The organism is Pseudomonas sp. NPDC089406 (assembly GCF_044900265.1).
Taxonomy (GTDB): domain Bacteria; phylum Pseudomonadota; class Gammaproteobacteria; order Pseudomonadales; family Pseudomonadaceae; genus Aquipseudomonas; species Aquipseudomonas fakonensis.
Map to the genome: position 1 here is coordinate 1 of NZ_JBJDNC010000037.1, position 57,671 is coordinate 57,671.

The 57,671-nt window shown below is 68.1% G+C and carries 24 protein-coding genes and 1 pseudogene (1 of these 25 running past the window's edge); 8 read left to right on the forward strand and 17 right to left on the reverse strand.

Annotated features, from left to right (window positions below; translation table 11 throughout):
• Positions 1 to 242: 242 nt before the first annotated feature.
• Both ACI2KK_RS22630 and ACI2KK_RS22635 read left to right on the forward strand, forming a co-directional pair.
• Positions 243 to 2,570 carry an EAL domain-containing protein gene (locus ACI2KK_RS22630; RefSeq protein WP_404670687.1) on the forward strand — a complete coding sequence of 776 codons (2,328 nt, stop codon included), beginning with the start codon at positions 243 to 245 and terminating at the stop codon, positions 2,568 to 2,570.
• Positions 2,558 to 3,430 carry a phosphate/phosphite/phosphonate ABC transporter substrate-binding protein gene (locus tag ACI2KK_RS22635; RefSeq protein ID WP_404670688.1) on the forward strand — a complete coding sequence of 291 codons (873 nt, stop codon included), beginning with the start codon at positions 2,558 to 2,560 and terminating at the stop codon, positions 3,428 to 3,430. The genes ACI2KK_RS22630 and ACI2KK_RS22635 overlap by 13 nt, the downstream gene beginning before the upstream one ends.
• A 279-nt stretch (positions 3,431 to 3,709) precedes the next feature.
• Here the strand turns inward: ACI2KK_RS22635 and ACI2KK_RS22640 are convergent, their stop codons facing one another.
• The 3 genes from ACI2KK_RS22640 to ACI2KK_RS22650 form a co-directional block, all read right to left on the reverse strand.
• The gene (locus ACI2KK_RS22640; protein WP_404670689.1) at positions 3,710 to 4,849 is read right to left on the reverse strand and encodes a glycerate kinase; all 1,140 of its coding nucleotides are present in this window, start codon (positions 4,847 to 4,849) and stop codon (positions 3,710 to 3,712) included.
• A gap of 122 nt (positions 4,850 to 4,971) precedes the next feature.
• Complete coding sequence (locus ACI2KK_RS22645) at positions 4,972 to 6,777, reverse strand: di-heme-cytochrome C peroxidase (RefSeq protein ID WP_404670690.1); 1,806 nt, start codon at positions 6,775 to 6,777, stop codon at positions 4,972 to 4,974.
• A gap of 669 nt (positions 6,778 to 7,446) precedes the next feature.
• Complete coding sequence (locus ACI2KK_RS22650; RefSeq protein WP_404670691.1) at positions 7,447 to 8,544, reverse strand: sugar diacid recognition domain-containing protein; 1,098 nt, start codon at positions 8,542 to 8,544, stop codon at positions 7,447 to 7,449.
• A 155-nt stretch (positions 8,545 to 8,699) separates the two neighbouring features.
• On the opposite strand from ACI2KK_RS22650, the gene ACI2KK_RS22655 reads away from it, so the two are divergent.
• The 3 genes from ACI2KK_RS22655 (at position 8,700) to ACI2KK_RS22665 (ending at position 13,005) form a co-directional block, all read left to right on the forward strand.
• The gene (locus tag ACI2KK_RS22655; RefSeq protein ID WP_404670692.1) at positions 8,700 to 10,028 is read left to right on the forward strand and encodes an MFS transporter; all 1,329 of its coding nucleotides are present in this window, start codon (positions 8,700 to 8,702) and stop codon (positions 10,026 to 10,028) included.
• A 116-nt stretch (positions 10,029 to 10,144) separates the two neighbouring features.
• On the forward strand, positions 10,145 to 11,056 hold the full coding sequence (locus ACI2KK_RS22660) for a LysR substrate-binding domain-containing protein (protein WP_217843337.1): 912 nt from the start codon (positions 10,145 to 10,147) through the stop codon (positions 11,054 to 11,056).
• Between the two features lie 101 nt (positions 11,057 to 11,157).
• Positions 11,158 to 13,005, forward strand: a complete 1,848-nt coding sequence (locus ACI2KK_RS22665; protein WP_404670693.1) for an AAA family ATPase — start codon at positions 11,158 to 11,160, stop codon at positions 13,003 to 13,005.
• Between the two features lie 213 nt (positions 13,006 to 13,218).
• Here ACI2KK_RS22665 and madM read toward each other — a convergent pair whose 3' ends face one another.
• The 9 genes from madM to mdcA all read right to left on the reverse strand — a co-directional run bounded on the left by madM (position 13,219) and on the right by mdcA (position 20,698).
• Positions 13,219 to 13,983, reverse strand: coding sequence for a malonate transporter subunit MadM (gene madM / locus ACI2KK_RS22670; RefSeq protein ID WP_404670694.1), 765 nt, complete (start codon positions 13,981 to 13,983; stop codon positions 13,219 to 13,221).
• Between the two features lies 1 nt (position 13,984).
• Positions 13,985 to 14,407, reverse strand: coding sequence for a malonate transporter subunit MadL (madL, locus tag ACI2KK_RS22675; RefSeq protein ID WP_404670695.1), 423 nt, complete (start codon positions 14,405 to 14,407; stop codon positions 13,985 to 13,987).
• A 138-nt stretch (positions 14,408 to 14,545) separates the two neighbouring features.
• The gene (gene mdcH / locus ACI2KK_RS22680) at positions 14,546 to 15,460 is read right to left on the reverse strand and encodes a malonate decarboxylase subunit epsilon (protein ID WP_404670696.1); all 915 of its coding nucleotides are present in this window, start codon (positions 15,458 to 15,460) and stop codon (positions 14,546 to 14,548) included.
• A complete protein-coding gene (locus ACI2KK_RS22685; RefSeq protein ID WP_404670697.1) occupies positions 15,457 to 16,113 on the reverse strand; it encodes a malonate decarboxylase holo-ACP synthase in 657 nt (218 codons plus the stop codon). Before ACI2KK_RS22685 ends, mdcH begins: the two co-directional genes overlap by 4 nt.
• 1 nt (position 16,114) lies before the next feature.
• Positions 16,115 to 16,906 (reverse strand): biotin-independent malonate decarboxylase subunit gamma, encoded by a 792-nt coding sequence (gene mdcE / locus ACI2KK_RS22690; RefSeq protein WP_404670698.1) that lies wholly within the window; start codon positions 16,904 to 16,906, stop codon positions 16,115 to 16,117.
• Positions 16,903 to 17,751: a biotin-independent malonate decarboxylase subunit beta gene (locus ACI2KK_RS22695; RefSeq protein ID WP_404670699.1), complete on the reverse strand. Its 849-nt coding sequence runs from the start codon at positions 17,749 to 17,751 to the stop codon at positions 16,903 to 16,905. Before ACI2KK_RS22695 ends, mdcE begins: the two co-directional genes overlap by 4 nt.
• Positions 17,744 to 18,043, reverse strand: coding sequence for a malonate decarboxylase subunit delta (locus ACI2KK_RS22700; protein ID WP_404670700.1), 300 nt, complete (start codon positions 18,041 to 18,043; stop codon positions 17,744 to 17,746). Before ACI2KK_RS22700 ends, ACI2KK_RS22695 begins: the two co-directional genes overlap by 8 nt.
• Position 18,044: 1 nt before the next feature.
• Positions 18,045 to 19,037 carry a triphosphoribosyl-dephospho-CoA synthase gene (locus tag ACI2KK_RS22705; RefSeq protein WP_404670701.1) on the reverse strand — a complete coding sequence of 331 codons (993 nt, stop codon included), beginning with the start codon at positions 19,035 to 19,037 and terminating at the stop codon, positions 18,045 to 18,047.
• Entirely contained in the window at positions 19,037 to 20,698 is a 1,662-nt protein-coding gene (mdcA, locus tag ACI2KK_RS22710; RefSeq protein ID WP_404670702.1) for a malonate decarboxylase subunit alpha, read from the reverse strand. Before mdcA ends, ACI2KK_RS22705 begins: the two co-directional genes overlap by 1 nt.
• A gap of 259 nt (positions 20,699 to 20,957) precedes the next feature.
• Between mdcA and ACI2KK_RS22715 the strand changes: the two genes are divergently transcribed.
• Positions 20,958 to 21,602 carry a helix-turn-helix transcriptional regulator gene (locus tag ACI2KK_RS22715; RefSeq protein WP_217843327.1) on the forward strand — a complete coding sequence of 215 codons (645 nt, stop codon included), beginning with the start codon at positions 20,958 to 20,960 and terminating at the stop codon, positions 21,600 to 21,602.
• Between the two features lie 156 nt (positions 21,603 to 21,758).
• On the opposite strand, the gene ACI2KK_RS22720 is transcribed toward ACI2KK_RS22715, so the two are convergent.
• The 5 genes and pseudogenes from ACI2KK_RS22720 to ACI2KK_RS22740 form a co-directional block, all read right to left on the reverse strand.
• Positions 21,759 to 23,759, reverse strand: a complete 2,001-nt coding sequence (locus ACI2KK_RS22720) for a MacB family efflux pump subunit (RefSeq protein WP_404670703.1) — start codon at positions 23,757 to 23,759, stop codon at positions 21,759 to 21,761.
• 8 nt (positions 23,760 to 23,767) lie between these two features.
• A complete protein-coding gene (gene macA, locus ACI2KK_RS22725) occupies positions 23,768 to 24,925 on the reverse strand; it encodes a macrolide transporter subunit MacA (protein ID WP_404670704.1) in 1,158 nt (385 codons plus the stop codon).
• A gap of 173 nt (positions 24,926 to 25,098) precedes the next feature.
• A complete protein-coding gene (locus tag ACI2KK_RS22730; protein WP_404670705.1) occupies positions 25,099 to 36,459 on the reverse strand; it encodes an amino acid adenylation domain-containing protein in 11,361 nt (3,786 codons plus the stop codon).
• Entirely contained in the window at positions 36,456 to 49,358 is a 12,903-nt protein-coding gene (locus ACI2KK_RS22735; protein WP_404670706.1) for an amino acid adenylation domain-containing protein, read from the reverse strand. Before ACI2KK_RS22735 ends, ACI2KK_RS22730 begins: the two co-directional genes overlap by 4 nt.
• 247 nt (positions 49,359 to 49,605) lie before the next feature.
• Positions 49,606 to 55,915: pseudogene (locus ACI2KK_RS22740) on the reverse strand (amino acid adenylation domain-containing protein).
• Positions 55,916 to 56,327: 412 nt separating this feature from the next.
• On the opposite strand from ACI2KK_RS22740, the gene ACI2KK_RS22745 reads away from it, so the two are divergent.
• Positions 56,328 to 57,092: a LuxR C-terminal-related transcriptional regulator gene (locus tag ACI2KK_RS22745; RefSeq protein WP_404670707.1), complete on the forward strand. Its 765-nt coding sequence runs from the start codon at positions 56,328 to 56,330 to the stop codon at positions 57,090 to 57,092.
• Between the two features lie 19 nt (positions 57,093 to 57,111).
• Positions 57,112 to 57,671: the beginning of an efflux transporter outer membrane subunit gene (locus tag ACI2KK_RS22750; RefSeq protein ID WP_404670708.1), read on the forward strand. Its footprint extends 841 nt past the window's final position; 560 of the gene's 1,401 nt are visible here — the first part of the coding sequence; it begins with the start codon at positions 57,112 to 57,114; its stop codon lies off the right edge, out of view.

Sequence of the window (57,671 nt, forward strand, 5' to 3'; positions counted from 1 at the left end):
GCCCCGCGCGGCCCCCGCGCCCCCCCGCCGCCCCCCCCCCCGCCCCCCCCCACCCCCCCCCCCCCCCCCCCCCCCCCCCCCCCCCCCCCCCCCCCCCCCCCCCCCCCCCCCCCCCCCCCCCCGCTCCTACAGGGGGCCGCGCTCCCCTTCAAAAACAATTAAAGGCAATCTGCCATCAGTCATTGCGCTGTCATCTTTCTGTCGTATTTTTCGAAGACCACCCAGGGCCGGGGATACCAGCAGTGATCAGGCGTTCTCTCTCTTCCGCAGGGCTGCTGCCACTGCTGCTGTCGATGCTTTGCGTACTCACCCTGACCTTTTTGTGGGGCCTGCACATCAACCAGAAGGCCGCCTCGCGCCAGGATGCGTTGTCGGCAAAAGCCGCCGAACATCTGAACCTTGCCAGCATCGTCGGGGAAAACCTGCGCCAGCTGGTGGACCGCGCCCAAGCCGTCGGGCGGGTGACCCAGGACGACATGAAGCGCCTGCGCCAAGGCAACCTGAGCCTGGCCCGGCTGCTGGCCGAAGACCCGGTGTTCAAGCGCATGAGCCTGTACGACCACAACGGGCGGCTGCTCTCGTCCAGCCACAACGACGAACCCGAGCAACTGCCCCAGGCCTGGCTCGAGCAGCTGAAAACCCATGTCTCGCACTACGGTTTCAAGGCCTTCCTGCCGCGCACCACGCCCCCCGCCAGCCGCTCTGCCCTGCCCAACTGGCGCTTGCCGTTCCTGCTGCCGCTGACTGACCTGCCGGGCCGGGAAATCGACAACATCCTGGTGGTGCAACTGGATATCGGCTACCTGGCGGTGCTGTTCCAGCACATCGACCTGGGCAAGACCGGCCTGGTACGCCTGCTCCAGGACGATGGCCAGGAGCGCCTGCGCATCGACACCAGCGGCGTGGTGGTGGCCGGCGAAACCCTGGTACCCGGCCTGCCGGGCACCGGTGACGACAGCGGCCAGCTCACCCAGTACAGCCTCGAAGGCGCCTACCAGAGCCTGTACCGCCGGGTGCCCGAACGGGGTTTCAGCGTGGTGGTGAGCCAGCGCCACGACGAAATCCTCGCCCCCTCGGCGCTCACCGTCAGCCGCCAGCTGTGGCTGAACGTCGTCATGACCCTGCTGATTCTCGCCAGCCTCACCTGGGGCCTGCGCCTGCTGCACAAGCGCCAGGAGGCGTTCGGCGAACTGGAGCGCGCCCAGCAGGTCAACCAGCAACTGATCGACCGCCTGGAAGACGAGCACCGGCGCAGCAGCCACGCCGCCGCCACCGATCACTTGAGCGGCCTGCACAACCGCCGCCAGTTCGTCGAGGTAGCCGCCCAGGCGCTGACCCAGCAACGCGGCAAGCGCCGGCTGATGGCGATCCTGTTCATCGACATGGACCGTTTCAAGTCGATCAACGACTCCCTCGGGCACAAGGTCGGCGACCTGTTGCTGCAAGCCGTGGCCGGGCGCATCCAACGCCTGCTCGAACCCGGCGACGAAGCCTCGCGCTTTGGCGGCGACGAATTCGTGGTGCTGCTGGCAGGCGAGCGCAGCGAAGAGCAGATAGACGCCTGGGTACGGGCGCTGGTCGACAAGCTCTCGGCCACCTACGCCCTCGACGGCCAGGAGGTCAACACCAGCCCCAGCGTGGGCGTGAGCATCTGCCCGCGCGATGGCCAGGACATCGACACGCTGATCCGCTGCGCCGACGCCGCCATGTACTCGGCCAAGCAGGCCGGGCGTGCGCAGTACCGCTTCTTCGACCCGTCGCTGAACCTGTCCGACATCCAGGCCTTTACCCTCGAACAAGCCTTCGGCAGCGCCCTGGCCGAGCGCCAGTTCGTGCTCCACTACCAACCGCAGATTCGCCTGGATACCCTGCAGGTGCTGGGCTACGAAGCCCTGGTGCGCTGGCAGCACCCTGAATTCGGCCTGCTCTACCCCGACCGCTTCATCGGCATGGCCGAGCGCAGCGGTTTTATCGTCGACCTGGGCTGGGAGGTGCTGCGCCTGGCCTGCGAAGAGCTGGCCCGCTGGGATGCCCGAGAGCAGGATGCGCGCCTGGCGGTGAACGTATCTGCCCTGCAGCTGCGCCAGCCAGACTTCAGCGCCCGCCTGTTGGCCGAGCTTGAGTACTACGGCATCCGCGCCAGCCGCCTGGAGCTGGAAATCACCGAAACCACGGTGCTCGAGCCCGAGGGCACGGCGGTTGAACACCTGTACCGCCTGCGCGCGGCCGGCATCGGCATCAGCCTGGACGACTTCGGCCGCGGCTATGCAGGCTTCGCCCACCTGCAATCACTGCCGCTGTCCAAGCTTAAAATCGACCGGGCGCTGATCGCTCCGCTGTCCAACAGCTACGACGACAGCCCCATCGTGTCCTCGACCATCATCCTGGCCAAGCGTCTGGGCCTTGAGGTGGTCGCCGAAGGCGTCGAAACCCGCGAGCAGGTGGTGTGCCTGAAGCTCGCCGGCTGCGACATCGCCCAGGGTTACCACTTCAGCCGGCCGCTGTCGCCGGCGCAGTTGCACGACTACCCGCCTTTCAACGGCACCGAGGAGAAGGCATGCGTGTACTGAAAACACTGGGCGCCGTGGCACTGGCGCAACTGCTGGCCGGCTACGCGCAGGCCAACTGCACGCCCCACGCCCTGCGCCTGGCGGTGATCCCGATCAAAAGCGTGGAAGACATGACCCGCGAGCACCAGCCACTGCTGGCGCGCCTGGGCAAGGCCGCCGGGGTGCCGGTGGAACTGGTGGTCAGCGGCTCCTACGAAAGCGTGGTGGATGCGATCGTTTCCGGCGGTGCCGACATCGCCCGGCTGGGCCCAGCGTCGTACATCCTTGCCCACCGCCGCGACCGGCGTATCGAGCCGTTCGCCACCTTCACCCTCAGCGGCGGCACCTACACGCCGGCCGGCAACCACTACCAGGCGCTGCTGCTGACTCGCTCTGGTGGCCCCGCCAGTACCGACGCATTGCGCGGCACCCGGGTGGCACTCAGTGACCCGGCCAGCACCTCGGGCAGCCTGGTACCCAGCGTCGAATTTGCCGCGCTGGTGGGCACGCCGCTGCCGAGCTATTTCGGTTCGCTGGTGTATGCCGGCAACCATGACAAAGCCATGGAAGCGCTGCTCGAAGGCCGGGTGGATGCCGCGTTCGTCGCCAGCGAGCAGGCCGATGCCTACCTGGCAAGCCACAGCGTCGATCCCAAGCGCCTGCAGGTGCTGTGGCGTTCCGAGCCGATCTACTACGACCCCTACGTGTTCAGTGCCAGCCTGTGCCCGGCGTTGAAGAACAAACTGCGCAAGGCCATGCTCGAAGACCCCAAGGCCCTCGCGGGGTTTGTCGCCTCCCAGGAAGCCACCGGGCTGGTGCCGGTGGGGCACAAGGAATATGCGGGGTTGGAGAAGATGATGGAGGCGTCATTGCAGCCGTGAGCTTCTGCAGATTTGTGCGGCCCGTGTGGGAGCAACTGTCTTGCTCAATTTCTAAAGCTGGGCACCGCGTCGTCTTCTTCGCGGTGGTCCGGCACTCCGGTAAACCCGCTCCCACAGGACCGCACGAGGCGCGAAACAGGCGCCGTACCTGTGGGAGCGGCTTTAGCCGCGAACACCGGCGCAGCCGGTGCCAGGCACTGCGTCGTTTGCTTCGCGGTGGTCCGGCACTCCGGTAAACCCGCTCCCACAGGGACCGCGGCAGTAGCCAGATCGCGGAATTCAGCGCCCCTTGGCAACCTGCCACAACCGCGCCACATCCGCCGCCCGCGCCTTCAGCAACCCCTCGGCCCCGGCACAGGCCTGCTCCAGGCTCATCGGCCCGCTGGCCAGGGCAAACGCGGCATCGATGCCATGGGCATACAGCTGCTCGTAGCCGGCCCCCAGGGTGCCAGCCAGCACCACCACCGGCACGCCGTGACGCTTGGCCACCCGCGCCACCCCAAGCGGGGTCTTGCCGCGCAGGGTCTGGGCATCAAAGCGCCCTTCCCCGGTGATCACCAGGTCCGCGCCCTGTACCAGCGCATCCAGCCCGGCCAGCTCAGCCACCACCTCTACACCCGGGCGAAACCGCGCGCCCATGAACGCCTTGGCCGCAAAGCCCATGCCGCCGGCCGCACCGCTGCCCGGCTCGTCACGTACATCCTTGCCCAGCAGTTGCGCGCAATGGTCGGCAAAATGGCCCAGGGCCTGGTCCAGCAGTTGCACCTGCTCGGGGCTTGCGCCCTTCTGCGGGCCGAAGATCGCCGAGGCGCCGTTAGGGCCGCACAGCGGGTTGTCGACATCGGCCGCCACCTCCACCTGCACCTCGGCCAGGCGCGGGTCGAGGTCGCTGGCATCGATGCGCGCCAGTTGCGCCAGCGCCAGGCCACCCTCTGCCAACGGCTGCCCGGCGGCATCCAACAGGCGCAGGCCAAGGGCGCGCAGCATGCCGCTGCCACCGTCGTTGGTGGCACTGCCACCGATGGCCAGGACGATACGTTTGGCACCGGCCGCCAGCGCCGAGGCAATCAGCTCGCCAGTGCCCCAGGTGCTGCTGCGGCAGGCATCGCGCTGCTGGCTGGGCAGCAGTTGAATGCCGCTGGCCTGGGCCATCTCGATCACCGCCGTGCGGCTGTCGGCCAACCAGCCCCAGCTGGCCTCGACGCTGTCGCCCAACGGCCCGCGCACGGCCTGCCGGCGCTGTTCGCCGTGGCTGGCCGCGACGATCGCCTCCATGGTGCCCTCGCCACCGTCGGCCATCGGGCACTGCACCAACTCGGCACCTGGCCACACCTCGGCCAGGCCGTCGGCAATGGCACGGGCGACGCCAGCGGCGTCGAGACTGTCCTTGAACGAGTCGGGGGCAATGACGATTTTCATGGGATTCTCCTGTCCTGATGCCTGCATGCTGACAGGTGCGCAAACCCTGCGCTTTGGCCAGATGCACAAAACAGGAGCAGGCTTGTTTGGGCGTTTCCAACAAGCCTGCCCTCCCCTGGGCGCTACAAGGTCTTGAGGTACTCAAGCAGCGCCAGCCGGCGGCCCTCGTCCAGTGCGCCGACGCCATAGTCATGGCCGTCATTGCTGTTGCCCCGCACCTGGGTGTCGAACTTGAACAGGTTGCCCTCGCCCTCGGTGGTGACGAAGCCGACATGCTTGGGGTCGAACTCATTGCTACCGGTGTAGAACACCTTCATCCGCTGCTGGGGCGCCAGCAACAGTTCGTACAAGCTGGCGACCGAGCCGTTGTGCAGGTAGGGCGCCGTGGCCCAGATGCCGGTCAGTGGCCGTGCCTTGTAGGCCAGGGTCGGCTGGGTGAAGGCTGCCTTGTAGCAGTCGATTTGCCGCAGATCGCGCTCATCCTCAACCCGCATCAGCTGGCGGTTACGAAAACCGGGCACGCGCTCGGGCTTGACCGGAATGCCAACGAAGCCACCGGCAACCAGCTCAGCCACATCGTGGCGCTGGCCCAGCAAGGTTTGCTTGGCGGTCACCGTCAGCATGTTGGCGACTTTGTCGTAGGGTTGCACAACCTGCTTCGGCTGGTGCTTGGGCGTTGCCACCGTCATGCCCGCCAACACCCCGGAAGACGATGCGTACTGGAAGGCGTTGCAGGCCATGCCCGGGTCTGTGCCGATCAACTGCGGGTTGTTGTCCAGCGCATCGGCGGAGCCGATGGTGACCATGTGCGCCTTGATCGGCGTTTTCAGGTCCGTGCGCTCCAGCTTGGCGTGGCAGCTGCCGCAGTTCAACGCGTCGTACACGCCCTTGCCCTCGGCAACCAGCTCAGGCTTGGGCTCGCCCAGCACATCGTTCGGCCAGCGCGGCGGCTTGAGCGTGCGCAGCGACTCTTCCAGCACCTCCAGGTTCTTGACCTTCACGCTGGAAACGAAGCCTCGCAGCAAGCCTGGGTCCTTGACCGGGATCACGTCGGCGTACACCCCGATCACCTCGCCAACGTTGCGCCCCAGGGCGCCGACGTCGATGCTCTCGCGCCCCAGCAGTTTCAGGCGCTGGTTTTCGACCATGCCATTCCACTGCACCTTGTCGTGCTGCGGCACGTTCCAGAGGAACGGGTAGCTCACCGGTGCATCGGCGGGGTTGGCCTGCGGGTTGGGCGCACCGCTGATCTGGCTGACCTTGTTCAGAATGTGCCCCACCGCATCGAGGCGGCCTGGCCCGTACTTGGCCACATCGCCATTGAGCTCGCTGTTGCGGGCATAAAACGCGTTGAGCTGGGTGAGCGATTGCTTGAGCAACTGGCGATTCTCGGCATTCTCCCGCTCGCCGAGTACCGCCTGGGCAAAGCGCGAGAACTTGGCCGTGTCGGTTTGTGTCTCGCGCATGGCCTGCTGCAGGTCATCGAAAAATGCCTGGAAGTCGGCATTGGTCGGCCCACCCTGGATCACCATGCGCTGCCCGTTGTACTGCACGGTACTGGTGTGGCAGGCCGAGCAGTTCATGCCCAGCCAGAGCTCGCGGTTGCCTTGGTTCTGGTACCAGCGCAAGCGGGTGTAGGACAGGTGGCGATCATCGTTGTCATCGGGCACGAAGCCCATCGGCAGCAGCAATGTGCGCCCCTGGTACTGCGCCTGGTAAGCCGCATAACCGTAACGGGCGATGTTCTGTTCGGTGAGAAAACGGCCTTGCTGGCCGGGCGCCTCCAACGCGTCGGCCCAGGACAGCGGCATATAGCGCGAGCCTTGCGACAGCTGCTGCCAGTTGGCAAGGGTGCGTGCATCCCACCCCTGGTCGAGGTCAACGGCCTGCGCCTGCGCCGTGGTCGCCATGGCAAACAGGCTGCTCAACAGCAGCTTCTTCCTTGAAATCATCATCCCTGCAGCTCCCTTGCTTGACGTGGTCAGCGCACTGTAGCCGAGCGGTTTGCCGGTGCCAGGGTGATGGCATATTAATGCCAGCATTAGCGGATGATAGTGCTAGCAAGAATTGCTTGCGTCTGCCTGTGCAATGCTGTCACGAAGAGAACGAGTATCGCAGATGCACCGTGGCCCCTATGGGAGCAACTGTCTTGTGCTGCCTGAACCGGCCTCATCGCCGGCAAGCCGGCTCCTACAGGATCGCGCGAAGCCCGAACCAAGCGCCGTACCTGTGGGAGCGGCTTTAGCCGCGAAGCAGGCACCGCGGTAGATGGCACCGGCTGTGCCGGTGATCGCCGGCAAGCCGGCTCCTACAGGATCGCGCGATGCCCGAACCAAGCGCCGTACCTGTGGGAGCGGCTTTAGCCGCGAAGCAGGCGCCGCGGTAGATGGCACCGGCTGTGCCGGTGATCGCCGGCAAGCCGGCTCCTACAGGATCGCGCGATGCCCGAACCAAGCGCCGTACCTGTGGGAGCGGCTTTAGCCGCGAAGCAGGCGCCGCGCTAGATGGCACCGGCTTCGCCGGTGTTCGCGGCTGAAGCCGCTCCCACAGAATCTTCGTTAAATCAACGAGTTGTGATTTGTTCCACAGGCGCTGGCTCAGTCCGCCGGCAGCAACTGCAACCCCAGGTACAGGCTCAGCATGCCTTCCATGCGCAGCGGGTCCACCTCGCCCAGCTCGGCAATGCGTTCCAGCCGGTAGCGCAGGCTGTTACGGTGAATCCCCAAGATATCGGCACAGGCCTGGCTCTGCCCGTCATGGGCGCACCAGGCGCGCAGCGTGGCCAGCAACTGGCCGCTGGCGTCCCTGGCGCGGATGCGCAGCAACGGCTCCAGCAGCTCATCCAGGGCGTCGTCGTTACGGTGGCGCCACAGCAGCGCCGGCAGGCGGTAACGCTCCAGGCTCAGCAGGCGCTCGTTGGGCAGCACCTCACGCCCGTAGGCCAGCAAGTCGCGCACCCGGCGGTAGCCACGGCGCAGTTGCTCCAGGCTTTGTGCCGGGCTGCCCAAGGCGAGCCGCTCGACTTCCCAGCCGTGGCGCTGCAGGCGCTCGAACAGCCGCGCTTCGTCCACCGCAGCCACCGCCGGGCGGCACCACAGCAACGACTGGCGCGCAGGGCTGACGCACCAGCTGTCGGGGAAGCGGCTCATCAGCCAGGCCGACAGTGCCTCGGCCGGCGGCCCGGATTTCAGCTCGAACAGGCAAGGCACCCGCGGCAGGTTGGGTTTCAAACCCAGCTGCTGCGCTTCGTCCACCAGCCGTGGCGACTCGCCCGAACCACCCAGCAGCAACGCCAGCAAGTCATCACAGCGCTGGCGCCGCCACTGTTGCTCTACCTGCAGGTGACGTTGGGCCAGCAGCATCTCGGCGGTCATGCGCACCAGTTCGCCGTAGGTGCGCAACTGCTGCGGCTCGCCGGTCAGGCCCAGCACGCCGATCAGCCGGCCATCGAGCATCAGCGGCAGGTTGACCCCCGGCTGCACGCCCTTCAGGCATTTGGCGGCCTCGCCGTCCAGCTCGACGATGCGCCCGTTGGCCAGCACCAGTTGCGCGCCTTCGTGGCGGGTATTGATACGCTCGGCCTCGCCGCTGCCCAGGATCAGCCCCTGGCTGTCCATCACATTCACGTTGCAAGGCAAAATGGCCATCGCCCGGTCGACGATGTCCTGGGCCAGCGCGTGGTCCAGTTCGAACATGCAGGGTTCCTTAAGGTTTGGTCGCCGGCACAGCAGCTTTGAGCCCAGCCTGTGCAAAAGCACAAAGACAGCCGCGCTACACTCCCCGAGACTCGTCAAGGCGAGCGCCGGCTACAGGCGACGCGGCGACAACCATAACAAAAGAGACCCCGATCATGGCACACAGCCCCGCCCCTGACCAAGGCAACGACATCACCCGCAACGCGCTGTACCGGCGCATCACCCTGCGGCTGATTCCGTTCATTTTCATCTGCTACCTGTTCAACTACCTGGACCGCGTCAACGTCGGCTTTGCCAAGCTGCAGATGCTCGACGCCCTGAAATTCAGCGAAACGGTGTACGGCCTCGGCGCCGGCATCTTCTTCATCGGCTACGTGCTGTGCGGCCTGCCCAGCAACCTGGCGCTCAACCGCTTCGGCCCGCGACGCTGGATCGCGGTGATGATGATCGCCTGGGGCAGCCTGTCCACCTGCCTGCTGTTCGTCACCACCCCCACCGAGTTCTACACCTTGCGCCTGCTCACCGGCGCCGCCGAAGCCGGCTTCTTCCCGGGCGTGGTGCTGTACCTCTCGCGCTGGTTCCCGGCCGCGCGGCGTGGCCGCATCATGGCCCTGTTCATGTCGGCGATCCCGGTTTCCGGCCTGCTCGGCGGGCCGTTCTCGGGTTGGATTCTGCAACACTTTGCCGCAGGCCAGGGCGGCCTTGCCGGCTGGCAGTGGATGTTCCTGATCCAGGGCCTGCCCACCGTCGCCCTTGGCGCGCTGGCCGTGGTACTGCTCAGTGACAGCCACCAGAAAGCCACCTGGCTGAGCCCGGCCGAGCGCCAGCTGATCGATGCCGACCTTGCCGCCGACGCTGCCGCCAAACCCGCCACCCGCGGTGATGGCGTGCTCGCCGTGCTGACCAACCCGCTGATCTGGACCTTCGGTTTCGTCTACTTCTGCATCCAGAGCGGCGTGTACGCGATCAACTTCTGGCTGCCGTCGATCATCAAGAACATGGGCTTCGACAACCCGCTGCTGATCGGCTGGCTGAGCGCCATCCCGTACCTGCTGGCCGGGGTGTTCATGATTCTGGTGGGCCGCTCGGCAGACCTGCGCAACGAGCGCCGCTGGCACCTTGTGGTGCCGATGCTGATGGGCGCGCTGGGCCTGGTGATCGCGGTGAACTTCGCAGGCCAACCGGCCATTGCCATCCTCGGCCTGTCCATCGCCACCATGGGCGCCCTCACCGGCCTGCCGATGTTCTGGCCAATGCCGACCGCCCTGCTGAGCGCCGGCACCGCCGTGGCGGGCCTGGCGATCATCAACTCGGTGGGGCAGATGGCCGGCTTCCTCAGCCCGTACCTGGTCGGCTTCATCAAGGACCAGACTGGATCCACCGATGCCGCGCTGTATGCGCTGGCGGTGTTGATCGTGGTCGGTAGCCTGGTGGCGCTGCGCGTCTCGCGCGCCGGCAACAGCGCCCTGGCCCGCGCCAACTGACGCGTCCCCTGTAGGAGCCGGCTTGCCGGCGATAGGGCCCTGGGCGCCAACACAAGGTATTGTGTCGCTCTCAAAGGCCTCATCGCCGGCAAGCCGGCTCCTACAAGGACCGGTGCATGCTGATCGACGAAGAACTCACCCTTAAAAAGCTCGAAACCTTCCTCGCCTTCATGCGCACCGGCAACCTCGGCCGCGCCGCCGCAGAACTTGCCACCAGCGCTGTCAGCGTGCACCGCGCCATCCACTCGCTGGAAAGCGCCCTGCGCTGCCCCTTGTTCAAGCACGAAGGCCGCCAGCTGATCCCGCTGGAAAGCGCCTACGTTCTGGAGAAAAAGGCCCGCCAGCTGATCCAGGACGCCGAACAGATGGTGCGCCACACCCGCGAGGCCGCAGGCTTCTACGCCGAGCGCTTTCGCCTGGGCGCGCTGTATTCGCTCACGGTCAAGACCGTGCCCAAGCTTGTGATGGGCCTGAAGCTGCGGCGCAGCGAGCTGAACATCGACCTTACCCTGGGCTCGAACATCGACCTGCTGCACCGCCTGAAAAACCACGAACTGGACGCCATGCTGGTGTCGCTGGACGAAAGCGTCAGCGACCCGGCCTGCGAGCAACTGGCGCTGTTCTCGGACGATATCTTCCTCGCCGTGCCCACCGATTCCCCCTTCGCCGAACAGGCCGAAGTGGACCTGGCGGACCTCGCCGACTCCACCTTCATCACCCTGACCCAGGGTTTTGCCACCCACCGCGACGGTGCACGGGTGTTCCAGCAGGCCGGGTTCGAGCCCAAGGTGGCCATGCAGGTGAACGATATCTTCACCCTGCTGAGCATGGTCAGCTCGGGGGTGGGCTTTGCCCTGCTGCCGGGGCGCATCGCGGCGGTATACGAGAACCGCGTGCGGTTGATTGCGCTGCAGCCGCGGTATCGGTTGCAGCAGCATATTGGCGTGGTGTTCTTGAAGGCGCGCGAGCGCGAGCCGAACCTGTTGGCGTTGTTGGCCGAGTGCAGGATGTATAGCCGGGAGGTTTGATTGGGCGGTGGCCTGGTCTGGCGCTTCGAGGGGAACTGCTGCACGATGATGGCTTTTGGCTGCCATGGTGGGTAGCCGGCACCAGGGAGTCAGGGGTAGTAATGGGTATTCAGGCTATTTGGTCTTCGAAGCTGGATAACTTTAACGCTGGGCCGAACGGCATAAGATCAGAGCGGTTAAATCTATTCATTGGGCCAAACAACAGCGGCAAGAGCCGATTGCTCAGGGCGCTGTTTTCTTCCGAAAAAAAGGAGCTTCAGGTCGCTGCGGGTAGAACACTCTCTACCATAGCCGCAGAGCTGGGTGACATGCTGGGCTTTTTCGAAAACCATACTGCCATTGGGCCAATAGTATCTGCCGATTTTCTAGGGGCACTTAATAATAAATGTCTGAGCCACTCCTCCAGCGAGGAGCTATTTAATAACCTCCTGAGAGTAATCGACGGCAGAACAAGTATTTATGAAAACCATCATATCAGTCATGACGCCCGGAGTGCCATGCAGAGCTTCAAGTGGCAGATGGAAGATAGAGGACTATCAGATACGGCGCCCCTAACTGTGGGGAAACTGAAATCCACACTCGAGTTTATTTTAAACTCCAAACATCACTACATTCCTATTCTCAGGGGCATGCGTCCTCTTGACGCATCGACTGACGCTTTTCGCAATCGGACATGTAAAGACTATTTCCCCGCTCAAGCTCTCGACATCAAAGAGCTAAACATCATTACAGGCTTCGACCTGTATCAGTTGCTCGTACAATTCCTTCTAGGGCAGCCGCAAGAAAGGCAACTCATTCGGGAGTATGAAACGATTCTTGGCCATGAGTTCTTTGGTGGTGCTGAAATCACATTAATCCCCCAGTACGGCAAAGACACCGTTTCGGTAAAGATCGGCGACGACGACCAGTTCTCCATCTTCGACTTGGGCGACGGCATGCAGCAAGTGATCATCATCACTTCCGCCGCTTTCCTCACCAAGGAACCCGCACGCTTCTTCATCGAGGAACCCGAGCTTTGCCTTCACCCCGGCCTTTTGAGAAAACTGGCGCTTTTCCTGCTCAACCACACCGAACACCAATACTTCGCCACCACCCACTCCAACCACCTGCTCGACCTCGCGGAAATCGACACCCGCGTGACCATTCACAAGGTCTCCAAAATCGGCAGCCAGGCCGACGTGAAGTTCGAGGTGAAGGAGTCGACCAAAGACCGGGAACTGCTAGCCGAATTGGGCGTTTCAGCCTCCTCCGTGTACCTGGCCAACTGCACAGTGTGGGTCGAGGGCATCACCGACAGGCTCTACCTCGGCGTATTCATGAAGCAATACATCGACGAACTGGAAGAGGGAACGCGCAAGACAAAGCTGACCGGCTTGCTGGAGAACTTCCATTACGCCTTCGTCGAGTACCAAGGCGGTACGCTCGGCCACTGGGCATTCGACGACCGGACGGACACCGAACAGCTCAATGCCACGCGGTTGTGCGCCACCGCATTTCTGTTGGCCGATGGCGATATCGTCGGCAAGGGTGACCGTGCCGACTTGCTGCAACAGCAATTGGGCATGCGGCTGCACCTGCTCAAGGGCAAGGAAATCGAAAACCTGCTGCCCCGCAACATCATCATCGAAACGGCCAAGACGCTCTTTGGCAGGAAGAACAAGGCCACCGTTCAAGGGTTGGACCCGGCGCTGCTGGACAAGCTGGAACCTGGCCTTGAGGTCTCACCGCATGGTATCGGCCGTCACCTTGACAATGCCCTTGGCCTCAACGACACCGGCAAAGACGCCCGGCGCGTATTCGCAGAAGACAGCGGCACCATCAAGGACAAGGTCAAGTTCTGCCATGCTGCCATCGAGCAAATGAAAACGCTTGAGTGGAAATTGACCGAACCGCTTCGGGGGCTTTGCGAGCAGATTTTCGAGCATATCCTCAGCAACAATCACCTTTGAGGATTTCATCGCGCAGCCTTTGGTAGATGGACATAGCTAGTTGATCGGTACTGGTTTTTGGCAACTGTGCTGCCTGTACCGGCCTCATCGCCGGCAAGCCGGCTCCTACAGGTACAGCGCAGGCCTTGATCTGACGCGATCCCTGTAGGAGCGGCTTTAGCCGCGAACACCGGCGCAGCCGGTGCCATATGCACCGCAGATTGGCAGCTCCCCTTACCCCACCAACCCCCGCACACAGAAATACAGAATCGAAGGCCCCATCAGGCACCCCAGCCCGGTATGGAAGGTCGCAGTCAACGCGCCATAAGGCACCAAGCGCCGGTCCGTCGCCGCCAGCCCCGCAGTCACCCCGGACACCGTCCCGGCCAAGCCGCCGAACACCATTGCCGAACGCGGGTTGTCCAGGGCCAGCAAGCGCGCCGACACCGGGGTGAACACCATCACCAGGATCGCCTTGATCAACCCGGTGGCAATCGACAGCGCCATCACGTCCGAACTCGCCCCCAGCGCCGCACCGGTCACCGGCCCGACGATATAGGTCACAGCGCCCGCACCGATGGTGGTCATGCTCACCGCATCGCGATAACCGAACGCCCAGGCCACGCAGGCGCCGACAATGAACGGCAGCACCGTGCCCAGCAGCAGCGCCACCGCGCCGATCATGCCGGCCTTGCGCGCCTCGGTGGCCTGCACCTCGAAGGCTGTGGCGACGATGGCGAAATCGCGCAGCATGGCCCCGCCCATCAGGCCGATACCAGAGAACAACGCCATGTCGGCCAGGCCCTTCTGCCCGCCGGTGAGCGTGCCGCCCACCCAGGCCAGCACCAGGCCGATGACGATGGCGATGGCCGAGCCGTGCACCCGGCCGAAAGTCAGGTACTTCGACAGCAGCACCGACAGCCACATGATCCCGCCCACCACCGCAAAAGCAGTGATCAGGCCGTTGTGTTCCAGGGCGTTGTCAATGATCGGCCACATGTCAGCGCCCTCCCGCAGGCACGGCCTGCGCGTTGCTCGGTGGCGGCGCGTCCAGCGCCGGCAGGGGCTCGCCGCGGTGGCTGCGGCTGATCAGCGCGATGGTCAACCCGCACACCAGCACCGCGCCGACGGCGCCCAGCAGTGCCACCGGCCCGCCGTGCAGGGCGGTGACCACGTTCTGCTGGGCGGCCATGGCCACCACCACCGGGATGTACATGGCACCCCAAAAGCCCACGCCGAACTCGCATTCCTTGCTCATGCCGCCGTGGCGGTGCATGTACAGGCGTGCGCAGATCAGCAGGATCATGGCGATGCCCACCCCGCCCACATTGGATTTGACGCCCAGCAGCACGCCCAGGAAGTCGCCGACGATAACGCCGGCAAGCGTGCATACCGCCAGCAGAGCCACACCATAGATGATCATTGTTGTTGTCCTCAGCTTTTGTCGAAGTTGCTTGTTGTTGTTCTTCGAAACGCATTGCTTGGTACCGCAAATACGAGGGTTGCAGGGCCGGCCTTATCGCCGGCAAGCCGGCTCCTACAGAGGGCCTGTTGTGCCGGGTCAATGCCTGCGCTGCACCTCCCGACGCAACAGGGCGTCCACTGTATCGGGCCGGGTGCTTTCCAGGGCCACTACCCTGCCCTGTTCCAGCACCGGGCGGGCCAGGCCGCTGAGCACGCTGCCCGGTGGCAGCTCCACTTGCAGGCGCACACCGCGCTCGAAGGCGGTACGCAGCAGCCCGCGCCAGTCCACCACCCGGGCCATGTTCCAGGCCAGGTCGTCCTTCAATTGCACAGGGTCATGCACTGGCCGCGCGCGGGTGCCGCTCAGCCAGGTGATACGCGGCCGGCGCAATTGCACCGGTTCGAACGCCGCTGCCAGCTGTGCGGCGGCGCCGTCCAGCAGCCTGCAATGGGACGGCACGCTGATCGCCAGCCTGCGGGCCACGCCCCGGCCCTGGGCACGGCGTGCAACCTCGGCCATGGCGCTGTCGCTGCCGGCGATGACGATCTGGTTGTCGCTGTTCAAGTTGGCCACAAAGGCCTCGCCCGGTACCTCGGCCAGCAGTTGCTCGACGCCCGCCAGGTCAAGGCCGCTCAAGGCCGTCATGCCGTAACCCTGCGGGTAGGCACGTTGCATCAGTTCGCCGCGCAGGGCCACCAGGCGCACGGCATCGGCCAAATCCAGGGCATCGGCCACCACCGCAGCCGGGTAGGCGCCGATGGACAAGCCGGCCACATAATCCGGCGCCGGGCTGCGTTGCAGCAGCCAGCGCGCCCAGGCCACACCGGCCAGCAGCAGGCACAGCTGCACGGCGCGGGTGCCCTGCAAGGCATCTGCAGTGTCCAAAGCCAGCACCGCTTCACCCAAGGTATCGCTGGCCTCCTCCAGCAGGCATTCAGCGCCCGCCGGCAAGGTGTGCAGCATGCCCGGCTGCTGCGCGCCCTGGCCCGGGAAGGCGAACAGGCTGCTCATGCTGCGCACTCCAGCGCTGACCACGGGTCGCACACCAGCCGTGCGCCGCTGGCTGACTTGAGCAGTACACGGTTAGCCGGGCCTGCCCATTCGCGCAGGGCGATGGCGCCGGCCGGGGTTTCCAGTTGCAGGTCGATGCGGCATGGCGCGCAGTCGAGGATGTCCAGCAGTTCCTTGGCGGCCTGGCGGGTGAAAGCGGTTGGGGTGCGCAGGAGCAAGTCGAGGTCGCTGCCCGCATGCAACACATCGAGGCCTGTGGCGAGGTGGTAGCCAACGCCTCCGGTGGGGCCCCAGTGCAGGCCGGTGGCGGCCAGTACCGGGGCAATCGATGCCAGAGCGTCAAGCGCCATCGCGGGGCAAGCCCGCTCCCACGCAGCAGTTGCGCTATCAACGTGGGAGCGGGCTTGCCCCGCGATGAGGCCTTCCGGGCTTACCACATGGTCGATATCCACCACCCGCATAAACCCGCCCCAACGCTGCGCCCGCCCCTGCCCGCGCACCCCGACCGCCACCCAGCCATCGCTGCACCGGGCACGGCGCACCACCACCGGCAGGCCGGCAGCCAGCACCTGCACAGCCCACTGCGGCGCATCGTCAGCCAGCATCTGCGGGGTCATCCCCCACAGCAGGTCGTGGGCACGCGGGGCGCTCATCTCAGGCCTCCTGCCACTGGCTACGCAGGCGCTCGCGCACCTGGCGCGAGGCCTGGCGATGCTCGCCACCCAGGCGCGAGGCCAGGTCGGTGGACTGGCCGATATCACGCACCGCATCGGCCAGGCAGGCCCGTACCGCCGCAATATCTGCAGCATCTGGCCGCTCGGCATCACCCACGCTCAAGCGCTTCCACAGCAAGCCCAGCGAGGCATAGCTGTGCAGGTCATAGGCCATCGGTGGTACCTCGGCGGCCAGCGCCTCCAGCGCCTCGACACTGCGCAAGGTAATGCGCGCTGCGGCGGCCTTGCCCATGGCATGCACCATCACGCCGCTGTCATCCAGCGCGATCAGGCGCTGGGCCTGGTAGCCATGGGCCAGAAACGCCCCGGACATGGCCTTGCCCACCAGCAAGCCGATCACCGGGTGCCCGGCCAGCCGCGCCTGGGCATAGGCCTCGACGGCGCCGGCCAAGGCCTGGTGAATACCCAGCGCCTCCTCACGGCGGCCATAGGCCTGGCTGGGCACATCGATCACCGCGACGATGGCGCGTTTTTCACCATTGCGGTCAGCCGCAACTGCCTCGCTCACCGCCTTGGCCAGGCCCCAGCCTTCGAGCAAACCGACCTCGCCTGCGCGGGCCCGAGGGAACGGGTTATGGGCGTCGGGCACCACGGCAATGAAGCGCGCCAGGCGGTTGTCCAGTTCACCATCAACCACCTGCAGCGAGGCCGGGTAACCCGCCAGCGGTTCACCGCCGGCCAGGCCCGGCAGCCAGTTCAGGGCTCGATTCATGATGCATCTCCTTGGTAAAGGGCACGCACGGCGGCGCCATCCAGTTGCGCGACGTCCTCGCCCAAACTGCCGAGACGTTCCAGGTAACGGGCGTATTGCCCGGCGCGGTTAGCTGAAGGCGCATCGAGCAGTTGCAGCAGTTGCTGGCGAATGCTGTCGACATCGTCGGCCACGTAGCCGTCCACCAGGCCGCTAGCATGGCGCTGTTCGCCCCCGGTCAGGCTCCAGATGAAGGGCCGGTCACTGGCGTTGTATTCCTCGATACCCGCCTCCTGCTCGATCACCTGCGGGCCATTGAGCCCCAGGCGTGCTTCGCGAGTAACCAGCAGATGGCTGCACAACCCGGCGGCAATGGACATGCCGCCGAAGCAGCCGACCGAGCCTGCGATCACCCCGACCACCGGCTGGTAGCCGCGCAGCTCGACGATGGCGGCCTGGATCTCGGCAATGGCCGCCAGACCCAGGTTGGCCTCCTGCAGGCGCACGCCGCCGGTTTCCAGCAGCAGCACGGCGCAGGTGGGGATGCCGTTGCGGTTGTCCTCCACCGCCAGCTCCAGGGCGCCGGCGATCTTCGCCCCGCCCACCTCGCCCATGCTGCCGCCCTGGAAGCCGCCCTCGATGGCAGCCACCACGCAGGGCCGGCCGGCCAGGCGGCCCTTGGCGATGACCACGCCGTCATCGGCCTGGGGCACGATGCCCTGGCGCGGCAGCCAAGGTGACATCAGGCGCTCGAACGGGCCGAGCAGTTCGCGGAAGGTGCCGTTGTCCAGCAGCGCCCGGGCGCGCTGGCGGGCGCCCAGTTCGACGAAGCTGCGGTTGTGCAGCAGGCGGGCGGTATCAGTCATGGTCGATCTCCTCGAAGCCTTGTTCCAGGCGCAGGCGCACCACGCCCGGGGTGGCGCCGAAATCATGAATGTCGATGTTCAGCGCCGGCAGCGCGCGGCCGGCGAACAGGCGCTCGAACAGCTGCGCCCAGCGGGCTTCGCTGCCGTTGACCGAGGTCACCACCTGGATCTGCAGGCTGCCCTGGGTGCCGGGCTCTATCAGTACTTCAAGGTCGCCGGAGCTGACGCAGCCCACCAGGGTGCGGCCGCGCCCGGGCGCTTGTGCAGGGAATTGAAAGTTCAGGGTTTGCATGTCACAGGCCTCCGGCCGCGTCGAGGAACAGGCAGGCAGCCAGCAGATCGGCGGCGCCGCCCGGTGAGGCATTCAGTTGCAGCAGCTGCGCATCGAGCCTTCGCAGTTGGCGGCGCCCGGCCAGGCTGGCGCTGCCGCCTGCGCCGAGCACGGCCCGGGCGCCCTGCTGCACGGATTGCAGGCCTTCAGTACCGGCGCGCCAGAGCACGCAGGTGTCGCCCAGGGTGGCCATGATCGCCAGCAGCGCGTCGAGCCGGGCGTGGGGCTCGCTGCAGCCTGCGGCTCGGCTGCGGTGCAGCTGCACCAGGCCGTGGTCGATGACCGCCGGGAAGCCCAGCTGGGCTTGCTCGCGGGCGCCGCCTACGCCGTGGCGCTGGCGTACCTGGCTGCCGTGGCTGTGCTGCGCCGGGCAGGCCGGGTCGTCGAGCAGCGCGATGCGCCCGGCGCGGCTGGCCACGGCCCGGGCATCGGCTTGGCCGCCCAGGGCCCGGGCGGCCACCAGCAGGCCCAAGGCCCAGATGGCGCCGCGATGGGTGTTCACCCCGCCGGTGGTGGTGAGCATGGCGGCCTCGCCTTCGCGGCCGATGCGGCCCAGGTCGGCGCGCAGGGCCGGGGTGATCGCGCCGTGCTGTAGCGCCGCTTGCGCCATGTGCTTGAAGCACGGCCACAGGGCCAGGGCCGAGGCGTGCATCAGGGCCAGGCTCATGTCGTGGTGGGCGCCGTTGCTGCGCCGGTCCACCAGGCCCGGTTTGGGTGAAAGATCGGCTTCGTCGAGCAGGGCTTCGACGGCAAGGTCGGCAAGGTGATCAGCCAGAGCGACGGGGCTGGCCTGTACCGGCCCTTTCGCGGGCAAGCCCGCTCCCACAGGGACCGCATGAATTTCATGCTCGGTGTCTTTAACAGGGATCACCAGGGCCTCCGGCACAGCGCCGTGCCTGTGGGAGCGGGCTTGCCCGCGAAGAAGCTGATGCGGCTTCAGGTCGAGTGCTTTCATCACCAGCTCCTGAACCGTGCAGGCGGGTTGTAGAGGCCACCGGACCACTCCACCAGCTCGGCGATGCTGCGCGCGGCGAGCAGTTCGCGGCTGGCGTCGGTGCGGCGAATCCCTAAGTCCTCGGGCAAGGCCACCAGGCCTTCGCGGCGCAGGCGCTGGGTGTCGGCGGGGTCATGGCGCAGGCCGATGGCGGTCACCCCGGCCACGGCGGCGATCATCTGCCGGCGCTCTTCCAGGCTGCGCGCCTTGTACAGGTAGGCGATGCCTTCTTCGGTGAGCAAGTGGGTCACGTCGTCGCCGTAGATCATCACCGGGGCCAGGGGCATGCCGGTTTTTTTCGCCACCTCCACGGCATCCAGGGTGTCGACGAAAGTGGGCTTGCCGCCCTCCTGGTAAGTTTCGACCATCTGCACCACCAACTTGCGACCCCGCTCCAGCAAGGTGTCGGGCACGGTCATGTCGAGCCAGGCCGGGGTGGCATGGCGCCGGCCGCGCGGGTCGTGGCCCATGTTCGGCGCACCGCCGAAACCTGCCAGGCGGCCGCGGGTCACGGTGGAGGAATGGCCGTCGCCGTCTACCTGCAGGGTGGCGCCGATGAACAGGTCTACCGCGTACTGGCCGGCCAGCTGGCACATCATGCGGTTGGAGCGCAGCGAGCCATCACGCCCGGTGAAGAACACATCCGGGCGCTGGGCGATGTAGTCCTCCATGCCAAGCTCGGTGCCGAAGCAATGCACGCTGTGCACCCAGCCGGTTTCGATGGCCGGTATCAGCGTGGGGTGCGGGTTCAGCGTCCAGTTGCGGCAGATCTTGCCCTTCAGGCCCAGGGATTCGCCGTAGGTGGGCAAAATCAGCTCGATGGCGGCGGTGTTGAAGCCGATGCCATGGTTCAGCGACTGCACCTGGTGCTTTTCGTAAATACCGCGGATCGCCATCATCGCCATCAGCACGTGCACCGGCTTGATGTGGCGCGGGTCGCGGGTGAACAGCGGCTCGATGTAGAACGGCTGGTCGGCAACCACAACAAAGTCCACCCAGGACGCCGGAATGTCCACCCGCGGCAGGTCGTCTACCCGTTCCACCAGCTGGTTCACCTGGGCGATGACGATGCCGTCGCTGAACGCCGCCGGCTCCACCAGCGCCGGGGTGTCCTCGGTGCTGGGGCCGGTGTACAGGTTGCCGTCGCGGTCGGCCATGAAACCGGCCACCAGGGTGACGTTGGGGATCAGGTCCACCAGCAGGCGCGAATACAGCTCGATGTAGGTATGGATGGCGCCCACTTCCAGCAGGCCGTCTTCAAGCAACTGGCCGATGCGCAGGCTCTGCGGCCCGGCAAAGCTGAAGTCGAGCTTGCGCGCGATGCCACGCTCGAACAGGTCCAGGTGCTCGGCGCGGCTGACGCTGGGTAGGATCATGTGCAGGTCATGCAGGCGCGCCGGGTCGGCCTTGGCCAGCGAACGGGAGAGAAAATCGGCCTGCTTCTGGTTGTTGCCCTCCAGCACCACCCGGTCGCCCGGGGCCAGCAGCAGCTCCAGGGCCTCGACGATGCGTTCGGTGGGCAGCACCACGCCATCGGCCAGATGCCGCACGCGCTCAAGGCGGCGCTGTTTCTCGGCGCGCCGGCGCGACCATTGCGGCGGTGGATTCTTCATTGTTGTCATTGGGTGACTCCACGGGTTCGCTGTCGTGGAATCACCTTAGGGCGCAGGCAAGTGCTGCATCAATCAAGCAGACCGTCGATTCATTACGCTAAGGTTAACGATGACCCAGCGGTCAGGCTGTCTAATCGGCGAGAATGCCACTATTATGCCACTATGCGTTTCATTCAACGGTCACTCAATCGTTGTACTAGGATTCGAAGCGCTTTCGCGCCGCTACAGGACAGGCAGCGCTCACTTTCATTGACTCACGGACGACACCATGCCCCCACACCTGCCCTTTCCCCAGATCGGCAAAGCCATCGCCAGCACCGGCAGCCAACAGTTTCCGCGCCGGCTACACGACCTGATTCGCACCCAGCTGACGGTCGATGCCACGCATATCAGCCAGTCGCGCATTGCCTCTGGCGAAGGCGACGCACCGCTGTTGTGCGAAACCGTGCTGTCGCACCCGGCCATCACCCTGGGCGACCCGGCGCGCCTGCAAATGGCCCGCAGCAACAATGGCTACCACTACCAGATCACCGTGCTGCGCGCCGCCCAGGGCGATGCCTTCACCTTGTCCGAACGGCACTTGCTGGAGGACATCTCGCCGCTGCTGCTGCCGATGCTGGAGAAGCACGGCGATGCCCTGCACCCGGCGCCGCCGGCAGTTGGCGAGTCATTGCCGGCGCGTTTTCTCGAGCGCTTGCAGCAAAGCGGGCTGAGCCTTTCGGAGCGCGAGCGCCAGGTATGCCTGGGCCTGCTGGCCGGGCACACCGCGCCGCAGCAGGCCGAGCTGCTGGCGTTGAAGGTCAATACGGTGGAAAGCTACCTGCGCCGCGCGGCGATCAAGCTGGGCATCAGCGGGCGGCATTCGCTGATGCGCTGGATGTACGGCGCCCAGGTGCCGGCGCGGCATCATTGACCTCAAATCCTGCGCCCTGGTGTAGGAGCGGCCTTGTGTCGCGAAAGGGCCGCATAGCGGCCCCAGGTTCTTGGACTCATGCAAGATCGCCGGGGCTGCTGCGCAGCCCTTTCGCGACACGAGGCCGCTCCTACACAGGGGGCCATGCAGGGTCACTCAATCCCGCGCCAACGCCTCGATCGGGTCGAGCCTGGCGGCGTTACGTGCGGGCACAAAGCCAAACACGATGCCGATCAGCGTCGAACAGGCGAACGCGGTCACCACCGAGCCCAGCGAAAACACCATCTGCCACTGCGACACAAACAGGGTGAACAACGAGCCGATGCCATAGGACAGCCCGATCCCGATCACCCCGCCGATCAAACACACCATCACCGCCTCCACCAGAAACTGCTGGCGAATGTCCGACTGGCGCGCCCCCACCGCCATGCGAATGCCGATCTCGCGGGTACGCTCGGTCACCGACACCAGCATGATATTCATCACCCCGATGCCCCCCACCACCAGCGAAATCACCGCGATCAGCGACAGCAGCAGGGTCAGCGAACGGCTGGTCTTCTGCACCGTCTGCATGATGCTGTCGAGGTTGTTGGTGAAAAAATCCTTGGTGCCATGGCGCTGCAGCATCAGCGCGTTGACCTCCTGCTCCACCCGCTTGCTCGGCACGCCGTCGCGAATGCGCACGCTGATGCTGTCCAGGTGACGCTGGCCGAGCACGCGGCCGGCGGCGGTCTCATAGGGCAGCCACACGTTCAGGCCGTTGTTGGCGGCGAACAGGTTCTTGTTTTCGGCGGTCACCCCAATCACCGTGCACGGCAGGCTGCCCAGCAAAATCACCTGGCCAAGCGGGTCGACGCCCTCGCCGAACAGGCGCTGGCGGGTGTTGTGGTCGATCACCACCACCTGCGCCTGGCGCCGGGCATCGTCGGCACTGAACGGGATGCCGGCATCGAAGCGGATGTTGCGCACCTTGAAGTAGCGCTCGTTGACGCCGTTCAGCTGCACGTCCACATCGATGTTGCGGTAGCGCACCAGCAGGCTGCGGCCGATCACCGGGGTGGCGCTGTCGACGTAGTACAGCTGGTTCAGCGCGGTGACGTCCGCCGGCAGCAGGGTTTCGATGGACTTGGCCCGGCTGTCGCCGAAGTTGCTGCCCGGGTAGATGTCGATGGTGTTGCTGCCAATCGCCTCGATATCGCGCAGCACGTAGCCCTTGGCACCCTCGCCGATGGCCGAGATCGACACCACCGAGGTGATGCCGATGATGATCCCGAGCATGGTCAGCAAGGTGCGCATGCGGTGCGACACCAGGGCGATCCAGGCCATGGCAAAAGCTTCGCGGAACAGCCCGAAGCCTGCCACCAGGCGCCGTGGCCGCGGCGCCTCGCTGGCAGCAGGCGCAGGTTCTGCGGGCACCTCCAGGTCCTGGCGGTTGCGCCGGTCGCTGACGATCTGCCCGTCGCTGACCTCGATGATGCGCTCGGCATGGGCCGCCACCTTGGGGTCGTGGGTCACCAGAATCACCGTGTGCCCCGCTGCATGCAGCTCCAGCAAGATGCGCATCACCTCCTTGCCGCTGGCGGTGTCCAGGGCCCCGGTGGGCTCGTCGGCGAGGATCACCTGGCCGCCGTTCATCAGCGCCCGGCAAATACTCACCCGCTGCTGCTGGCCGCCGGACATCTGGCTCGGCCGGTGGCCCAGGTGCCCGGCCAGGCCCAGCCGGGTCAGCAGCTCGCGGGCCCGCTCATGGCGCTGGCCCTGGGGGGTGCCGGCGTACACCGCCGGTATTTCGACGTTGCGCAGCGCATCCAGGTGCGGCAGCAGGTGGTAGCGCTGGAAGATGAAACCGAAGTGGTCACGGCGCAGCGCCGCCAGGGCCTCGTCGTCCATGTCGCGGGTTTCCTGGCCGCTGACCTGGTAGCTGCCGGCGCTGGCGTGGTCCAGGCAGCCGAGGATGTTCATCAGGGTCGACTTGCCCGAGCCCGAGGCGCCGATGATCGCCACCAGCTCGCCGGCCTGGATGCTCAGGTCGATCTCGCGCAAGGCCAAAAACTCGCGGTCGCCCGCCATGAAGCTGCGGCTGACGCCGCGCAACTGCAGCAAGGCCGGCTGCTGCTCGACGCCCTGGGGGCACAGGGTGCCCGGTGCAACGCTCATGTTCATGCTCAGGCCCCCGCCAGGTCGCCGACCGGCTCGCCGATCACCACCCGGTCGCCTTCGGCCAGGCCCGCCTTGACCTCCACCTTGACGTTGTTGTTGATGCCCGCCTGCACGTCGCGCACCTGGGCCTGGCCCTTGGCATCGAGCACCCGCACCCGGTAGCTGCCATCCTCGTTGCGCGCGCCCAGGGCGGCCACCGGCACCATCAACACCGCCTGGGCGGTGTCGCGCACGATACGCACCTGAGCGGTCATGGCGATGCGCAGGCGGTGCTCGGGGTTGGGCACCTCGAACAGCGCGTTGTAGAACACTGCATTGTTCTGCCGGGTGCTGCTGGCGCCGGTCTTGTCGGTGGTCTCCAGGTAGTCCTGGGGCGCCGGCTCCGTGCCGCGCAAGGTGGCGTAGTAGCGCTTGTCCTCACCCAAGATGGTGAAGTACACCTGCTGGCCGGGGCTGATGTGAATCACGTCGGCCTCCGACACCTGGGCCTTGACCGTCATGGTGTCGAGGTCGGCCAGTTTGAGGATGATCGGCGCCAGTTGCTGGGCGATCACGGTTTGCCCCTCCTGGGTGACGATACCCACCACATCGCCGTCGATCGGCGCATTGATGCGGGTGTAGTCCAGGTTGACCTTGGCCGTGTCCACCTGCACCTGGGCGCTTTTGATCTGCGCATCGAGCGAGCGCAGGGTGGCCAGTTGCACCTGGTACTGGGACTCGGCGTTCTCGTAGTCCTGGCGCGACACCGACTCGTCGCTCTGCAGCGCCTTGTAGCGCTCGTACACCCGCCGCGCCTGCTGCAACTGCGCCTCGGTGGAGCGCCGCTCGGCGCGCAGTTTTTCTTCGTCCACCTCGGCCTGGCGCAGGGTGTTGCGCAGCACCAGCGGGTCGATCTCGGCCAGCCACTGGCCCTTCTGCACCTTGTCGCCGAGCTTGACCTTCAGCGAGCGCAACTGCCCGGACACCTGGGCGCCGACGTCTACCTGGCGGATGCCTTCGAGCACCCCGGTGGCCAGCACGGCGTTTTCGATATCGCCGCGCTCCACCGTGGCGGTGATGTACTGCGGCGGCTTGGCCGGCGCCTGGATGGCGTACAACGCCACCCCCGCCACCAGGGCCACGGCAATGCCGAGGCCGATCTTGCGCGTTCTGCTCTTGTCCATAAAACGCTCTTCAATCCTGATAGTTGTCACATGCCAAAACGATGCGTTGTGGCCGGTCGATCTCTGTAGGAGCGGCCTTGTGTCGCGATGGGCTGCGCAGCAGCCCCACGATCTGCGCCTCATGCAAAATTACCGGGGCCGCTGCGCAGCCCTTTCGCGACACAAGGCCGCTCCTACACCTTCACCCCCACCCGCGCCTGCCCGTCCTGCCACCACGCCGCCAGGCTATACACCTGGGGTGCCTTGAGCACGCTGTAGTGGTCACCCGGCCCTTCCCACACCGCCAGTTGCGGCAGCAACCGCTGCCAGCCGGCGCGCATGGCCGCCTGCTCGCGCTGGCTGCCGGCCGAATCCAGGGTCGGGTCGGCCACCAGCACCAGGCTGGCAGGGCCCTGGTAAACACCCTGCGGGCGATACACCGTGCGCAACGCGGCACTGAAGGTGCGCAACGTGCCGGCCAAGGCCTGCACCCCGGCCCGCGCCGGCAACAGCCCGGCCTGTTGCATGGCCCCGTGCAGCAGCTGCAGTTGCTGGTCGTCGTCGGCAGCGGCGAACGCCTCGGTATCCAGCCCCAGGGCCTTGCCGCTGCCCAGCTGCAACGACTCCACCAGCCGCTGCAACGCCGCCGTGGTGGTGTACGGCCTGCCGCACACGCTGCCGCTGGCGGGCGCCTCGCTGTCGACCAGGGTCAACGAGCCCACCTCGCGGCCCGCCGCCTGCAGTTGGCAGGCCATGGCATGGGCGACCCAACCGCCGAACGAATGCCCCAGCAAGTGCACCGGCCCTTGCGGGTACAGCGCTTGCAGCGCCTGCACATGGCAGCGCGCAGCCGCTTCCACCTCACGGTGCGGCACCCCGGCGCCTTCCAGCCCGCGCGGTTGCAAGCCGTACAGCGGCCGCTCCGGCCCCAGCGCATCGGCAAGGCCGACAAAGCGGGTAACGCTGTCGCCGGCACCTGGCACGCAGAACAGCGGCGCCTGCCCGGCCTGGCCGCTCTGGATCGCCACCAAAGGCTGATGGGCAGCCCCAGGCGGCGCGCAGGCCACGGCCAAGGCCTCGCCCAGCGCCTGCCCCAGGGCCTGTACATGGGGCGGCTGCATCATGCTGCGGTGGTCACCCGGCACTTCGACGGCGTGCACCTGCCCGGCGCCCAGGGTGTCGGCCCAGCCCCGGGCAGGGCTGGCGCCGTTGCGCTGGCGGGCGCAGAACAGCTGCACCGGCACATCCAGCGGTTCGACCCGGTAATGGGCCAGAGCGTGGCCGTGGGCCAGCTCCCGCTCCAGGAAGTGGCGCAGCGCGCCGTCCTCGGCCTCTGCCAGGGCGGCATACAGCAGTTGCTCGTCACGGCAGGCCGCCAACAGTTCATCGAAGGCCGGCGCCTGCTGCTCCAGCACCTTCAACTTGGCCAGTTGCACCAGCCCGGCCGCCCCCTGGGCTTGCCAGTACTGGCTGCAGTGCAGCAACAGGTGGCGCTCCAGCAGCCATGGCCCCTGCCAACGCGGCTTGCCCTGGTCGGTCAGGCGCGGCAGGAAGCTGTCGATCAGGCCAAGGAAGCTCACCGCCTGGTCGGCGCCACGCAGTTGCGCGGCGATCTCGTAGGCCAGCACGCCACCGAACGACCAGCCCGCCAGGCGGTACGGCCCCTCGGGCTGCACGGCGCGGATACGCTCGATGGCCCGGCTGGCCAGGCACTCCAGGGTGTGTGGCTGGGCCTGGCCCAGGGCGATGCCCGGCACGCCATAGACCGGGAACCCCGCCGGCAGGTGTTGGCCCAACACCGGGAAGTACAGCTCCAGGCCACTGAACTCGTGCAGCAAAAACAGCGGCGGCTCGTCGCCCTCGCCGCGCACGGTCACCAGCCCCTCGGGCTGCGGCGCCGTGCCCTGCTGCTGCATGGCCTTGGCCTGGGCGGCCACGGTCGGGTGCTGGAACAGCTCGGCCAGGCTGCTGGCCAGGCCCTCCTGCTGCAGGCGGTTGACCAGCCGGATGGCGCTCAGCGAATGCCCGCCCAACTCGAAGAAGCTGTCGTGGCGGCCCACCTGGGCCACCTCCAGCACCTCGCCCCAGACCTGCGCCAGGCGTTGTTCCAGCGCCGTGGCCGGGGCCTCGTAACGGTCCTGGCCAATGGCCCCGGCTGCCGGCAGCGGCAAGGCCTTGCGGTCGACCTTGCCGTTGTTGTTCAGCGGCAGGCTGTCCATGGCCACCAGGGCCACCGGCACCATGTACTCCGGCACCCGTGCCTGCAGCCAGGCGCGCAGGTGCTCGGGGCTCAGCGCCGGGTCGCGGCGGCTGTACCAGGCCAGCAGGCGCAGCGGCCCCTGGTCCAGGCGCAGGGCCTGCACCACCGCCTCGCCGATGCCTGGGCAGCGGGCCATGTGCTGCTCGATCTCGCCCAGTTCGATGCGAAAACCTCGGATCTTCACCTGATCGTCATTGCGCCCCAGGCATTCCAGCTGGCCGTCCTCGCGCCAGTAGCCGAGGTCACCGGTGCAGTACAGGCGTGCACCCGGTTGCCCGCTGAACGGGTCGTCGACAAAGCGCTCGGCGCTCAGTTGCGGGCGGTTCAGGTAGCCCGCAGCCACACCGTCACCGCCAATGTGCAACTCACCCACCACGCCCACCGGCAAGGGCCGGCCATGGCCGTCGAGCACGTAAACCCGGGTGTTGCCGATAGGCCGGCCGATCGGCACGCTGTCACTGCCCTCAGGCACGCTGCGCACCTCGCTGGTGGTGGCATAGCCGGTGGTTTCGGTGGGGCCGTAGCAATGCACCAGGCGCAGCTGCGGGGCCACCGCCAGCAAACGGCGGAACGCCGCAGGCTCGCCACGCTCGCCACCGCACATGAGCACCCGCAGCCGAGCCAACGCCTCAGGCATCAACTGCACGTACTGGTTGAACAGCGCGGTGGTAAGAAACATCACGCTCACCTCGCCCAGCACCGGGGTCAGGCGCGCCGGGTCGAGCAGGGTCGCCTGGTCGATCACCCGCAGTTGCCCGCCATTAAGCAGCGCACCCCACACCTCCACGGTGCTTGCATCGAACGCCGGGTTGGCGGCAAAGGCCATGCAGTCGCCTGCGTTGAAGTCGGCATAACCGTTGTTCAGCACCAGCCGGGCGATGCCCCGGTGCGGCGTTTGCACGCCCTTGGGCGCGCCGCTGGAGCCGGAGGTGTACATCACGTACGCCACGCTGTCGCCACCCTGGGCCAGGCCCGGGTTGTGCCCGGGCATGTCGTGCAGGGCCAGGCGGTCGAGGGCGATGCGCCGGGTCGGGCACTCCAGGCTGTCGGCGGCGCGGCACAGCAGCGCCACGGCCTGGCTGTCAGCCAGCATGAAGGCCTGGCGTTCGGCGGGGGCGTTGATATCCAGCGGCACGTACACCGCTGCGCACTTGGCCACCGCCAGTTGCGCCACCAGCAGCTCCAGCGAGCGCGGCAACAGGATCGCCACCGCATCCCCCGGGGCCACGCCTTGGCCGATCAGGTAATGAGCCAGGCGGTTGGCGCGCTCGTTCAGCTCGCCGTAACGCAAGGTGTTGCTCCCCTCCACCGCTGCCACGGCCAGCGGATGGCTGGCCACGCGCTGCTCGAACAGACGGTGCACCGGCAGCTCGCGGGGGTAATCGCGGTCGGTGGCGTTGAAGCCTTCGAGCAGGCTGCTGCGCTCGGCCGCCGGCAGCATCGACAAGCGGCTTAACGGCGTGCCCGGCGCCTCGGCCAAGGCTTGCGCCAGTACCGTCAGGGCCTGTTCCAGGTAGGCGCAGATGCGCCCGGCATCGATGCCCTCGGCGCTCTGGGCAGTGAGGGTGAAGCCTTCGCCGTCGTCGTCGACGCTCAGGGCCAGCGGGTAGTTGCTGCGCTCCTCGGCCTGCACCAGCTCGATGCCTTGCCAGGCCCGCGCCTGCCCGTTGCCAGCCGCGCCGCCATGGCGGTAGTTGAGCAGCGCACTGAACAGTGGCGCGCCCGCCGGCAAGCCGCTGCAACGCTGGGCCAGGGCCAGTTGGGCATGCTCGTGGCGCAGCAGTTCGCTGAGCCGCTGGTGGGTGGCGCGCACCCCTTCGGCCACATCCACGCCGGCCAAGTCGATACGCAGCGGCAGGCTGTTGATGAACACCCCCAGCGCCCGCTCGCTGCCTTCACCACCGGCCAGGCGGCCGAGCAGCACGCTGCCGAACACCACGCTGTCGCGCCCGGACAGTTGCCCGAGCACCAGTGCCCAGGCCAGGTGCACCAGGCTGGCGGCGCTGACCCCGGCCTGGCGCGCCTGCTCGCGCAGTTGCCGGCTGAGTGCTGCCGCCAGCACCTGCTGCGCCTGGCGCGGGGCATCGCTGCCATGGGGGCGCAGTGCGCCGTAGGGCAAGGTGGGCTCGTCGATATCGGCCAGCTGTGCGCGGAAGAACGCCTCGGCGGCCTCGCCCCCGGCGCTGCGCAGGGTCTGGGCGATGTAGTTGCGGTACGGCACCGGGGTTGGCAACTGCTGCGCCTCGCCCAGCAGCAGTGCCTGCAGTTCATGCACCAGCACCTCCAGGGCCACGTGGTCGAGCACCGCATGGTGGAACTGCAAGCGCGCCTGGATACGCCCGGCCTCACGGCAGTGCAGCAGACGCAGCAGCGGGGCCTGGGTCAGGTCCATATGGCCGTGGGCAGGGTCATCCAGCACCGCCACCTCCTGCACCGGTAGGTCCGCCTGGCGCCACACCGCCTGCACCGGGGTGGGCAGGCCATCCCAGTGCAGGCTGCTGCGCAGGCTGTCGTGGCGGGCGATGGCCGCTTGCAGGGCCGTGGCGAAAGCGTGCAGGCGGCTGGCATCGCTGAAGGCGAAGTGCACCTGTTGCAGGTAAGGGTCGGCCTGGCCGGGGTTGGCCAGGTGGTGGTACAGAATACCGGCCTGCAACGGCCCCAGCGGGTAGATGTCTTGCACATTGGCGGCGCCGCCGGTGACGCTGGCAACCACGCTGTCGATTGCCGGCTGTTCCAGGGCCACCAGTGGCAGCAAGTCCGGGGTGATGCCCTGGCAGTCGGCGGTAATTCGGTTGGCCGGCACCTCGGGCGCGGCGCCGGCGGCTACCGTTGCAGCCAGGGCCGAGAGGCTCGGCTCGGCGAACAGCACATGAATATCCACCTGCAAGCCCCGGCTGCGCAGGCGGGCGAGCAGGGTCAGGGCCAGCAGCGAATGGCCGCCCAGTTCGAAGAAGTTGTCGTGCCGCCCTACCCGCTCCAGGCCCAACAGCTCGGCCCAGACCTCGGCCAGCAGTTGCTCGGTGGCGCCTTGCGGGGCTTCGTACGGACGGCTGGTCAAGGCTTCGGCGCCCGGCACTGGCAGTGCCTTGCGATCGAGCTTGCCGTTGGGGCTCAGCGGCAGCGCCGGCAGGTGCACGAACAGCGCCGGCACCATGAACTCCGGCAGGCGGTGCAGCAGTTCGGCACGCAGCACCTCCACCGCTTGTGCGCTGCCGGTGTAGTACGCCACCAGGCGGCGCTCGCCTTGCAGCTCGGGGGCCAGCACCGCGGCTTCCTGAATGCCGTCGATACGGGTCAGGCAGGCCTGTATTTCGCCCAGTTCGATACGCAGGCCGCGCAGCTTCACCTGGTCGTCGTTGCGGCCCAGGTATTCGAGGTTGCCGTCCGGCAGATGCCGGGCCAGGTCGCCAGTGCGGTACAGCCGACCACCCGGGGTGAACGGGTCGTCGATAAAGCGCTCGGCGCTCAGCTCGGCGCGGTTGAGGTAACCGCGAGCCACCTGCACGCCACCGATGTACAGCTCGCCCGCCACACCTTGCGGGGTCGGCTGACCGTAGGCGTCCAGTACATACAGCTGGGTATTGGCCACCGGTTTGCCGATTGGCGTGTTGTCCGGCGTTTGCTCCAGCGGCTCGGCGCAGTGCCAGGCGCTGACGTCCACTGCCGCTTCGGTCGGGCCATACAGGTTGTGCAATTCGACGCCGGCCAGTTGCGTCTTGAAGCGGCGCACCAGGCTGCCGGGCAACGCCTCGCCACTGCACAGCACGCGTTTCATCGCGGCGCGCTCGGCGTCGCCATGGGCGAGGAAGGCATCCAGCATCGAGGGCACGAAGTGCAAGGTGGTGACCTGCTCGCGGGCGATCACTTCGCGCAGATAAGCAGGGTCCTTGTGGCCGCCGGGGCGGGCCATGACCAGGCGCGCACCGGTTTGCAGCGGCCAGAAGAATTCCCATACCGACACGTCGAAGCTGAACGGGGTTTTCTGCAGCACCACATCTTCAGCACCCAGCTGATATTGCTGCTGGGTCCACAGCAGGCGGTTGACCACACCGCGGTGCTCGTTCATCACGCCTTTGGGCAGGCCAGTGGAGCCGGAGGTGTAGATCACGTAGGCCAAGTGATTCGGCGTCAGGCCGATGACTTCAGGGTTTTCTGTCGAGAGATCAACCCAGGTTTCATCGTCCAGGTCCACCACTGGCAGACCTTGCGGTACCTGCCGGGTAGCACCATGTACCAGCACCGCCACCGGCGCGCTGTCGGTGAGCATGTGGTTGATGCGCTCGGCCGGGTAGTCCGGGTCCACTGGCACATAAGCACCGCCTGCCTTGAGAATGGCCAGTAGCCCCACCACCATCGCCAGCCCGCGCTCGACGCAGATCGCCACGCGGTCGTCGGGTTTCACTCCCAAGGCAATCAGGTGATGAGCCAGGCGGTTGGCCTTGGCATTGAGCTGGGCAAAGCTCAGCTCGCCCTCCTCGCCGCGCACAGCCACAGCGTCGGGGCTGCGCTGTACTTGCGCCTCGATCAACCCATGCACGGTCTGTTCAAGATTGTAATCGGCCGCCGTGGCATTGAAGCCGCGTACCAACCGGTTACGTTCCTCGGGCTCCAGCAGCTCGACTGCGGCCAACTCGGCCTGGTCGTTGGCCACCATCGCCCGCAGCAGTTGCTCGAAATAGCCGCCATAGCGGCGCACGCTGCTTTCATCGAACAGCGCCGTGGCGTATTCCAACGAGCCGACGATGCACTCGCCCTGCTCGCCGAGGTTCAGCGACAGGTCGAACTTGGCCACTTGCCCGGTTTGTGCCACCCCTTCGATATGCAGGCCGTCCAGCTCGAGTTCGCCCAGCGACCCCGGCAGCCAGTTCAGGGTGGTCTGCAACAGCGGTGCATGGGCCAGGCTGCGGGCCGGGCGCAGCGCTTCGACCACCTGCTCGAACGGCAACGCCTGGTGGGCCTGGGCCTCCAGCAGGCGGGCCTTGACCTGGCCGAGCAGCACCGCAGTGCTGGCGGCCTCGGGCAGCGCGATGCGCAGCGCCAGGGTATTGACGAACAACCCCACCAGCCCTTCCAGCTCGGCGCGGTCACGCCCGGCGACCGGGCAGCCGATCACCACTTCCGGCTGCCCGGCCAGGCGTGCCAGCAGGCTGGCCCAGGCGCTCAGCAGCACCATGTACGGCGTGGCGCCGTGGCGCAGGGCCAGGCTGCGCAGGCCGGCGCTCAGGCCGGCGTCCAGGCGTAGCGGCAAGGTGGCCCCGGCATAGTCCTGGCGGGCCGGGCGCGGCCGGTCCCAGGGCAAGGTCAGCAATGCCGGCGCACCGGCCAGGGTGCGTTGCCAGTAGGCCACCTGCTGCGCCAGGCGCTCGCCATCCAGCCAGCGCCGTTGCCACAGGGCGTAGTCGGCGTATTGCAGGGCCAGCGGCGGCAACGGGTCGGCCAGGCCCTGGCGCAGGGCCGGGTACAGTTGCGAGAGTTCTGCGGTGAGCACCGCCAGCGAGCCGCCGTCGGCAACGATGTGATGCACGGTCACGGCCAGCACATGGTAGTCATCGGCCAGTTGCAACAGGCTGGCGCGCAGCAGCGGGCCGTTGCCCAGGTCGAACGGCTGCGCCGCCTCCTGCTGCAGGCACGCCGCCATTTGCTGGGGCGCCTGGCGCAGGTCGAGGCGCTGCAGCCAGCCCGGCGCCGGTGTGGCGCCGGTCAGCACCTGCACCTGCTCGCCCTCGGCCACAAAGCAACTGCGCAGCGCCTGATGGCGCTCGACAATGCGCAGCAAGGCCGCTTCCAGCGCCTGGGCATCCAGCGTGCCGCGCAGGCCCAGGGCCAACGGAATGTGATAGGCCTGCCCGGCATCACCCATCTGCGCCAAAAACCACAGGCGCTGCTGGGCGTACGACAGCACCCCGGTTTGCCCGGCGGGCGCGGCGACGATCGGCGGCAGCTCGCTGCCCTCGGCGCTGGCCAGGTAACCGGCCAGGGCGGCCAGTTCGGCATGGGCGAACAGCGCGTTGAGCGCCAATTCCGCGCCCAGGCGCAGGCGCACCTGGGACGCCAGGCGCATGGCCAGCAGCGAGTGCCCGCCCAGTTCGAAGAAGTGGTCGCGCCGCCCTACCCGCTCAACCTGCAGCAACTCGCTCCAGATCTGCGCCAGGGTGTTTTCCAGCTCGCCCTGCGGGGCCTCGTAGCCGCGCTCGAACAGCGCGCTGCGGTCCGGTGCCGGCAAGGCCCGGCGGTCGAGCTTGCCGTTGGCGGTTAGCGGCAGTGCCGGCAACGCCACATAGGCCACCGGCACCATGTAATCGGGCAGGTGCGCCTGCAACTGCGCGCGCAATTGCGCAGGCGCGGCCACCTCCACCCCGGGCTGCGCCGTGAAGTAGGCCACCAGCCGCGGTTGGCCCGGCTGGTCCTCGCGGGCCAGCACCACCGCCTCGTTGATGCCCGGCAGGCTGTTCAGGCGGCTTTCGATTTCGCCCAGCTCGATACGCACGCCGCGGATTTTCACCTGGTCGTCGTTGCGCCCCAGGTACTCCAGGGTGCCGTCGGCCAGCCAGCGCACCAGGTCGCCGGTGCGGTACATGCGCCCGCCGTGGAACGGGTCGTCAACAAAGCGCTCGGCGGTGAGGTCCGGGCGGCCCAGGTAGCCCCGGGCCACCCCGGCGCCGCCCACGTACAGCTCGCCCGCCACCTGCAACGGCACCGGCTGGCGCTGGCCGTCGAGCACGTACAGGCGGGTGTTGTCGAGCGCCGCGCCGATATGCAGCACGCCACCGGCCTGCACCACGCCGGAGCTGGCCACCACGGTGGTTTCGGTGGGGCCGTAGTTGTTCACCACGCTGAAGGTCTGGTTGCGGTTGAACTGGCGCAGGCGGTCGCCGCCGATCAACAGGGTGCGCAGGGTCGGGTGGCCGAGCTGCTGGCTGAAGGCGTATTCGGCCACGGGGGTCGGCAAGAAGCTCACATCCAGCGGCTGCGCCTGCCACCAGTGCAGCAGCGCGTCGAGGTCGTCGTTACCATCGCCAGGTGGCGCGATATGCACGGTGGCGCCGCCGCACAAGGCCGGCCACAGTTCCCAGGCCATGGCGTCGAAGCCAAAGCCGGCCAGGCTCGAGGTGTGCCGCCCCGGCCCCAGGTCGAAGGCCCGGCAGTGCCAACCCACCAGGTTGGCCAGGGTGCGGTGCTCCACCATCACGCCCTTGGGCAGCCCGGTGGAGCCGGAGGTGTAGATCACGTAGGCCAGGTTGGCGGCGGTAAGGCCTGCCACCTGCGGGTTGGCGTCACGGGCCGGCCAGTCGGGCTGATCGAGGTTCAGCAGCGGCACCTGCACGGCGTCCAGGCGCCCGCGCAGGGCCTGTTGGGTCAGCACGACTTGTGGCGCGCTGTCCGCCAGCAGGTAGGCAATGCGCTCGTCCGGGTGCGCCGGGTCAACCGGCACGTAGGCGCCACCGGCCTTGAGCACCGCCAGCAGGCCGACCAGGGTGTCCAGGCCACGCCGGGCCACCACCGCCACCCGCGCATCGGGGCCCACGCCCAGCCCGATCAGGTGATGGGCCAGGGCATTGGCGCGGCGGTTCAGGGTGGCGTAGTCCAGGCTCTGCCCCAGGCAACTGGCGGCGATGGCCGCAGGGTTCGCCACGGCCTGGTGCTCCACCTGCTGGTGCAGGGTCAGCGAAAGGTCGTGGGGGTGCTGGCGGGTATTGATGTCGTCCAGTAGCCATTGGCGCTCTGCCGCAGGCAATACCGACAGGCTTTGCAGCGGCGCCTGGCCGTCTTGCGCAAGGGCATCGACCAAGGCCTGCATAGCCTGTTCGAGGTAACCGCACACCCGCTCGCCGGGCACTTGGGCGCTGGCCAGCAGGGTCAGGCGCAGGCCCTCGCCGAGGTCGTCCACGCTCAGGGTCAACGGGTAGTTGCTGCGCTCCTCGGAATGCAGGATCTCGATACCGGCCCAGGCCGCGCGCGCCTGGGCGCTGGCCTCGATGGCGCTGTGGCGGTAGTTGAGCAGGCTGTTGAACAGCGGCGTCGGCGCCGCCACTGCGCTGCAGCGCTGGGCCAGGGCCAGCGGCGCATGCTCGTGGCGCATCAGCGTGGCCAGGCGCTGGTGGGTGGCCTTGAGCGCCTCGGCCACCGCCAGCGCGCCCAGCTCGACCCGCAGCGGCAAGGTGTTGATGAAGATGCCCAAGGCCCGGTCGGTGGCTTCGGCGCCTTGCAGGCGGCCCATCAGCACGGTGCCGAACACCACGCTGGCCTGCCCGGTCAGGGCACCGAGCACCTGGGCCCAGCCCAGGTGGAACAGGCTGGCCACGCTGACCCCGCAGGCCCGGGCCTGGGCGCGGATGCGCAGGCACAGGGTGCTGTCCAGGGCCAGGCTGTGTTCCCGGGCCTCCCCGCCATCGGCCTGTACGTCCTGCAACTGGTAGGCCAGGGTCGGCGTGTCGAGGTCAGCCAGCATGGCGCGGAAGAACGCCTCGTGCTGGGCTTCGCTCACGCCCAGGCAGGCCTGGGCCACGTAGTTGCGAAACGGTACCGGCGTGCCCAGGCTCGCGCCCTGGCCTTGCAGCAGCGCCTGCATTTCGTGGCGCACCACATCCAGGGCACTGTGGTCCAGGGCGATATGGTGGAACTGCAGGCTGGCGAGAATGCTCCCGTCAGCGGCGGCGGCCCGGTGGCGCAGGCGAATCAGCGGCGCCTGGGCAAGGTCCAGCCAGGGCGCGTCATCGCCCTCCTCGACCTGCAGCGGCGCCTGGCGCCAGACCACTTGCAGCGGTTGCTCAAGCCCGTCCCAGTGCACCGAGGTGCGCAGGATGTCGTGGCGCGCGATCACCCCGCGCAAGGCCTCGGCGAAGGCGTCCAGGCGCTGGCGGTCGGCGAAGGCGAACTGCGCCTGCATCACGTAGGGGTCACTGGCGCTGCTGCTGGCGTGGTGGTAGAGAATGCCCTGCTGCAGCGGGGCCAGCGGGTAGATGTCCTGCACGTTGGCCGCCCCGCCGGGCACCTGGGCCAGCAGGCGGTCGATGGCATCCTGGTCCAGTTCGGCCAGGGTCAGCATGGCCGGGGTGATATGGCTGCAACCGGCGGCGATGCCGTTGGCCGGTACCTGCACCGGGCCGCGCTGGCCCGGTTGGTAGCCGCCGCTGGCCAGCAGCGCGATCAGCGCCGGCTTGTGCTCGCGCAGTTGCGCCACCAGTTGCGGGTCGCCCAGCGCCTGGCGGTTGCCCTGCACGGCCAGCTGGCCATCCTTCAGGGCCAGCTGGATGTCGAGGCTGGCCAGGGTGGCCAGAAGTTGTTCGATGCTCACAGGACGATCTCCATTCTGTCTGTGATGGCTGCATAGCCCGCCAAAGTGGGTTGTTCGAACAGGGCGCGCACGTCGGCTTCCAGGCCGTGTTCGCGCAGGCGGGCGGTGAGGGTCACCGCCAGCAGCGAATGGCCGCCCAGTTCGAAGAAGTTGTCGTGCCGCCCTACCCGCTCCAGGCCCAACAGCTCGGCCCAGACCTCGGCCAGCAGTTGCTCGGTGGCGCCTTGCGGGGCTTCGTACGGACGGCTGGTCAAGGCTTCGGCGCCCGGCACTGGCAGTGCCTTGCGATCGAGCTTGCCGTTGGGGCTCAGCGGCAGCGCCGGCAGGTGCACGAACAGCGCCGGCACCATGAACTCCGGCAGGTGGCGCAGCAGCTCGGCGCGCAGCACGTCCACCGCTTGTGCGTTGCCGGTGTAGTACGCCACCAGGCGGCGCTCGCCTTGCAGCGCGGGGGCCAGCACCGCGGCTTCCTGAATGCCGTCGATGCGGGTCAGGCAGGCCTGGATTTCACCCAGTTCGATACGCAGGCCGCGCAGCTTCACCTGGTCGTCGTTGCGGCCCAGGTATTCGAGATTGCCGTCCGGCAGGTAGCGGGCCAGGTCGCCGGTGCGGTACAGCCGCCCGCCCGGGGTGAACGGGTCGTCGATGAAGCGTTCGGCGCTCAGCTCGGCGCGGTTCAGGTAACCGCGAGCCACCTGCACGCCACCGATGTACAGCTCGCCCGCCACACCTTGCGGGGTCGGCTGACCGTAGGCGTCCAGTACATACAGCTGGGTATTGGCCACCGGTTTGCCGATTGGCGTGTTGTCCGGCGTTTGCTCCAGCGGCTCGGCGCAGTGCCAGGCGCTGACGTCCACTGCCGCTTCGGTCGGGCCATACAGGTTGTGCAGTTCTACGCCGGACAGTTGCGCCTTGAAGCGACGCACCAGGCTGCCGGGCAGTGCCTCGCCGCTGCACAGCACGCGTTTCATCGCGGCCCGCTCGGCGTCGCCATGGGCAAGGAACGCATCCAGCATCGAAGGTACGAAGTGCAAGGTGGTGACCTGCTCGCGGTCGATCACTTCACGCAGATAGGCCGGGTCCTTGTGGCCGCCGGGGCGGGCCATGACCAGGCAGGCACCGGTTTGCAGTGGCCAGAAGAACTCCCACACCGACACATCGAAGCTGAACGGGGTTTTCTGCAGTACCACATCGTCAGCACCCAACTGATATTGCTGCTGAGTCCACAGCAGGCGGTTCACAACCCCTCGGTGCTCGTTCATCACACCTTTAGGCAGGCCGGTCGAGCCGGACGTGTAGATCACGTAGGCAAGGTGGTTCGGAGTCAAGCCAATGACTTCAGGGTTTTCTGCTGGAAGATCAGTCCAGATTTCGTGGTCCAGGTCCACCACCGGCAGCCCTTGAGGTACCTCGCGGGTGGCGCCATGCACCAGCACCGCCACCGGCGCGCTGTCGGTAAGCATGTGGTTGATGCGCTCGGCCGGGTAATCCGGGTCCACCGGCACGTAGGCACCGCCAGCCTTGAGAATGGCCAGCAGCCCTACCACCATCGCCAGCCCGCGCTCCACGCAGATCGCCACGCGGTCATCAGGTTTCACGCCCAAAGCAATCAAGTGATGAGCCAGACGATTGGCCTTGGCGTTGAGCTGGGCGAAGCTCAGCTCGCCCTCTTCACCGCGCACGGCAATGGCCTCGGGACTGCGCTGCACCTGCGCCTCGATCAGGCCATGCACGGTCTGCTCAAGGTCGTAAGCCGCCGCCGTGGCATTGAAGCCCAGCAACAGGCGCTCGCGCTCCTGCACCGGCACCACGTTAAGCCGCTGCACCGGCAGGTCTGGCTGGCGTTCAAGGGCTTGCACCAGCCCTTCCAGCACCGCCTGCATCTGCTGGCAGACCCGCGCCGCGCCCACTTCGGCCGGCACCTGCGCGGTCAGGCGCAGGGCATTGCCGAAGTCATCCACGTTAAGGCTGAACAAAAAGTGCGTGCGCTCTTCGCTGGTCAGGGTCTCGATGCCCTGCCAGGCCTCGCGCTGGGCAGCCCCTTCGGCCTCGCCGTGGCGGTAGTTGAGCATGGCGCTGAACAGCGGCTGCGGCGCAGCCACCGCGCTGCAGCGCTGGGCCAGGGCCAGGGAGGCATGCTCATGGGCCAGCAGTGCGCTCAGCCGCTCATGGGTGTTGCGCACGGCCTGGCGCACGTCGAAGCCGTCCAGGTCCAGGCGCAGCGGCAGGGTGTTGATGAACATGCCCAGCCCATGGCTGGCGCCGTCGCCGCCGCCCATGCGCCCCAGCAGCACGCTGCCGAACACCACGCAGGCCTTGCCGCTGGCGGCCGCCAGCAGGCGCCCGAAGGCCAGGTGCAACAGGCTGGCGGTGCTCACCCCAAGCTGCCGGGTCTGGCTGCGCAGCTGGCGCTGCAGGGCTTCGGGCAGTTGCAGGCGGGCCTCCTCGATGGCCCCGGCCACCCCGGCTTGCGGGTTGAGGCCGTAGGGCAAGGTCGGCTCGTCGATATCCGCCAATTGGCCACGGAAGAACGCCTCGTGCTCGGCTTCGCTGACGCCCAGCAGCGCCTGGGCCACGTAGTTGCGGTACGGCACCGGCGCCTGGGCAGGTTCGCCCTGGCCGTTCAGGCAGGCGAGCATTTCTGCGCGCACTACCTCCAGTGCGGTGTGGTCGAGCACCACGTGGTGGAACTGCAAGGTGGCCAGCAGCCGCGGGCTGCCCTGGGTGCGGCTGTAGGTCAGGCGAATCAGCGGCGCCTGGGCCAGGTCCAGCCACTGCTCGGCGGGCTCGTTCTGCTCGCGCACAAGCAACGGGGCTTCACGCCACACCACTTGCACCGCTTGCGGCAAGCCTTCCCACAGTACGGCGGTACGCAGGATGTCATGCCGCGCGATCACCGTGCGCAAGGCCTCGGCAAAGGCCTGCAGACGCGCCTCGCTGTCGAACGCCAGGCGCGATTGCAGCACATAGGGGTCGTGGCGACCGGCGCCGAGGTGGTGGTAGAGAATGCCCTCCTGCAGCGGCGCCAGCGGGTAGATGTCCTGCACATTGGCTGCCCCACCCGGCACGCTGGCCGTAATGCGTGCGATCTGCGCCGGGGTCAGCGTCACCAGGCTGAGCATGCCCGGGGTGATCTGCCGGCAGCCGGCCGGGATGCCGTTGGCCGGCACCTGCACCTGGCGCGCCGGCCCTTGGGCGGCGGCCAGTGCGGCCACGCTAGGCTGGCTGAACAGTTGGCGCACATCGCACTCAATGCCCTGGCTGCGCAATTGCTCCACCAGGCTCACCGCCAACAGCGAGTGGCCGCCCAGGGTGAAGAAGTTATCGTGGCGGCCTACCCGCTCCAGCCCCAGCACCTCGGCCCAGACTTGCGCCATGACGGTTTCGCGCTCGCCCTGCGGCGCCTCGAAAGCCGGGCCGGCCAGGCTGGCCGGGTCGGGGTCGGGCAGCGCGCGGCGGTCGAGCTTGCCATGGGCGGTCAGCGGCAGCGCCGCCAAGGGGATGAACGCCAGCGGCAGCATATGCGCCGGCAGGCGTGCGGCCAGGGCCTGGCGCAACTCATCGACGTTCACCTCGCCCTCGGCGCGCAACCACGCCAGCAGCCGCTCGCCGCGCACCAGCACGGCAGCCTCGGCCACCCCGGGTTGCGCGGTCAGCGCGGCCTCGACCTCGCCCAGCTCGACGCGCATGCCGCGGATCTTCACCTGGTCGTCGTTGCGGCCCAGGTAATCCAGGGTGCCGTCGCGGTTCCAGCGCACCAGGTCGCCGCTGCGGTACATGCGCCCGCCATGGAACGGGTTGTCAACGAAGCGCTCGGCGGTCAGGTCTGCCCGGCCCAGGTAGCCCCGGGCAACCCCGGCGCCGCCAATGTACAGCTCGCCCGCCACGCCCACCGGCACCGGCTGCTGCTGGCCATCGAGCACATAGGCCCGGGTATTGGGCAGCGGCCGGCCGATATGCGCCACAGTGCCCGGCGCCACCTGCCCGGAGGTGGCCACCACGGTGGTTTCGGTGGGGCCGTAGTTGTTGACCACGGCAAAGCCCGGGGCGCTGTCGAACGGCCGCAGGCGATCGCCGCCGGTCAGCAGCGTGCGCAGGGTCGGGTGGCCCTGGCCCTTGCGCAGCACTTGTTCAGCCAGCGGCGTGGGCAGGAAGGCAACCTCCAGCGGCGCCGCCTGCCACCAGTCCAGCAGCGCCTGCACATCGTCACCGGCGATTTGCGCAGGCGGCAGATGCAGCACGGCCCCGGCGCACAGCGCCGGCCACACTTCCCAGGCCATGGCGTCGAAGCCAAAACCGGCCACGCTGGCAGTCTGGCTGCCGGCGCCCAGGCTGAAGGCCTCGCAGTGCCAGTGCACCAGATTGGCCAGGGTGCGGTGCTCGACCATCACCCCCTTGGGCTGGCCGGTGGAGCCGGAGGTGTAGACCACATAGGCCAGGCCATCGTCAGCCAGGCCCGGCACCTGCGGGTTGTGCTCAGGTGCGGTGTGCCAGCCGCCGAGGTCCAGGTTCAGCCGGGGTACAGCCTGGCCCAGGCTGGTAATGCCCGACTCGGCCAGCACCAGCGCCGGGGCGCTGTCGTGCAGCAGGTAGGCGATACGCTCAGCCGGATAGGCCGGGTCCACCGGCACATAGGCGGCGCCGGCCTTGAGCACCGCCAGCAGCGCCACCAGGCGTTGCGGGGTGCGCGGCAGGCACAGCGCCACCCGCGCGCCCGGGGCCACGCCCAGGCCGATCAGGTGGTGGGCCAGGCGGTTGGCGGCGCGGTTGAGCTCGCCGTAGGTCAGCACCTCCTCACCTTGCACCACGGCGCGGGCATTGGCTGCGCGCACCGCCTGAGCCTCGATCAGGGCGTGCGCTGTCTGGCCCGTGGGGTATTGGCGATGGTTGTCGTTGAAGCCTTCGAGCAGTTGCACGCGCTCCTCAGCGGCCAGCAGCGGCAGGAGCTCGACCGCCACCTGCCCGCCTTGCTCCAGGGCCTGCACCAGCTGTTCGAGGGCATTGGCCATCCAGCCGGCCACGCGCCCGGCGCCGATGCCGGCCTGGGCCAGCACGCTCAGGGCAAAGCCTTCGCCGAGGTCGTCGACACTCAGGGTCAGCGGGTAGTTGCTGCGCTCTTCGCCGCCCAGCAGGCGCACGCCCTGCCAGATACCCTCGCCGTCACGGCGCGCCTCGGCGTTGCTGTGACGGTAATTGAGCAAGGCGCTGAACAGCGGCTGGCCTGCGGGCACGCCACTGCAACGCACGGCCTCGGCCAGTGCGGCATGCTCGTGGCCGAGCAATGCCGACAGCCCGGCATGGGTGGCGCGCAGGGCCTGGGCCACCGGGGCGCGGGTGTCGATGCGCAGCGGCAGGGTGTTGATGAACACCCCCAAGGCCCGGTCAGCGCCCTCGCCGCCTTGCAGGCGGCCCATCAGCACGGTGCCGAACACCACATCGCTGCGGTTGGCCAGCACCCCGACCACCCGCGCCCAGGCCAGGTGCGCAAGGCTTGCGGCACTGACGCCCAGCTGGCGGGCCTGCTCGCGCAGGCGCCGGGCCAGGGCGCCATCCAGCGCCTGGTGCGCCTCCTCGATGGCATGGCCCTCGCCCTGCACGTCATGCAGGCCGAACGGCAGGGTCGGCTCGTCGACATCGCCAAGCAGCTTGCTGAAGAACGCCTCATGGCGCTGGCGGTCGTTGCCCAGGCGCGCCTGGGCCACATAGTTGCGGTACGGCACCGGCGCGCTCAGGGCGCTGTCGTCGCCGCGCAGCATGGCGAGCATCTCTGCACCGACCACGTCCATGGCGGTGTGGTCCAGGGCCAGGTGGTGGAACAGCAGGATCGCCACCACCTGGCTATTGCCCGGGTCGTGGGCGTAGACCAGCCGCAGCAGCGGCGCCTGGCCCAGGTCGATACGGTGCTGGCGGGCATCGAAGCGCGCCTGCAACTGGTCGATCACAGGTAGCGAGCTGCCTGCATCCAGCACGATTTCGTCCACGCCAAGCTCGGCGTGGCGCCAGACCACCTGCACCGGCTCTGCCAGGCCTTCCCAAACCAGCGAGGTGCGCAGGATGTCATGCCGGGCGATCACCTGCTGCAAGGCCGCGGCCCAGGCTTGCAGGCGCACCAGGCTGTCGAAGGCCAGGCGCGACTGCAACAGGTACGGGTCGCCCTGGGCGGCGCTCAGGTGGTGGTAGAGGATGCCCTCCTGCAGCGGCGCCAGCGGGTAGATTTCCTGCACGTTGGCGGCGCCGCCCGGCACCGTGGCGACGATGCGCGCAATGCTGGCCGGGTCCAGTTGCACCAGGCTGAGCATCTCTGGGGTGATGCTGTCGGCTGCGGCCGGCACCCGGTTGGCAGGCACCTGCACTTCGCTGCCGCTGCCCACTGCTGCCGCCAGTGCGGCCAGGGTCGGCTGGGCGAACAGTACGCGCACATCGGCGCCCAGGCCGGCCTTGCGCATGCGCTCGATCAGGCTCACAGCCAGCAGTGAATGGCCGCCCAGTTCGAAGAAGTTGTCGTGGCGCCCTACCCGCTCGACCTTGAGCAAGTCGGCCCAGATCGCCGCCAGGCGGGTTTCCAGCGGGCCTTCGGGGGCGGCGAACACGCGGCTGAGCACATCGCCCTGGCCCGGCGCCGGCAGCGCGCGGCGGTCGAGCTTGCCGTTGGCGGTCAGCGGCCACTGGGCCACGCCCACGTAGGCGGCCGGCAGCATGTAGTCGGGCAGTTGGCCGAGCAGTTGCTCGTGCAGGCTGGCAATCGCCGGCACTTCGCCCTCGGCCTGGAAGTACGCCACCAGGCGCTTGTCCCCCGGCACATCCTCGCGCACCAGCACCACGGCATCGCGCACCCCGGTGCAGGCGGCCAGGCGGGCTTCGATCTCGCCCAGTTCTATGCGAAAGCCGCGCAGCTTGACCTGCTGGTCGCTGCGCCCCAGGTAGCGCAAGGTGCCATCGGCCTGCCAGGCCACCAGGTCGCCACTGCGGTACAGCCGCGCGCCGGGTTCGCTGCTAAACGGGTCGTCGATAAAGCGCTCGGCGGTAAGCGCAGGCTGGCCCAGGTAACCCAGGGCCACGCCGTCACCGCCGATGTACAGCTCGCCCACCGCGCCCACCGGCAGCGGCTGGCGCCGGGCGTCGAGCACATAGCAGCGGCTGTTGCCGATGGGCGTGCCGATGGGGATCGCCCCTGCCCCCGCACTGTGGATCTCAAAGGTGGTGCTGAAGGTGGTGGCCTCGGTCGGCCCGTAGCCGTTGAGCAGATGCCCCGGTGCACCGCCTTGCAGCACACGATTGATCACCGCCGGGTCCAGCACATCGCCGCCGACCATCAGGTAGCGCAGCGTGGCGAATACCGGCAACAAGGCATCGGCGTATTGGTGGAACAAACCTGCGGTCAGCCACAGCACCGTCACGCCGCCGTCGAGCAGCGCCTGGCCCAGGCTATCGGAGGCCAGCACCTGGTGCTGGTCGATCACCACCACCGCGCCGCCATTGAGCAGCGGCGCCCACACTTCCAGGGTGCTGGCGTCGAAGGCCGGGTTGGAGGCGAAGGCCACGCGGTCGCTGGCGTTGAAGTCGGCAAAGCCGTTGTTGATCACCAGCCGTGCAACCGCTCGGTGCGGCACCTGCACGCCTTTGGGCGTGCCGGTGGAGCCGGAGGTGTACATGATGTAGGCAGCGCTGCCCGCAGCCACCGCAAGCTCCGGGGCATGCCCGGGGTAGGCGGCCAGGTTGAGGGTATCCAGCTCGACCCGCTGGGTATCACCCGGGCGCGGCTGGTCGCTGTGGGTCAGCAGCAGGCTGGCGCCGCAGTCTTCGAGCATGAAGGCCTGACGCTCCAGCGGGGCGTTGCCGTCCAGCGGCACGTAGGTGGCGCCGCAGCGGCTCACCGCCAGTTGTGCGGCCACCAGGTCGAACGAGCGCGGCAGCAGCAGCGCCACCCGCTCGCCCGGGCGCAGGCCAAGGGCCAGCAGGTGATGGGCCAGGCGGTTGGCGTGCTCGGCAAGCTCGGCGTAGCGCCACTGGCGCTGGCCATGGATCAGCGCCACGGCATCGCCCGAGGCGGCGGCGCGGGCCTGGAACAGCACATGCAGCGGCTGCTCGCGGGGGTAGTCGCGGCGGGTGTCGTTGAACTGGCGCAGCACCCGCTCACGCTCGCCCGTCGGCAGGCTGGCAACTGCGTGCAGCGGGCCTTGCGGGGCTTGTTCCAGAGCCTCGGCCAGTTGCGCCAGGGCGCAGGCCAGCAGCGCGCAAACCTGGCTGCCATCGACCTCCGGTACTGCTTGCACGGTCAGGTTCAGGCCTTCGCCCTGGTCGTCGACGTTGACCACCAGCGGGTAGTTGCTGCGCTCGCGGGAGGCCAGCAGCTCGATGCCGGCCCAGCCCAGGCCGTCGCCTGCGGCCTTGGGGCTGGCATGGCGGAAGTTGAGCAGGCTGGTGAACAGCGCCTGGTCACTGGGTACGCCGCTGCAGCGCAGGGCCTGGGCCAGCGAGGCCTGCTCGTGGCCGAGCAGTTGCGCCAGGCGCTGGTGGGTGCGGCGCACGCCGTCGGCCACGCCCATGGCATCGACACTGACCCGCAGCGGCAAGGTGTTGATGAACATGCCCAGCGCCCGGTCGGCCCCGGCGCCGCCTTGCAGGCGGCCGAGCAGCACGGTGCCGAACACCACCTCCTGGCGCCCGCTCAGTTGCGCCAGCACCTGGCCCCAGGCCTGGTGCACCAGGCTGGCGATGCTCACCCCCAGCTGGCGCGCCTGCACCCGCAGGCGGGAGGCCAGTGCCGGGTCCACAGGCTGCTGGTGGTCGAGCACCTGCACGCCGTCGCCCTGCACATCGCGCAGGCCGAACACTTCGGTGGGTTCGTCGATGTCGCCGAGCATGTCGCGGAACAGCGCCTCGTCGCCGGCCGGGTCGGCGTCCAGGCGGGCGCGGGCCACGTAGTTGCGGTACGGCACGCTGTCGATCGCAAGGGTACGCCCTTGCAGCACCGCGCCCACCTGGGCCACCAGCAGCTCGGTGGCTGTGTGGTCGAGGAGGATATGGTGCAGCAGCAGGGTCGCTTCCAGGCGCTCGCCTTCGCTGTGGCGCACCAGCTTCATCAAGGGAGCGCGGTTCAGCTCCAGGCGTTGCAGGTCGGCATTGGCCACCACCGGCAGGCGGGCCTGGCGGTGCACCACCTGCACTGCCTCGTCGAGGCCCTGCCAGTGGATGCTGGTGCGCAGGATGTCGTGCTCGGCAATCACCTTGTCCAGGGCATCGACAAAGCCTTGCAGCTCACTTTCGCCGGCAAAGGCAAAGCGTGCGCGCAGCACGTAGGGGTCGGCGCCGCTGCTGGCCAGGTGGTGGTAGAGAATGCCCTGCTGCAACGGGGCCAGGCCGTAGATGTCCTGCACATTGGCGCAACCGCCGGGGATGCCCGCCACCAGTTGGTCGATGGCCGCCTGCTCGAGGTTGGCCAGGGGCAGCATGTGCGGTTCGATGCGCGTGCAACCTGCGGGCACCAGGTTGGCCGGCACCGGCGCCGCCTGGCCGCGGGTCACGGCGGCGGCCAGGGCCGCCAGGGTCGGCTGGCCGAACAGCACCCGCACATCGGCGGCCAGGTCCTGCTGGCGCATGCGCTCCACCAGTTTGACCGCCAGCAGCGAATGGCCGCCCAGTTCGAAGAAGTTGTCGTGGCGGCCCACCTCGGCGATGCCCAGCAGTTGCTGCCAGATCTGCGCGATGCACTGCTCGGCCTCGCCTTGCGGCGCCTCGAAGGCATGCCGGGCGAAGGCGGCGCCGTCGGGCTCGGGCAGCGCCTTGCGGTCGAGCTTGCCGTTGCCGGTCAGCGGGAAGCTGTCCAGGCGCACGAAGGCGGCCGGCACCATGTACTCGGCCAGGTCTTGCAGCAGCGCCTGGCGCAGCTCGGCGACACTCGGCGCTGCGCCCTCCTCGGCCAGCCACCAGGCCACCAGGCGCGGTTCGCCTGCGCTGTCGCGGCGGGCCAGGACCACGGCCTCGCGCACACCGGCACAGGCGGCCAGGCGCGCCTCGATTTCGCCCAGCTCGATACGAAAACCACGGATTTTCACCTGGTCGTCGTTGCGGCCCAGGTAGTCGAGGCTGCCATCAGCGGCCCAGCGGGCCAGATCGCCGGTTTTGTACAGGCGCCCTGCCGGGTTGAACGGGTCGCTGATAAAGCGCTCGGCGCTGAGCTCGGGGCGGTTGAGGTAACCCCGGGCAACCCCGGCGCCGCCCACGTACAGCTCACCGGTCACCCCCACCGGCACCGGCTGGCGCTGGGCGTCGAGCACGTACAGTTGCAGGTCGGGGATGCGCTCGCCGATGGGGCTGACGCCCACCAGTTGAGCGTCGGCGGCCTGCAGCGGGCGGTAGGTGACATGCACCGTGGTTTCGGTGATGCCGTACATGTTCACCAGGCGCGTGCCGGCATTGGCGATGCGCGCGTACCACGGCTTGAGCGAGCCCGGTTCCAGTGCCTCGCCGCCGAAAATCACCTGGCGCAGCGAGTGCTGCAAGGTGCTGCGGCCCTGGGCTGCGATCAGCTGGCGGAAGGCGCTGGGGGTCTGGTTGAGCACGCTGACGCCGCTCTGGCAGAGCAACGCGTAGCACTCGTCGGGGTTGCGGCTGATGCGCTGCGGCACGATCAGCAACTGGCCGCCGTAGGCCAGCGCACCCCAGATTTCCCACACCGAGAAGTCGAAGGCGAACGAGTGGAACAGCGCCCACACATCCTGCGGGTTGAAGCCGTACCAGGCGTCGGTGGCGGTGAACAGGCGGCTGGCGTTGCCGTGCTCGACCATCACCCCCTTGGGCAGCCCGGTGGAGCCGGAGGTATAGATGACGTAGGCCAGGTGCGTGGGCAGCAGGCCCGGGCACTGCGGGTCGTGGTCAGGCTGGCTGGCCAGGCGCGGGTCGTCGAGGTCCAGCAGCGGCGCCTCGGGGCTGCCCAGCAGGGCCAGGCAGTCGGCCTGGCTGAGCACCACCGCAGGTGCGCTGTCGGCCAGGGTGAAGGCGATGCGCTGGGCCGGCGCAGCGGGGTCGATGGGCACGTAGCCGGCACCGGCCTTGAGCACCCCGAGCATGGCGACGATCATCGCCGGGCCGCGTTCCACGCAAATGGCCACCCGCGCCTCTGGGCCAATGCCCAGGCCGATCAGGTGATGGGCCAGCTGGTTGGCGCGGCGGTTGAGTTCGCCGTAGCTGATGCTCTGCTGCTCGAAAATCAGCGCCGTGGCTTGCGGGCGCGCCTTGGCATGGGCCTCGAAGCGCTGGTGTAACAGCGGCGTGGCGGCAAATGCCTGCAGCGGCTGGTTGCTGGCTTGCAGCAGGTGTTCACGCTCGCCCGGCGGCAGAATGTCCAGCGCCTGCACCGGCGTGTGCGGTGCCTGCTCCAGGGCCTGGGCCAGTTGCCCAAGGGTTTGCGCGAGGTAACCGGCTATACGCCGGGCGCCGATCTGGCTGGCCACCAGCGCGGTGATGCGAAACGCCTCGCCGAGGTCGTCGATGTTCACCGTCAGCGGGTAGTTGGTGCGCTCTTCGGCGCCCAGTACATGGATGCCCGGCGCCACCTCGATCACTGCATCGGCGTCCCCTGCGGCGCTGTGGCGGTAGTTGAGCACGCAGTTGAACAACGGCGTGGGGGCGGCAACGCCGCTGCAGCGCTGGGCTTCGGCCAGTGATGCCTGCTCGTGGCCAAGCAGGCCGCTCAGGCGCTGGTGGGTGGCTTGCAGCCCTTCGCTGACGCTGAGCGCACCGACATCCACCCGCAGCGGCAAGGTGTTGATGAACATGCCCAGCGCCTGCTCGCCGCCGGCGCCGGCCTCCATGCGCCCCAGCAGCACGCTGCCGAACACCACCGCCTCGCGCCCGGACACCTGCCCCAGCACCCGCGCCATGGCCAGGTGCATCAGGCTGGCCGGGCTGACCCCAAGCTGCCTGGCCAGGCCGCGCAGGCGCAGGCTGAGGGCAGGCTCCAGGGTGAGCCGGGCTTCTTCCACCGGCAGGCCGTCGCTTTCAGCCAGGCCAAAGGCCAGGGTCGGCTCGTCGATATCAGCGAGCATCTGGCCGAAGAACGCCTGCTGAGCGCCTGCGTCACGGGCCTGGCGGGCTTCTGCCAGCAAGTCGCGAAACGGTACGGCGGGGCCGACCTGGGCGCTGTTGCCGGTCAGGTGCGCGTGCAGTTCGCGGCGCACGATATCCAGGGCGGCGTGGTCCATCACCGTGTGGTGGAACAGCAACAGGGCGACCACCTCTTCACCATGGCCCGGCGCATGCACCAGGCGCAGCAGCGGCGCCTGGCCGAGGTCGAGGCGGAAGTGGCGGCTGTCGAAGCGCTCACGCAGTTGCGCCAGGGCATCGCCCGCGCCATCCAGCAGCACCCCTTCGCAGACCAGCGGCGCCTCACGCCAGACCACTTGCAGCGGCTCGTCCAGGCGCTCCCACAGCAGCGCGCTGCGCAGGATGTCGTGGCGCTGGATCACCCACTGCAAGGCCTCGCGGAACGCCGCCAGGTGCGCAGCGCTGGCAAAGCGCAGTTGCGCCTGCAACAGGTAGGGGTCGCCGGCGCTGGCACTGAGGTGGTGGTAGAGCATGCCCTCTTGCAGCGGCGCCAGCGGGTAGATGTCCTGCACGTTGGCCGCACCGCCCGGCACCGTGGCGACGATGCGGTCGATGGCGGCCTGGTCCAGGCTCACCAATGGCAGCATGTCGGGGGTGATGCGCAGCGCCGGGCTGACCCAGTCGTCGCCCTGCCCGGCCAGCATCGCCAGCAGCGCCGGCTTGTTATCGGCCAGGGCCTGCCACAGGTGGTCGTCCAACGCATCGTCGGCGCCCAGCACCACCAGGTCGTCGCCGTCACGTTGCAGTCGGATCGCGCGGGTGCACAGCACCGCCATCAGTTCGCTCAAGGGCATGGGGTAAGCATCCTGCTTTGCCAAGTGAATAAAAGTCGGGGGTGAAACTAAAGGATCGCTGCCAGCGGGGCTGACAGGGGAAGCTGGGACAATCGGCGGCCCGGGGCTTGTAGGAGCGGCCTTGTGTCGCGAAAGGGCTGCAAAGCAGCCCCCGGCGATCTTGCATGAGGCCTGGATCCTGGGGCTGCTACGCAGCCCTTTCGCGACACAAGGCCGCTCCTACAGGGGGCGCGTAAGGGCCGCACGCTCAGAGCCGGCGGCGCGCGGCCAGGCCTGGGATGGTGGTGCGCGGCACCTCCACGCGCGCTGCCTGCAACTGGGTGCTGGCGGCAAGGCCGGCCAGGGTCGGTTGGCTGAACAGGCTGCGGGCGTCGGCATGCAGGCCGGCCTGGCGCATGCGCGCCACCAGGCTCACGGCCAGCAGCGAGTGGCCGCCGAGCTCGAAGAAGTTGTCGTCGCGGCCCACCTGCTCGATGCGCAGCACCTCGCCCCAGATCTGCGCCAGGGCGGTTTCCAGCTCGCCCTGCGGTGCCTGGTACTGGCGGCTGATCACCGAGGCCGGGCCGGGCGCCGGCAACGCCTGGCGGTCGACCTTGCCGTTGGGGCTCAGTGGCCAGGTGTCCAGGGCAACGAAGGCCGAGGGCACCAGGTAGTCGGGCAGGCGCGCCAGCATATGGCTGCGCAGTGCTTCGAGCCCTGGCGCGGTGTGGCCCGGGCGGCAGGTGAACCAGGCCACCAGGCGCTCGTCGTGCATCGACACCACCGCCTGCTCAAGCCCAGGGTAGCTGGCCAGTTGCACCTCGATCTCGCCGGGCTCGACCCGCAGGCCGCGCAGCTTGAGCTGGAAGTCGTTGCGGCCGAGGAACTCCAGCTCGCCGTCGGCGCGGTAGCGTGCCAGGTCGCCGGTGCGGTACAGGCGCTCGCCGGCCACGAAGGGGCTGGCGATGAAGCGCTCGGCCTGCAACGCCGGCAGGCCGAGGTAGCCCCGCGCCACACCGACCCCGCCGATGTGCAACTGGCCCACCGCGCCGAAGGGTACCGGGCGGTCGTGCGCATCGAGCAGGTACAGGCGGGTGTTGCAGATCGCCCGGCCGATCGGCGGCGCGCTGGCCGGCAGCGGCTGCTCGGGCTCGAGGGTCCAGGCGGTGCTGTCGACCGTGGCTTCGGTGGGGCCGTAGACGTTGTGCAGGCGCACCCACGGCAGGCGCGCGCGCACCGCCGCAGCCATGGCCAGGGTCAGCTCGCCGCCGCCGCAGAAGATGTCGCGCAGGCGGGTACAGCGCTCTACGCCCTGCACATCGAGGAAGGGTTGCAGCATGGCTGGCACGAACTTCACGCAGGTCACCCCCTGCGCCTCGATCAGCCCGGCGAGGTAGGCCGGGTCGCGGTGGCCGTCGGGGCGCGCCAGCACCAGGCGCAAGCCGGCGCTGAGGGGCCAGAACAGCTCCCACACCGAGCCGTCGAAGCTGAACGGCGCCCGCTGCAGCAGGGCATCGCCCGGGCGTGGCGGGCACAGGCCGCTGCCCCAGTGCATCAGGTTGCACAGGCCGCGGTGCTCGACCATCACACCCTTGGGCGTGCCGGTGGAGCCGGAGGTGTAGATCACGTAGGCCAGGTTGCCGGCATGCAGGGCGGGTACCTCTGGTGCATGGGCCGGCTGTTGCTGCCAGCCGTCGTGGTCCAGGTCGAGGGTGGCCACACCGCTGCCCGCCAGCAGACCGGCGGTGGCGCCATGCACCAGCAGTACCTGGGGCGCGCTGTCGGCGAGCATGTAGCGCAGGCGCTCGTCGGGGTAGCCGGGGTCCAGCGGCACGTAGGCGCCGCCGGCCTTGAGAATGCCCAGCAGGCCGACCATCAGGGCCAGGCCGCGCTCGACGCAGATCGCCACCCGGCTGTCGGGCTGCACGCCCATAGCCCGCAACTGGTGGGCCAGGCGGTTGGCTTGTTCATCGAGCTGGCGGTAGCTCAGGCACTGCTCGCCGGCTTGCACGGCCACGCCATCGGGGCTGCGGCGCACCTGCTCGGCGAACAGTGCGGGCCAGGTTTGCTGCACCGGGCTGCTGGCATCGTCGGTGGCGTTCAAACCAACCAGCAATTGCTGCAGCTCTTCGGCCGGCACGCTGCACAGTTGCTCCAGCGGGCGCTGCGTGCCGTGCTCCAGCAGGCCTTCGAGGGTGCCCAGCAAACACGCCTGCAAACGCGCCACACCCAGGGTGCGCGGGGCCCGCAGGCTCAGGTGTATAGCCTCGCCATGGTCGTCCACGGCCAACATCAGCGGTTGGCTGACCACTTCGCTGGCCTGCAGCAGTTCGACACCGGGCAAGGCGGACTGGCTGTGCGGCGATCCCTGGCGGTAGTTGAGCAGGCTGTCGAACAGCGGCATGCCGGCAGGCAAGGCGCTGCAACGCTGGGCCTGCACCTGCGGTGCGTCTTCATGGGCCAGCAGCCCGGCCAACCCTTCATGGGTGCGGGCCAGGGCCTGACCCAGGCTCAGGCCGGCCAGGCCCACCCGCAGCGGCAGGGTATTGATGAACATCCCCAAGGCCCGGTCGGCGCCTTCGCCGGCGGCCAGGCGGCCGAGCAGCACGGTGCCGAACACCACCTCGTCACTGCCCGACAGGCAACCCAGCACCTGAGCCCAGGCCAGGTGGAACAGGCTGGCCAGGCTGACATCGTGGCTGCGTGCCAGTGCGCGCAGGGCCTGGGCCAAGGCAGGCGGCAGCGCCTGTTCGAGGGTTTGCAGGGCTTCGGGGTCGGCAGGCAGGCCGTCCACGCCCAACACCCGGGTTGGCGCTTCGAGGTCACCGAGCATTTGCCTGAAATAGGCCTCGTGCTGTTGCTCGCGGCCTGCTGCACTGTGGGCTGCGGCGAAGTTACGGTACGGCACCGGCGCCGGCAGCTCGGCGCCCTGCCCGGCCATGAACGCGCGCAGCTCGGCCATCAGCAAGCCCAGGGACACCGCGTCGTTGACCAGGTGGTGGAAGTGCAACAGGCCCAGCCATCGGCCCTGTTGGGTATCCTCGGCAACGCCAAGGGCCAGCAAGGGGGCCTGGCGCAGGTCCAAGGGTTGGCAGGCAGCGCGCAGGCGCGCTTCGGCATCAACCCCGGGGGCCAGTTCGTGTACCGGCAATTCAGCGTGGCGCCAGACCACTTGCTGGGGTTGCGCCAGGGCCTCCCAGGCCAGGCTGGTGCGCAGGATATCGTGGCGCGCGATCACCTGTTGCAGGGCCTGGGCGAAGGCCTGCCAGTGCTCGCGGCTGGCAAAACTGAACAGCGCCTGCTGCTGGTAGGGGTCGCGGGTATCGGTGATGTGGTGGTACAGCAGGCCCTGCTGCAGGGGCGCCAGCGGGTAGATTTCCTGCACGTTGGCCGCCCCGCCCGGTACTGCGGCGACGATGCGGTCGATATCGCCCTGCTCGAGGGTGGTCAGCACCAGCAGGTCGGGGGTCAGCTGTTGGCAGCCGGCAGGTACCCGGTTGGCCGGTACCTGCTGAAGCGGCGCAGTACTGGCTGCGGCAGCCAGACTGGCCAGGGTCGGCTGGCCGAACAGCACCTGCACGTCGGCATGCAGGCCTTCGGCGCGCATGCGCTCGATCAGTTGCACCGCCAGCAACGAATGGCCACCCAGCTCGAAGAAGTGGTCATGCCTGCCCACCTGGGCCACCCCCAGCAGCTCGGCCCACAGCGCCGCCAGGCGTTGCTCGGTAGCGCCTTCGGGGGCGGCATAGGCGTGGCGGATGCAGGCCTCGCCGCCGGGCGCAGGCAGCGCCTGGCGGTCGAGTTTGCCGTTGGCGGTCAGCGGCCAGGCCGGCATGGCCTGGTAGGCGCTGGGCAGCAACGCGGTGGGCAGACGCTCGGCCAGGTGCTGGTGCAGCTGGCGCGGCGTCACCTCGCCCTGGGCGATGAACCAGGCCAGCAACTGCCCTTGGCGAACCAGCACCACGCATTCCTGCACGGCCGGGTGGCTGGCCAGGGCCGCATCGATTTCCGCCAGCTCTACCCGCACGCCGCGGATCTTCACCTGGTCGTCATTGCGCCCCAGGTATTCCAGGGTGCCGTCGGCCAGCCAGCGCACCAGGTCGCCGGTGCGGTACATGCGCCCCGGGTGGAACGGGTCGTCGAGGAAGCGTTCGGCGGTAAGGTCGGGGCGGCCCAGGTAACCCCCGGGCGACCCCGGCGCCGGCCACGTACAGCTCGCCGGGCACGCCCGGTGGCAGCAGGCGCTGGTACGCGTCGAGCACGTACAGCCGGGCATTGTCCACCGGGCCGCCGATATGCAGCGGCCTACCTGCGTGCAAGGCGCCGTAGCTGGCCACCACGCTAGCCTCGGTGGGGCCGTAGTTGTTCACCAGGGCGTGGCGCGGGTTGCGCTTGAGCTGGCGCAGGCGGTCGCCGCCGATCAGCAAGGTGCGCAGGGTCGGGTGGTCGTCGCCCTGGGCCAGGGCGTGCTCGGCCACCGGCGTTGGCAGAAAACTCAGGTCCAGCGGCTGGGCGCGCCACCAGCGCAGCAGGGCGTCGATGTCCTCGGCGCCCTCACGCACCGGGGCCAGGTGCAGGGTGGCACCGGCGCACAGGGCTGGCCAGACCTCCCAGGCCATGGCATCGAAGCCGAAGCCGGCCAGGCACGACGCCTGATCGCCGGCCTTCAGGGCAAAGGCCCGGCAATGCCAGTCGACCAGGTTGTCGAGCATGCAATGTTCGACCATCACGCCCTTGGGCAGGCCGGTGGAGCCGGAGGTATAGATGACATAGGCCAGGTTGCCCGGGCCCAACCCCGTTACCACAGGGTTTTCTGCCACTGTCGGGGCGCACGGGTCGAGGTCGATGCGCGGTACGGCCGTGGCCGGCAGGTCGATGCCGGTCTGGCTCAGCAGCACTTTTGGAGTGCAGTTTTCCAGCAGCCAGGCCAGGCGCTCGCGGGGGTGTGCCGGGTCCAACGGTACGTAAGCCGCACCGGCCTTGAGCACTGCCAGCAGGCCAACCAGGGTGTCCAGCCCGCGCCGGGCGCAGATCGCCACGCGGTCCTCGGGCAGCACGCCCAGGGCGATCAGGCGTTCGGCCTGGTGGTTGGCGCGCCCGTTCAGCTCGGCGTAGCTCAGGCTGCGCCCTTCGTGCCAGGCGGCGATGGCCTGGGGCGCGCGTGCGGTTTGCGCTTCGATACGCTGATGCACGCAGCGCGGGGCTGCCTGGGTGCTTGCCCCCTGCCCCCAGGCCTGCAGGCGTGCGTGCTCGGCAGCGGTCGGCAGGTCGAACCCGGCCACCGCCAGCGCCGGGTTGGCCAGGGCCTGGTGGAGGATGTGCAGCAGGCGGTCGGCCAGGGCCTGGGCCTCCTGCTCGCTGAACCAGGCCAGGTTGTACACCAGGTGCAGCCAGGCCTGCCCGGTGTGGCGGTTGCTGCGCAGGTGCAGGGCCAGCGGGGTCGGCTCGTGGCCGCTGCTGACCTTCACGCTGCGCCCTTCGATCGGCCCGTAGCGCAGTGCATTGCCGTCTTCTTCGAACGACACGCTCAGTTCGAACAGCTGGCCGCGGTCTTCGCGCAGCAGGCCCAGGGCGCGGTTGAGTTCACTCAAGGCAAAACGCTGGTGACGGTAGTCCTGGCGCAGGTTGTCGCGGATGCCCTGCACCAGCTCGGCAAAGCCCAGCTGGCGGCCAAAGCCCATGTGCAGGGCACTGACCTGGGTGAACAGGCCCAAGGTGGCCTTGAAGCCCGGGTTGGCGCGGTTGCGCACCGGCAGCCCGACCACCCATTCGTCGCGCTGCCAGATACGGCTGCAATACACGTGCAGCGCCGCCAGCAGCACATGCAGGGCCGAGGCGTTCAACTGCCCGGCCAGGCCCTGCATGCGGGCCAGCAGGTCGCTGCTGAACGGCAGGTCGAGGGCCTGGCTCGGGGTGTCGGCAGCAGCTGGGGCCAGGCTTTTGCGCTGGGCCAGGGGCTCAGGCAAGGCCTGGTACTTGCCCAGCCAGTAGGCGCGGTCACGGGTATGGCGCGCCGAGGCCTGATAGGCGACGTCATCATCAATGAACGCGCGGTACGACGGCGCCGTGCCCGGCAATGGCTGGCCCTGCTGCAACAGCCCGTAGTACTGGCCCAGCTGGCTGAACAACTGATCGAACCCCCAACCGTCGATGATCAGGTGGTGGGCCTGGCCGGCCAGCAGGTGGCGCTGGGGGTGCAGCCTGACCAGGAAGAAACGCGCCAGGGGGCCGCCGTGCAGGTCGAAGCGCTGCGCCATGCGCTGGCGCATCAGTTGCCTGGCGGCAGCCTCGGGGTCGGCTTCTGCGCTGAGGTCTAGCAGCGGCAAGCCGAGGGTGAGCGCGGGCTCGAAGCGCTGGCGTGGCAGGCCGTCGGCCGCGCACGGCAGCAGTTGCGTGCGCAGGCCGTCATGCAGCGCCACCAGGTGCGCCAGGGCCTGGCCCAGCAGCGCCGTATCGAGCGCACCGTCCAGTTCGATGTAGCCACCGATGTTGTACAGCGGCGAATCGCCACGGCTGATCTGGTCCAGCCAGATGTCACGCTGGGCGGTGGTCAGGGGGTAGGTGTCGGTGGCAGACATGGGGGTGGCGCGTCCTTGCGAATGATCGTCCGCGGATTCAAGCACCGGCCTTGGCGGCTGTATGGCCCCTGAAACCCGGACAGCCGCGCCTGGGCCCAAGTTACTGATTTTCTTGTAGGAGAATCGCTACAGCAGGCTGTCAGGCATGGCCTACCTGGCAGCCTGCTGTAGGCAAAATCCGCCAAAGCGGGGCTTTTTGGCGTCAATTGGCTGGCATTGCGTCAACCTCAGTGCCCCAACCCGTTTAGCGGTGGTGCAACGGTTGGCCGCCGACGTGGCATTTTCTGTCCCCCTTTTCCATGACAGACACCGGCCAGGCTGAGGGCTTGAATAGCGCCACGCCACTTTCCCAAGGAGAGGACTCGACCACGAGACCGCCCGTCGAACGCCCCGAATCAAGGAAGACACCACCATGAGACTGACCGACAACCTCGCCCGCAGCCAGGCCCCGCAGCTTTATCTGCAACTGGGCGAGCTGGTGGCCCGCAGCGGCGACCAGGACTTTGCCGGGCAGATGTTCCAGCTGCTCGAGCAACTGGTGCCGATGCAGCGCCTGGACCTCAGCGAATGGACCCTCGACACCCGCCAGCAACGCATCGAGCACATCCGCGCCCTGGGTAGCGCGGGCGCCTGTACGCCGCTGCCAGCACCCGAAGCGCTGCTGCAGAGTGTGATGCAGATGCACGACCCGGTATTGATCCAGATCAGCGCACCGCTGGGGCGCCCGCAGCAACCGCACAGCGCGCACCAGTGCAACCTGGTGTCGTGCCGCGGCGAGCGGCGTTGGGTGATCTGTTGCCAGCGCAGCCCTTGCCAGCGCGCTTTCACCTTGGCCGAGCTGTCGTTGCTCAAGAGTTTGTCTGACACCTTGTTGCCGCTGGTCGAGCACCATGCCCTGCGGGCCCAGGCCTTGCCTGCCAACGACCCACAGTTGGCCGACAGCCAGGCGGCCTCGTTGCGCGCGGCCTTTGGCGAGCGCCTGGCGCGCGGCGCCATCAGCCTGTCCAGCCGCGAGCAGGAGGTGTGCCTGGGGCTTTTGACCGGCGGCACGGTGCCGCAGATGGCGCAACAGTTGAACGTCAAGAACAGTTCGGTGGAAACCTATCTCAAGCGCGCCACCGCCAAGCTGGGGGTCAGTGGCCGCCACGGGCTGGCCCGCTGGATGGCGAGTGCCTGACACCGCAAGGAAGCCTGCAATGCACCGATTCACCCTGACCCTGCTGGCCGCCACCCTGGCCGGCTGCAGCCTGGCCCCGGACTACCAGCGCCCGGCAGCCCCGGTCCCCGTGCACTACCCCCAAGGGCCGGCCTACCCGGCCGCATCCGCCACGCCGCCCAACCAGCATTGGCAGGCGGTGTTCCACGACCCGGCGCTGCGCCAGTTGATCGACGCCGCCCTGGCCAACAACCGTGACCTGCGCGTGGCGCTGCTCAATGCCGAGGCGACCCGCGCCCAGTACCGTATTCAGCGCGCCGAACAACTACCGCGTGTCAGCCTCGACGGCAGCGGCCAGCGCCAGTACCTGCCGCGGCGCATGACCGGCACCGGCAGCGGCGTGATCAGCAGCACCCAGGCCGTCACCCTGGGGGTCAGTGCCTACGAGCTGGACCTGTTCGGGCGCCTGCGCAGCAACAGCGAACAGGCGCTGCAAACCTACCTGGCCAGCGAAGAGGCGCGCCGCGCCGCGCAACTGAGCCTGGTGGCCAGCGTTGCCAGCGTGTACCTCACCTGGCGCGCCGACCAGGAGCTGCTGGC

What these genes read in the sequence shown, in the direction of transcription:
- mdcH (WP_404670696.1), bottom strand. Translation starts at nt 15,460, where the DNA reads ATGAGCAGCCTGTTCGCCTTCCCGGGCCAGGGCGCGCAGCAGCCGGGC.
- ACI2KK_RS22695 (WP_404670699.1), bottom strand. Translation starts at nt 17,751, where the DNA reads ATGACTGATACCGCCCGCCTGCTGCACAACCGCAGCTTCGTCGAACTG.
- ACI2KK_RS22665 (WP_404670693.1), top strand. Translation starts at nt 11,158, where the DNA reads ATGGGTATTCAGGCTATTTGGTCTTCGAAGCTGGATAACTTTAACGCT.
- mdcE (WP_404670698.1), bottom strand. Translation starts at nt 16,906, where the DNA reads ATGAATCGAGCCCTGAACTGGCTGCCGGGCCTGGCCGGCGGTGAACCG.
- ACI2KK_RS22700 (WP_404670700.1), bottom strand. Translation starts at nt 18,043, where the DNA reads ATGCAAACCCTGAACTTTCAATTCCCTGCACAAGCGCCCGGGCGCGGC.
- ACI2KK_RS22735 (WP_404670706.1), bottom strand. Translation starts at nt 49,358, where the DNA reads ATGCCCTTGAGCGAACTGATGGCGGTGCTGTGCACCCGCGCGATCCGA.
- ACI2KK_RS22640 (WP_404670689.1), bottom strand. Translation starts at nt 4,849, where the DNA reads ATGAAAATCGTCATTGCCCCCGACTCGTTCAAGGACAGTCTCGACGCC.
- ACI2KK_RS22715 (WP_217843327.1), top strand. Translation starts at nt 20,958, where the DNA reads ATGCCCCCACACCTGCCCTTTCCCCAGATCGGCAAAGCCATCGCCAGC.
- madL (WP_404670695.1), bottom strand. Translation starts at nt 14,407, where the DNA reads ATGATCATCTATGGTGTGGCTCTGCTGGCGGTATGCACGCTTGCCGGC.
- ACI2KK_RS22655 (WP_404670692.1), top strand. Translation starts at nt 8,700, where the DNA reads ATGGCACACAGCCCCGCCCCTGACCAAGGCAACGACATCACCCGCAAC.
- mdcA (WP_404670702.1), bottom strand. Translation starts at nt 20,698, where the DNA reads ATGACAACAATGAAGAATCCACCGCCGCAATGGTCGCGCCGGCGCGCC.
- ACI2KK_RS22660 (WP_217843337.1), top strand. Translation starts at nt 10,145, where the DNA reads ATGCTGATCGACGAAGAACTCACCCTTAAAAAGCTCGAAACCTTCCTC.
- ACI2KK_RS22745 (WP_404670707.1), top strand. Translation starts at nt 56,328, where the DNA reads ATGAGACTGACCGACAACCTCGCCCGCAGCCAGGCCCCGCAGCTTTAT.
- ACI2KK_RS22705 (WP_404670701.1), bottom strand. Translation starts at nt 19,037, where the DNA reads ATGAAAGCACTCGACCTGAAGCCGCATCAGCTTCTTCGCGGGCAAGCC.
- macA (WP_404670704.1), bottom strand. Translation starts at nt 24,925, where the DNA reads ATGGACAAGAGCAGAACGCGCAAGATCGGCCTCGGCATTGCCGTGGCC.
- ACI2KK_RS22650 (WP_404670691.1), bottom strand. Translation starts at nt 8,544, where the DNA reads ATGTTCGAACTGGACCACGCGCTGGCCCAGGACATCGTCGACCGGGCG.
- ACI2KK_RS22685 (WP_404670697.1), bottom strand. Translation starts at nt 16,113, where the DNA reads ATGAGCGCCCCGCGTGCCCACGACCTGCTGTGGGGGATGACCCCGCAG.
- ACI2KK_RS22635 (WP_404670688.1), top strand. Translation starts at nt 2,558, where the DNA reads ATGCGTGTACTGAAAACACTGGGCGCCGTGGCACTGGCGCAACTGCTG.
- madM (WP_404670694.1), bottom strand. Translation starts at nt 13,983, where the DNA reads ATGTGGCCGATCATTGACAACGCCCTGGAACACAACGGCCTGATCACT.
- ACI2KK_RS22720 (WP_404670703.1), bottom strand. Translation starts at nt 23,759, where the DNA reads ATGAGCGTTGCACCGGGCACCCTGTGCCCCCAGGGCGTCGAGCAGCAG.